Annotated in this window: 53 protein-coding genes and 1 pseudogene; 30 read left to right on the top strand and 24 right to left on the bottom strand. The window is 68.5% G+C overall.

The window, feature by feature from the left end; translation table 11 throughout:
* Window positions 1-98 precede the first annotated feature (98 nt).
* Window positions 99-422: a GYD domain-containing protein gene (locus AC1UKG_RS15585; RefSeq protein ID WP_018745920.1), complete on the top strand. Its 324-nt coding sequence runs from the start codon at window positions 99-101 to the stop codon at window positions 420-422.
* A 92-nt stretch (window positions 423-514) separates the two neighbouring features.
* Here AC1UKG_RS15585 and AC1UKG_RS15580 read toward each other — a convergent pair whose 3' ends face one another.
* Window positions 515-1,600: a bifunctional NAD(P)H-dependent oxidoreductase/GNAT family N-acetyltransferase gene (locus AC1UKG_RS15580; protein WP_033662934.1), complete on the bottom strand. Its 1,086-nt coding sequence runs from the start codon at window positions 1,598-1,600 to the stop codon at window positions 515-517.
* Window positions 1,601-1,631: 31 nt separating this feature from the next.
* Between AC1UKG_RS15580 and AC1UKG_RS15575 the strand changes: the two genes are divergently transcribed.
* The 4 genes from AC1UKG_RS15575 (at window position 1,632) to AC1UKG_RS15560 (ending at window position 5,627) form a co-directional block, all read left to right on the top strand.
* Entirely contained in the window at window positions 1,632-2,120 is a 489-nt protein-coding gene (locus AC1UKG_RS15575; protein ID WP_026271730.1) for a MarR family winged helix-turn-helix transcriptional regulator, read from the top strand.
* Between the two features lie 166 nt (window positions 2,121-2,286).
* Entirely contained in the window at window positions 2,287-3,459 is a 1,173-nt protein-coding gene (locus AC1UKG_RS15570) for an MFS transporter (protein WP_482642660.1), read from the top strand.
* Between the two features lie 184 nt (window positions 3,460-3,643).
* The gene (locus AC1UKG_RS15565; protein ID WP_018815384.1) at window positions 3,644-4,615 is read left to right on the top strand and encodes a hypothetical protein; all 972 of its coding nucleotides are present in this window, start codon (window positions 3,644-3,646) and stop codon (window positions 4,613-4,615) included.
* 13 nt (window positions 4,616-4,628) lie between these two features.
* Window positions 4,629-5,627: a tyrosine-type recombinase/integrase gene (locus AC1UKG_RS15560; protein ID WP_018745925.1), complete on the top strand. Its 999-nt coding sequence runs from the start codon at window positions 4,629-4,631 to the stop codon at window positions 5,625-5,627.
* A gap of 13 nt (window positions 5,628-5,640) precedes the next feature.
* On the opposite strand, the gene AC1UKG_RS15555 is transcribed toward AC1UKG_RS15560, so the two are convergent.
* From AC1UKG_RS15555 to AC1UKG_RS15540, 4 genes are all read right to left on the bottom strand, one after another.
* On the bottom strand, window positions 5,641-6,573 hold the full coding sequence (locus AC1UKG_RS15555; protein ID WP_482642572.1) for an LLM class F420-dependent oxidoreductase: 933 nt from the start codon (window positions 6,571-6,573) through the stop codon (window positions 5,641-5,643).
* A gap of 74 nt (window positions 6,574-6,647) precedes the next feature.
* Window positions 6,648-7,559, bottom strand: a complete 912-nt coding sequence (locus tag AC1UKG_RS15550) for a sugar phosphate isomerase/epimerase family protein (protein WP_018815382.1) — start codon at window positions 7,557-7,559, stop codon at window positions 6,648-6,650.
* The gene (locus tag AC1UKG_RS15545) at window positions 7,556-8,722 is read right to left on the bottom strand and encodes a 3-dehydroquinate synthase family protein (RefSeq protein WP_482642571.1); all 1,167 of its coding nucleotides are present in this window, start codon (window positions 8,720-8,722) and stop codon (window positions 7,556-7,558) included. Before AC1UKG_RS15545 ends, AC1UKG_RS15550 begins: the two co-directional genes overlap by 4 nt.
* A 90-nt stretch (window positions 8,723-8,812) precedes the next feature.
* A complete protein-coding gene (locus AC1UKG_RS15540) occupies window positions 8,813-9,817 on the bottom strand; it encodes a Gfo/Idh/MocA family oxidoreductase (RefSeq protein WP_026271728.1) in 1,005 nt (334 codons plus the stop codon).
* A gap of 81 nt (window positions 9,818-9,898) precedes the next feature.
* Between AC1UKG_RS15540 and AC1UKG_RS15535 the strand changes: the two genes are divergently transcribed.
* A complete protein-coding gene (locus AC1UKG_RS15535) occupies window positions 9,899-10,357 on the top strand; it encodes an Rv0361 family membrane protein (protein WP_018745930.1) in 459 nt (152 codons plus the stop codon).
* A gap of 25 nt (window positions 10,358-10,382) precedes the next feature.
* Here AC1UKG_RS15535 and AC1UKG_RS15530 read toward each other — a convergent pair whose 3' ends face one another.
* From AC1UKG_RS15530 to AC1UKG_RS15515, 4 genes are all read right to left on the bottom strand, one after another.
* On the bottom strand, window positions 10,383-11,102 hold the full coding sequence (locus AC1UKG_RS15530; RefSeq protein ID WP_482642570.1) for a thymidine kinase: 720 nt from the start codon (window positions 11,100-11,102) through the stop codon (window positions 10,383-10,385).
* A 54-nt stretch (window positions 11,103-11,156) separates the two neighbouring features.
* A complete protein-coding gene (locus AC1UKG_RS15525; RefSeq protein ID WP_018745932.1) occupies window positions 11,157-12,551 on the bottom strand; it encodes an MFS transporter in 1,395 nt (464 codons plus the stop codon).
* A 20-nt stretch (window positions 12,552-12,571) separates the two neighbouring features.
* On the bottom strand, window positions 12,572-13,342 hold the full coding sequence (locus AC1UKG_RS15520) for a glycerophosphodiester phosphodiesterase family protein (RefSeq protein ID WP_018745933.1): 771 nt from the start codon (window positions 13,340-13,342) through the stop codon (window positions 12,572-12,574).
* Window positions 13,343-13,404: 62 nt separating this feature from the next.
* A complete protein-coding gene (locus tag AC1UKG_RS15515; RefSeq protein WP_018815380.1) occupies window positions 13,405-14,172 on the bottom strand; it encodes a 1-acyl-sn-glycerol-3-phosphate acyltransferase in 768 nt (255 codons plus the stop codon).
* Between the two features lie 165 nt (window positions 14,173-14,337).
* Here AC1UKG_RS15515 and AC1UKG_RS15510 point away from each other — a divergent pair, with 165 nt between their 5' ends.
* Together AC1UKG_RS15510 and cydB are read left to right on the top strand one after the other, a co-directional pair.
* Window positions 14,338-15,750 (top strand): cytochrome ubiquinol oxidase subunit I, encoded by a 1,413-nt coding sequence (locus tag AC1UKG_RS15510; RefSeq protein WP_029124271.1) that lies wholly within the window; start codon window positions 14,338-14,340, stop codon window positions 15,748-15,750.
* Window positions 15,751-15,766: 16 nt separating this feature from the next.
* Window positions 15,767-16,765, top strand: a complete 999-nt coding sequence (gene cydB / locus AC1UKG_RS15505) for a cytochrome d ubiquinol oxidase subunit II (protein ID WP_482642569.1) — start codon at window positions 15,767-15,769, stop codon at window positions 16,763-16,765.
* Between the two features lie 72 nt (window positions 16,766-16,837).
* Here the strand turns inward: cydB and AC1UKG_RS15500 are convergent, their stop codons facing one another.
* Window positions 16,838-17,548 carry a hypothetical protein gene (locus AC1UKG_RS15500; RefSeq protein ID WP_482642568.1) on the bottom strand — a complete coding sequence of 237 codons (711 nt, stop codon included), beginning with the start codon at window positions 17,546-17,548 and terminating at the stop codon, window positions 16,838-16,840.
* A 130-nt stretch (window positions 17,549-17,678) separates the two neighbouring features.
* Between AC1UKG_RS15500 and AC1UKG_RS15495 the strand changes: the two genes are divergently transcribed.
* The 4 genes from AC1UKG_RS15495 to AC1UKG_RS15480 all read left to right on the top strand — a co-directional run bounded on the left by AC1UKG_RS15495 (window position 17,679) and on the right by AC1UKG_RS15480 (window position 23,397).
* Window positions 17,679-18,407: an SDR family oxidoreductase gene (locus AC1UKG_RS15495; protein ID WP_482642567.1), complete on the top strand. Its 729-nt coding sequence runs from the start codon at window positions 17,679-17,681 to the stop codon at window positions 18,405-18,407.
* 73 nt (window positions 18,408-18,480) lie between these two features.
* On the top strand, window positions 18,481-20,874 hold the full coding sequence (locus tag AC1UKG_RS15490; RefSeq protein WP_482642566.1) for an ATP-binding cassette domain-containing protein: 2,394 nt from the start codon (window positions 18,481-18,483) through the stop codon (window positions 20,872-20,874).
* A 347-nt stretch (window positions 20,875-21,221) separates the two neighbouring features.
* Window positions 21,222-21,716 (top strand): mycothiol transferase, encoded by a 495-nt coding sequence (locus tag AC1UKG_RS15485; protein WP_475888924.1) that lies wholly within the window; start codon window positions 21,222-21,224, stop codon window positions 21,714-21,716.
* Between the two features lie 688 nt (window positions 21,717-22,404).
* Window positions 22,405-23,397: a tyrosine-type recombinase/integrase gene (locus AC1UKG_RS15480; RefSeq protein WP_018745941.1), complete on the top strand. Its 993-nt coding sequence runs from the start codon at window positions 22,405-22,407 to the stop codon at window positions 23,395-23,397.
* A gap of 45 nt (window positions 23,398-23,442) precedes the next feature.
* Here the strand turns inward: AC1UKG_RS15480 and AC1UKG_RS15475 are convergent, their stop codons facing one another.
* Window positions 23,443-24,081, bottom strand: a complete 639-nt coding sequence (locus AC1UKG_RS15475; RefSeq protein WP_482642565.1) for an MIP/aquaporin family protein — start codon at window positions 24,079-24,081, stop codon at window positions 23,443-23,445.
* Between the two features lie 140 nt (window positions 24,082-24,221).
* A complete protein-coding gene (locus tag AC1UKG_RS15470) occupies window positions 24,222-24,767 on the bottom strand; it encodes an XRE family transcriptional regulator (RefSeq protein WP_196234096.1) in 546 nt (181 codons plus the stop codon).
* A gap of 66 nt (window positions 24,768-24,833) precedes the next feature.
* Between AC1UKG_RS15470 and AC1UKG_RS15465 the strand changes: the two genes are divergently transcribed.
* The 3 genes from AC1UKG_RS15465 (at window position 24,834) to AC1UKG_RS15455 (ending at window position 27,412) form a co-directional block, all read left to right on the top strand.
* A complete protein-coding gene (locus AC1UKG_RS15465) occupies window positions 24,834-25,994 on the top strand; it encodes a pyridoxal phosphate-dependent aminotransferase (RefSeq protein WP_018745944.1) in 1,161 nt (386 codons plus the stop codon).
* Window positions 25,995-26,123: 129 nt separating this feature from the next.
* A complete protein-coding gene (locus tag AC1UKG_RS15460; protein ID WP_018745945.1) occupies window positions 26,124-26,696 on the top strand; it encodes a UTRA domain-containing protein in 573 nt (190 codons plus the stop codon).
* Window positions 26,693-27,412, top strand: coding sequence for a protein phosphatase 2C domain-containing protein (locus AC1UKG_RS15455; protein WP_018815372.1), 720 nt, complete (start codon window positions 26,693-26,695; stop codon window positions 27,410-27,412). Before AC1UKG_RS15460 ends, AC1UKG_RS15455 begins: the two co-directional genes overlap by 4 nt.
* Window positions 27,413-27,439: 27 nt before the next feature.
* Here AC1UKG_RS15455 and AC1UKG_RS15450 read toward each other — a convergent pair whose 3' ends face one another.
* Window positions 27,440-28,300 (bottom strand): SDR family NAD(P)-dependent oxidoreductase, encoded by an 861-nt coding sequence (locus AC1UKG_RS15450; protein ID WP_482642564.1) that lies wholly within the window; start codon window positions 28,298-28,300, stop codon window positions 27,440-27,442.
* Between the two features lie 124 nt (window positions 28,301-28,424).
* Here AC1UKG_RS15450 and AC1UKG_RS15445 point away from each other — a divergent pair, with 124 nt between their 5' ends.
* From AC1UKG_RS15445 to AC1UKG_RS15435, 3 genes are all read left to right on the top strand, one after another.
* The gene (locus AC1UKG_RS15445) at window positions 28,425-29,018 is read left to right on the top strand and encodes a TetR/AcrR family transcriptional regulator (protein WP_018815370.1); all 594 of its coding nucleotides are present in this window, start codon (window positions 28,425-28,427) and stop codon (window positions 29,016-29,018) included.
* A 135-nt stretch (window positions 29,019-29,153) separates the two neighbouring features.
* Window positions 29,154-30,062 (top strand): alpha/beta fold hydrolase, encoded by a 909-nt coding sequence (locus AC1UKG_RS15440; protein WP_482642563.1) that lies wholly within the window; start codon window positions 29,154-29,156, stop codon window positions 30,060-30,062.
* 497 nt (window positions 30,063-30,559) lie between these two features.
* The gene (locus AC1UKG_RS15435) at window positions 30,560-30,913 is read left to right on the top strand and encodes a DoxX family protein (RefSeq protein WP_029124279.1); all 354 of its coding nucleotides are present in this window, start codon (window positions 30,560-30,562) and stop codon (window positions 30,911-30,913) included.
* 75 nt (window positions 30,914-30,988) lie between these two features.
* On the opposite strand, the gene AC1UKG_RS15430 is transcribed toward AC1UKG_RS15435, so the two are convergent.
* Window positions 30,989-32,893 carry a S9 family peptidase gene (locus AC1UKG_RS15430; RefSeq protein ID WP_482642562.1) on the bottom strand — a complete coding sequence of 635 codons (1,905 nt, stop codon included), beginning with the start codon at window positions 32,891-32,893 and terminating at the stop codon, window positions 30,989-30,991.
* A gap of 222 nt (window positions 32,894-33,115) precedes the next feature.
* On the opposite strand from AC1UKG_RS15430, the gene AC1UKG_RS15425 reads away from it, so the two are divergent.
* The 3 genes from AC1UKG_RS15425 to AC1UKG_RS15415 all read left to right on the top strand — a co-directional run bounded on the left by AC1UKG_RS15425 (window position 33,116) and on the right by AC1UKG_RS15415 (window position 34,974).
* A complete protein-coding gene (locus AC1UKG_RS15425; protein WP_018745953.1) occupies window positions 33,116-33,796 on the top strand; it encodes an alpha/beta fold hydrolase in 681 nt (226 codons plus the stop codon).
* Window positions 33,797-33,825: 29 nt separating this feature from the next.
* Window positions 33,826-34,371, top strand: a complete 546-nt coding sequence (locus tag AC1UKG_RS15420; protein WP_482642561.1) for a DUF7010 family protein — start codon at window positions 33,826-33,828, stop codon at window positions 34,369-34,371.
* Window positions 34,372-34,716: 345 nt separating this feature from the next.
* Entirely contained in the window at window positions 34,717-34,974 is a 258-nt protein-coding gene (locus tag AC1UKG_RS15415) for a hypothetical protein (RefSeq protein ID WP_018745956.1), read from the top strand.
* A gap of 161 nt (window positions 34,975-35,135) precedes the next feature.
* Here the strand turns inward: AC1UKG_RS15415 and AC1UKG_RS15410 are convergent, their stop codons facing one another.
* Window positions 35,136-35,330 (bottom strand): hypothetical protein, encoded by a 195-nt coding sequence (locus AC1UKG_RS15410; protein WP_482642560.1) that lies wholly within the window; start codon window positions 35,328-35,330, stop codon window positions 35,136-35,138.
* Window positions 35,327-35,452 carry a hypothetical protein gene (locus tag AC1UKG_RS15405; RefSeq protein WP_482642559.1) on the bottom strand — a complete coding sequence of 42 codons (126 nt, stop codon included), beginning with the start codon at window positions 35,450-35,452 and terminating at the stop codon, window positions 35,327-35,329. The genes AC1UKG_RS15410 and AC1UKG_RS15405 overlap by 4 nt, the downstream gene beginning before the upstream one ends.
* A gap of 175 nt (window positions 35,453-35,627) precedes the next feature.
* On the opposite strand from AC1UKG_RS15405, the gene AC1UKG_RS15400 reads away from it, so the two are divergent.
* Window positions 35,628-36,200 (top strand): hypothetical protein, encoded by a 573-nt coding sequence (locus tag AC1UKG_RS15400; protein ID WP_155244919.1) that lies wholly within the window; start codon window positions 35,628-35,630, stop codon window positions 36,198-36,200.
* Between the two features lie 37 nt (window positions 36,201-36,237).
* On the opposite strand, the gene AC1UKG_RS15395 is transcribed toward AC1UKG_RS15400, so the two are convergent.
* Window positions 36,238-36,567: a hypothetical protein gene (locus AC1UKG_RS15395; RefSeq protein ID WP_018745961.1), complete on the bottom strand. Its 330-nt coding sequence runs from the start codon at window positions 36,565-36,567 to the stop codon at window positions 36,238-36,240.
* A complete protein-coding gene (locus AC1UKG_RS15390; RefSeq protein WP_482642558.1) occupies window positions 36,564-38,042 on the bottom strand; it encodes a S1 RNA-binding domain-containing protein in 1,479 nt (492 codons plus the stop codon). The genes AC1UKG_RS15395 and AC1UKG_RS15390 overlap by 4 nt, the downstream gene beginning before the upstream one ends.
* Window positions 38,043-38,411: 369 nt before the next feature.
* On the opposite strand from AC1UKG_RS15390, the gene AC1UKG_RS15385 reads away from it, so the two are divergent.
* Window positions 38,412-39,698 (top strand): IS256 family transposase, encoded by a 1,287-nt coding sequence (locus AC1UKG_RS15385; protein ID WP_482641803.1) that lies wholly within the window; start codon window positions 38,412-38,414, stop codon window positions 39,696-39,698.
* Between the two features lie 63 nt (window positions 39,699-39,761).
* Here AC1UKG_RS15385 and AC1UKG_RS15380 read toward each other — a convergent pair.
* A pseudogene (locus AC1UKG_RS15380) lies at window positions 39,762-41,296 on the bottom strand (ISL3 family transposase).
* Window positions 41,297-41,543: 247 nt separating this feature from the next.
* Here AC1UKG_RS15380 and AC1UKG_RS15375 point away from each other — a divergent pair.
* Window positions 41,544-41,924 (top strand): hypothetical protein, encoded by a 381-nt coding sequence (locus tag AC1UKG_RS15375; RefSeq protein ID WP_482643204.1) that lies wholly within the window; start codon window positions 41,544-41,546, stop codon window positions 41,922-41,924.
* A gap of 540 nt (window positions 41,925-42,464) precedes the next feature.
* On the opposite strand, the gene AC1UKG_RS15370 is transcribed toward AC1UKG_RS15375, so the two are convergent.
* The 3 genes from AC1UKG_RS15370 to AC1UKG_RS15360 all read right to left on the bottom strand — a co-directional run bounded on the left by AC1UKG_RS15370 (window position 42,465) and on the right by AC1UKG_RS15360 (window position 44,595).
* Window positions 42,465-42,728, bottom strand: coding sequence for a hypothetical protein (locus AC1UKG_RS15370; RefSeq protein ID WP_482642556.1), 264 nt, complete (start codon window positions 42,726-42,728; stop codon window positions 42,465-42,467).
* A gap of 584 nt (window positions 42,729-43,312) precedes the next feature.
* Window positions 43,313-43,954: a hypothetical protein gene (locus AC1UKG_RS15365; RefSeq protein ID WP_475888914.1), complete on the bottom strand. Its 642-nt coding sequence runs from the start codon at window positions 43,952-43,954 to the stop codon at window positions 43,313-43,315.
* A 167-nt stretch (window positions 43,955-44,121) separates the two neighbouring features.
* Complete coding sequence (locus tag AC1UKG_RS15360) at window positions 44,122-44,595, bottom strand: hypothetical protein (RefSeq protein ID WP_018742185.1); 474 nt, start codon at window positions 44,593-44,595, stop codon at window positions 44,122-44,124.
* A 418-nt stretch (window positions 44,596-45,013) separates the two neighbouring features.
* Between AC1UKG_RS15360 and AC1UKG_RS15355 the strand changes: the two genes are divergently transcribed.
* Window positions 45,014-48,058, top strand: a complete 3,045-nt coding sequence (locus AC1UKG_RS15355) for a Tn3 family transposase (protein ID WP_482642554.1) — start codon at window positions 45,014-45,016, stop codon at window positions 48,056-48,058.
* On the top strand, window positions 48,058-48,318 hold the full coding sequence (locus tag AC1UKG_RS15350) for a GNAT family N-acetyltransferase (protein ID WP_482642553.1): 261 nt from the start codon (window positions 48,058-48,060) through the stop codon (window positions 48,316-48,318). Before AC1UKG_RS15355 ends, AC1UKG_RS15350 begins: the two co-directional genes overlap by 1 nt.
* 132 nt (window positions 48,319-48,450) lie before the next feature.
* Here AC1UKG_RS15350 and AC1UKG_RS15345 read toward each other — a convergent pair whose 3' ends face one another.
* The gene (locus AC1UKG_RS15345; RefSeq protein ID WP_482642552.1) at window positions 48,451-48,582 is read right to left on the bottom strand and encodes a hypothetical protein; all 132 of its coding nucleotides are present in this window, start codon (window positions 48,580-48,582) and stop codon (window positions 48,451-48,453) included.
* Window positions 48,583-48,698: 116 nt separating this feature from the next.
* On the opposite strand from AC1UKG_RS15345, the gene AC1UKG_RS15340 reads away from it, so the two are divergent.
* The 4 genes from AC1UKG_RS15340 (at window position 48,699) to AC1UKG_RS15325 (ending at window position 52,113) form a co-directional block, all read left to right on the top strand.
* Window positions 48,699-50,222: an MFS transporter gene (locus AC1UKG_RS15340; RefSeq protein WP_482642551.1), complete on the top strand. Its 1,524-nt coding sequence runs from the start codon at window positions 48,699-48,701 to the stop codon at window positions 50,220-50,222.
* Window positions 50,223-50,240: 18 nt separating this feature from the next.
* Window positions 50,241-50,795: a TetR/AcrR family transcriptional regulator gene (locus AC1UKG_RS15335; protein ID WP_482642550.1), complete on the top strand. Its 555-nt coding sequence runs from the start codon at window positions 50,241-50,243 to the stop codon at window positions 50,793-50,795.
* A 361-nt stretch (window positions 50,796-51,156) separates the two neighbouring features.
* Complete coding sequence (locus AC1UKG_RS15330; RefSeq protein ID WP_482642549.1) at window positions 51,157-51,735, top strand: recombinase family protein; 579 nt, start codon at window positions 51,157-51,159, stop codon at window positions 51,733-51,735.
* A 171-nt stretch (window positions 51,736-51,906) separates the two neighbouring features.
* Window positions 51,907-52,113 (top strand): hypothetical protein, encoded by a 207-nt coding sequence (locus tag AC1UKG_RS15325; RefSeq protein ID WP_482642548.1) that lies wholly within the window; start codon window positions 51,907-51,909, stop codon window positions 52,111-52,113.
* Window positions 52,114-53,022: 909 nt separating this feature from the next.
* Here the strand turns inward: AC1UKG_RS15325 and AC1UKG_RS15320 are convergent.
* The coding region (locus AC1UKG_RS15320) for a VOC family protein (RefSeq protein ID WP_482642659.1) at window positions 53,023-53,136 on the bottom strand (114 nt) is incomplete at its 5' end.

Here is a 53,136-nt window from a genome sequence, read left to right as displayed (position 1 = left end):
TACACCGCCGCGAGTCGGTGAGGCGTGGCGGGATGGATTGCGGGTACAGGGCGAAGGCAGCGGGAGCACCAGCGACGGTGAAAGGTGGTGCCAGCGTAGTGAAGTTCCTGGCGATAGCGACCTACACCACCCAGGGTGTCAGCGGACTGGGCAAGGAGGGAGGGACACGGCGGGCTGAGGTGGTCCGGGCGCTCATCGAGAACTCCGGCGGACAGGTGGAGTCGCTGTACTTCTCGTTCGGTGAGCACGACGTGTACGTCTTGTGCGATCTGCGGGACAACGTGGTCGCGGCCGCGCTCAGCATCGCCGTCCGCGCGGCCGGCGGTGGGGAGACAATCATGGTGCCGCTGTTGACTCCGGAGGAGCTGGACGAGGCAGTGAAACTCCCGGTCACCTACCAGGCGCCCGGCCGGGCGGGGTGAGGCCGGGCAGCACACCCTGCCTCGCCCCGGCTCCGCTGGCGAAGGTGGTGTTGGCAGCTACCTGGTTGACCAGCGCGGGAACCGCCCTCACTTCAGGTGCGGCGTGCGCGTGGGTGAGTCACATCCTTGCTGAGGACGGTGGTTCCGTCCGGGCTGGCGAGCGAATCCGGGTGGTACCCCTCGCTGTGATAAAGGTCGAGGTTCCGCAGACTCTTGGCTCCGGTCGCCAGGAGGATGCGATCGCAATCGGAGGTGGCGTCGGCCTCGGCGGTGCGCAGCAGCCACCGGCCCAGCCCTTGGCCGCGTAGGTCGGGCACGACGGCGAGTCGACCTACGTGCCAGTCGGTATCGAGGCGGCGGGCGCGCACCATCCCCAGGAGGCGGCCGTCCCGCCACAGACCCGTGGTGTGCCACGCCGCGAGCCATTCGCGTACCTGTTCCGGCGACTCGTGTAGGGCGGGTATGTCCATGGTCCCGTTGGCGAGGGCCTCGTCCACCCAGCAGCACCGCTGCAGTACCGTCACCTCAGGTTCGTCGTCGCCGCTCAGCCGTCTGACGTAGGACCCTGGCAGCGGTCCGGATCGGCTGTCGACCCGTGCGTGTTCACGCAGGGGCCGCAGGGCGTTTGCGACCCGGACCAGTTCGTCCAGTAGGCCGAGGCCTGCCCGGTCGCGAGCCGCGTCGGGTAGTAGTCGTCCATCCGTCGTTGCGTCGGTGAGACGGATCGCGACGGTGGCACCCAACGGAACCAGACGCAGCGTGGTCACCACCTGCTTGGCGTGCTGAACCGATCGGGTGCCCGCCGACGTGTTGCCGTAGCTGACAAAACCGATCGGCTTCCACGCCCATTCGCGGCGGAGATAGTCCAGCGCGTTTTTCAGGGTCGCCGGCATCCCGTAGTTGTACTCCGGGGTGATCGCGATGAACCCATCCGCCGGGTCAACGATCGAGCTCCAGCGCCGTGTGTGCTCATGCTGGTAGCTGCCCGACGACGGGTGTTCCTCCTCGTCAAGAAACGGCAGGTTCAACTCGCCGAGCGCCACCGGCATCAGCTCGACGCCGAGCTCCGCGGCGCGTGCGGAGATCGCTTCGGCCAGCCACTGGCCTACCTGGGGACCGAGAGCGCCGGGGCGGGTGCTGCAGATCAGCAGAAGAACGCGAACCGGTTTAGTTGACATGGAAACGAAGTGTAGATGTTAGCTTGATTACATGTCAACTAATCTGTCGACCGGAACCCCGCGCTGGTTGAACCCGGATCAGGAACGCGCCTGGCGGGCGTTCCTGCGCATCACGGTCGCCGTCCAAGCCGGCACGGCGCGCGACCTGGCCGCGATCGGGCTCTCCGAACCTGACTACGAAGTACTGAGCACCCTGTCGGAACGCCCCGGCCACACCAGCACCCTGGGGGAGCAGGCCGACAAGATGGGCTGGTCACGCAGCCGACTGTCCCGGCACGCCACCCGGATGGCGGCGCGTGGTCTCCTGAAACGCACACCCGACCCGAACGACGGCCGGGGCTGCTTCCTGGTGCTCACCGCGCAGGGACTGACGGCGCTCGAAGACGCCGCACCGGCCCACGTCGAGTCGGTACGACGCCACTTCATCGACCGGCTCACCCCCGCAGACCTCATCGCCATCGAACAGATCGCCGGCAGGCTGGAGGAGCCCCAAGTAGCGAAGACCGACCCGGCGACGTGACAATCCGCCGGTAGCTCCATCCAGGCGTCCATGGGGTCGCGGTTTGACCGCATAGCCCGAACTCCGATTAGGTTAGGCTGTGCTAACTGCTGACTCCACGCCGACGCCGCGCGCTCCGGCAGAACCCGACGATCGGCGGGCGTTGGGATGGTCGCCGTGGCGGACGGTGATCGGCTTCGGGGTGGTGAGCCTGGCCGCCGACATGGTGTACGAGGGCGCTCGATCGGTGTACGGGCCGCTACTGGCATCGTTGGGTGCGTCCGCACTGATCGTCGGTTTGATCACCGGTGCTGGTGAGGCGGCCGCGCTGGCGCTGCGGCTGGTGTCGGGGCCGCTGGCCGACCGGACCCGCCGCTACTGGACGTTGACGACCGCCGGTTACGCGCTGACGGCGGTGTGCGTGCCGCTGTTGGCGGTGACCCCGCGGTTGGGTGCCGCGGGGCTGGTGACGGCCGCGGTGCTGATCGTGGGTGAACGGCTGGGTAAGGCCGTGCGCTCCCCAGCGAAGTCGGTGCTGCTGGCGGACGCCGCCGGCGCGGTGGGGATGGGCCGTGGAATGGGCGTCCACAAGGCCCTGGACCAGGTCGGGGCATTCGCCGGCCCGCTGCTGTTGGCAGCACTCACCACCGCCGCCGGCGGGCTCCTGTGGCCGGGGCTGGCCGGGCTGGCGGTGCCGGGGGCGCTGGCGATGGTCCTGCTCGTACTCCTGCGCCGCAGAGCCGGCCGCGCGCACCCGCGTGACGGTGCCGTCGGCAACCGGGACGAGCGCGATGACCCGGCCGGGAGTGCCTCGCTGCCGGCGTCCTTCGGCTGGTTCGCGGTGGCCTGCGCCCTGTGCACCGCGGGGCTGATGACCTTCGGGTTGATCGGGTTCCACCTGGCACAGACCGGTCTGGTGCCGGCGGCGGGGGTGCCGCTGCTGTACGCGGCGGCGATGGCGGCGGCAGCCGTGGCCGCGCTCGCCACCGGTGCGGCCTACGACCGCATCGGCGCCCGGGTCCTGCTGGTCCTGCCCGTTCTGGTAGCCGTGGTACCCCCGTTGGCGTTCACCTCCGGCCTGGCGGTGGCCGCCGGCGGGGTCCTGGTGTGGGGCGCCGCGCTGGGGGTGCAGGACTCCACCGTGAAGGCATTCGTGGCCGACCTTGTGCCCCGGGCGCGCCGGGCCACCGCGTACGGCGTCTTCGCCGCCGTCCAGGCCGCCGGTGCGCTCGTCGGCGGTGTCACCGCCGGTGCTCTGTACGACTCTTCTCGGGCCGGGCTCTTCGCCGCGGTCGCCGCCGCGCAGGCCACCGCGATGCTCATCCTGGTCCGCGTGTTGACCCGTACCCGGCGCCGGTGACACCTCACCCGCCGACCCCGATCACACCAGCCGCGATGACCACGCCCGGACCGGGTCCGCGGAAGGGGGGTTAACCCCCGGCCCGGCCGGTGGCCTGCGGGATGGTGCTGCGCTTCGCGTTCGAGGACGCTCAAAGCGCAGCCGGCATCGCCGCCGGGTGCGCGCCGGGCGGACGGAGCAAGGCATGAGTACGATCACCGCACCTCACCGTGTGCAGACCGAGTGGCATCGGCCGCTGCTCGCGAACGCGGTCTTCATGTTCACCGTTGCCCTGGTTTCCGTCGGTGGCCTGCTCTTTGACGACCGGCACCTCGTCGGCGAACCGGTCTGGCTGAAACCGCTGAAGTTCGGGTTTGCCATGGGCGTGCACGCCCTCGTGCTGGCGTGGCTGCTCGGCAAGCTCCGCCGGGGCCGCCGCACCGGCTGGTGGCTCGGCACGGTCTTCGCGTTCGCCGGGGTGCTGGATGTGGGGGCCGTCGCCTACGCCGCCGCCAACGGCACCTTCAGTCACTTCAACGACAACACCGACCCGGTGGCCCGCACCGTACAGGCGTTGTTCTCCGTGGGCATCATGCCGCTGCTGCTGACCACCTTTTTCGTGGCGATCCTGCTGCTGGTCCAGCGCGTCGGCGACCGCGCGCTGACCCGGGCGCTGCGCGTCGGGCTGGGCCTGGCGCTCGCCAGCATGGTGGTGGCCCTGTGGCTGAGTGGCTCGGGGCAGACGTCACGGGTGGTGGCCGACGCCAACGGCCACCAGGTGTCCCTGATCGGCGCGCACGGCATCGGCGACCCCGACGGAAACGGAATGCCGGTCACCCGGTGGAGCACGACCGGTGGGGACCTGCGGGTTCCGCACTTCGTGGGAATGCACGCCATCCAGGGGCTACTGCTGCTCGCCGGGGCCCTGGCCACCGTCTCGGCCCGGCGGCCCCGGCTGCGCGACGAGCGGACCCGCGCCGACCTCGTCGGCGCCGCCGCCGTCGGCACTACCGGGGTGTTCGTGGTGTTCAGCTGGCAGGCCAGCCGGGGCCAGTCGGTCCTGCACCCCGACCTGGCGACTCTGACCGCGCTCGCCGCGGTCGCCGCGGTCACCCTCGCCGCGGTGACCGGGGCGCTCCTGCGGGCGCGCCTCCGACCGTTGCCCACCCCATCCTGAGAACCTTTCGCACATGCTCTCCTCCGAGGTGCCGGCGCGGCGCCGGTCGACACCAACGCCGGTGCTGCCCGTCGGCGCGGCTGACTTCACCGAGGCGTGGCTGGCCAACCGCCGGCTCAGCGAACACACCCGGCACGCCTACCGGCGGGATGTCGCAAGCTGGCTCAGCTGGTGCGCCGACGCCGACGCCGACCCGCTGCGGGCCACATTCCTGCACGTCAACGCCTATGCCCGGTGGTTGGAGTCGACGCCGAACGCCCGCAGCGGCAAGCCGCTGACGCCCGCCACGGTTGCCCGCAGGCTCTCCGCCCTGTCCAGCTGGTACGACTTTCTGGTCAAGCTGCGGGCGGTCGAGACCAATCCGGTGACCGGCGCGGATCGCCCGCACGTTGACCGCGACCACTCGGCGACCATCGGGCTCACCCCGGAGGAGGTCAACGCGCTGCTCACCGTCGCCGACCGCGCCACCGGCCCGACCGCTGCCCGCAACCGGGCTGCCGTGGCGCTGCTGGTCGACCTCGGGCTGCGAGTTGGTGAACTGGTGTCGTTGGACGTCGGCGACCTGGGCACCGAACGCGGCCACCAGAGTGTCCGCTTCACGGGTAAGGGTGGCCGGGCCCGGCGGCGGGCCCTCACCCCGAGCGCCTCGGCGGCGGTGCACGCCTACCTGGCGCTGCGCGCCAGCGCCGCGGGTGTGCCGGTGCACCTCTTGACCGGTGCGCTGCTGGTGACCTCGACCGGAGCCCGGCTGGACCGGCACTCCGTGTTCCGGCTGGTCCGCCGGCTGGCCCGGGAAGCTGGGATCCCGGGATGGGCGCGGCTGTCACCACACTCGCTGCGGCACTCCTTCGCCACCACCGCCCGCGCCGAGGGCGTGCCGTTGGAAGACGTGCAGGACGCGATGGGGCACGCCGACCCGCGTACGACCCGTCGCTATGACCGCGACCGGCACAACCTCGACCGGGACCCGGCGTACGCGATCTGGGCGGCCCGGTCCCGGCGCCGCGGCTGACCCGCCGGCACGGTCAGTCCAGCTGCGGCCGGACGTGGTGGCTGAAGTACGCCAGGTGATCAACATCGAACTGGTGTGGCGTCTGCAGATAGAGCCGGCTGATGCCCGCCTTGGCCAGCTCTCCGATCCGGTTGACCACCTGCGTCGGGGTGCCGACCAGCCCGTGCGCCATCATCTGCGGGGTGAAGAGCCCACCGACGGGTTCCGCCCGCCGGGCCACCTCGGCGGAGTCCCGGCCGCAGACGAGCAGGACCACAGCGGAGCGGCGAAGGCTCGACGGCACCCGACCGGCCTTCTCGCAGGCCGCGTCCACCCGCGCGCCCTGCTCCGCGATCTCCGTCAGGGTCGGGAAGGCATAGTTGAACTCGTCGGCGTGGCGGGCCGCCAAGCGGGGTGTCCGCGTCGGTCCGGTACCGCCGATGATGATCGGAGGACGCTGCTGGGCGGGTTTCGGTAACCCCGGCGCGTCGGCCAACCGGTAGTGCCGCCCATGATGGGTGAACAGCTCGCCTGGCGGGGTGTCCCACAGGCCGGTGACGATGTCCAGTTGTTCCTCGAAGCGGTCGAACCGTTCGCCGAGGGCGGGGTAGGGGACACCGTAGGCGCGGTGTTCCGGCTCGTGCCACCCGGTACCGAACCCGAAGTCGACCCGCCCGTTGCTCATCTGGTCAACCTGGGCGACCGTGACCGCCAACAATCCCGGCTGCCGGAACGTCGCCGAGGTCATCAACGACCCGAGCCGGATCCGTCGGGTTTCCCGGGCCAACGCACCCAGGGTGACCCAGGTGTCAGTGGGGCCGGGCAATCCCGCGGCACCTTCCATCGCCAGGTAGTGGTCCGAGCGGAAGAAGCCGTCAAGCCCGAACTCCTCCACCGCTTTGGCGGTGGCGGCGATCTCGTCGTAGCTCGCCCCCTGCTGCGGGTTGGTGAACACATGGCACTGCATGTGCCCAGTTTTCCTGCGGACCGGTCCGACTTTCGGCCCAACAGCCAACATCAGGTCCGGCCCCGACTGCTGGGTCACATTCCATAGGTGCGCAGGAGCCGGCGGGTCCGTTCCGCGATCGGGAACGGTTTGTCGGCGGGGCAGGGGTAGAGGTCCTGCTCGACGATGGCGAACATGTCGGTGTCGAGTCGTCGTGCGGCGGCCAGCACCGGTTCCAGCGCGGGGAGCCCGTTGGGCGGCTCGCACCACACCCCCCGGGCCACCGCGGTACCGAACGGCTCGTCCTTGGCGATAACGTCGGCGAGCACCGCGGGGTCGACCTGCTTGAGGTGCAGGTGGCCGACGCGCTCGCCACAGGTGTCGAGCAGCTTCACACTGTCTCCGCCGCAGTAGGCGTAGTGACCGATGTCCAGGCAGAGGGAGACCAGTTCCGGGTCCGTCGCGTCGAGGAAGCGGGTGACCGCCGGTTCGTTGTTGATGTGGGTGTAGGCGTGCGGGTGGAGCATGACGCGTAACCCGAAGGAGTCGCGGACCTGCCGGGCGAGCCGGTTGGTCAACACGGTGAGGTCCCGCCACTGCGCCGCCGTGAGGTGCGCTTCCTCGGTCGACTCGCCGGTCCACGGGTCGCGCCAGTAGCCTGGCATGATCACGATGCAGGACCCGCCCACCGCCCGTACGAGCGCCGCGGTCATCGCCACCCGGGGCCAGGTCTCCTGCCAGCCGCTGTGGCCCCGGTGCAGGGACGTCGAGAGGGTCGCCGCGGCGACCCGCAGGCCACGGAGGGCGGTTTCGCCGGCGAGCCGGGTCGGGTCGGTTGGCAGATACCCGTACGGGCCGAGTTCGATCCACTCGAAGCCGGCTCGGGCTACCTCGTCCAGGAAGCGTGGCCAGGGAACCTGCCGTGGATCGTTGGCGTACCACACCCCCCAGGAGTCCGGGGACGAACCGACCTGGATCCGGTGGTCCAGACCGTCCGACGGACTCATCGCCGACCACCACCCTTCTCGGCATCTGACCGCAGGTCGCCGGATTCCCACTGGTGCTGGTCCTCGACGGCGCGCCGCAGTTCGTCGGTCGTGACATCCCCCAGGTATGTCACCCGACCCACGCGGTCCGGTGTCGGGATGAGCTGCTGGCCACCACGGTGTCGGACAGCGTCGGACAGGGCGGCCACCAGCCGGTCCGTGTCGGTCATCGCGGGATGCCACACGTCCAGGCCGATTGAGCGGATCAGGCGCAGGATCCGGTCGCGGGCAAAACGCCCGATCAGCCCCCGCCGCCAGGCGATCATGCTGGTCCAGGCGATGTCCAGCGCCACCGCGTGACCGTGCGTCACGGTGGGCTCAAGCCCGGGCGAGATGTTGTGCCCGAGGTAGCTGGCCCGGGCTGTCTCGCGCTCGAACGGGTTGCGTTTCAGCTCCCGCATCATCCATGAGATCGACCGACTGAGGATCTCCTCGGAAGGGCCGTCGGCGCTTCGGAAGCGCTCTTCGGCGACCCGCGATCCATGCTCCTCGAGTAGCCGAAACAGGGCGCAGTCTCCGGCGACAGCGATCTTGATGATCTCCGCGAAGCCGTCCCTGATCTGGTGCTGCGGCAGCGTCTGGAAGAATCGGGCATCGGTCATCGACGACCGCGCGGGATGGTAGAGACCGGCCCGGTTCTTCCATCCCTCGCTCACGCCGCACTTCAGGGCGAACATCGAATCGATGGCGGACACGAGCGTCGTGCCGATGAAGTCCCACGACACGCCCCGCCGGTATTCGCCGGCCACCAGACCGAACACGTCGTGCAGCACGCCGCCACCGATAGCGATCGGCGGTTCGCCGAACCGGGCGACGCCGAAGGCGTTCATCTCGTCGGAGATCCGGTTCGCGGTGTCGCGGGTTTTGGCGTCCTCACCGCCCGGCAGCAGGCTCGGTGGGTTGTTCCACTCGAGTCGGTAGCGGTCCAGCAGCGAGGTGATCTCCTTCTGGTACAACCCCCACGCACTCTCGTCGACGGCCACGAAGCGTCGCCGGGAGTGGTTCAGATCGCCGAAGAGCTCCGGGTCGCCGCGTGGCGTGAGCTCCAGCAACCCGTCGTACAGTGCGGTCCTCCACTCGACGGGCCGGGAAACCTGCGCCTCCCACGTCCAGGATCGGGGCATGAACCCTGGTTCCCGCCGGGCTCGAAACCATGCCACCGCCGTCCGGACCTCGGCACACCGGGCCAGCAGGTCACGCAGACCACGACCGCCTCAGAAACCGGTGATCTCCGTCATCCGGACCGGTCGCCGCTCTCGCTGCGACCGCCAGCACGCCTCCGCGACCCGAAGTGCCTCCACTGCCTCCCGCCCATCACACGGGTTCTCCAGATCTCCACGGGCGACCTGGAGAAAGGTGTCGATCTCGGCTTCGAAAGCCGGCGCGAAGCGCTCCAGGAAACTTTGTACGGGATCCGCCGACGGGAACGTGGCCTCCGGCTCGACGGAGGTCAACGGCGTGTGCCGGTCGAGCCCGATAGCGATGGTGTCCGCATCCCCGCACACCTCCATGCGCACGTCGTAGCCGGCCCCGTTGCACCGGGCCGCGCTGGTGGCGGCGAGCGTCCCGTCGTCCAGCGTCAGCAGCGCCATCGCGGTGTCGAGTTCCCCCAGTTCGGCGAAGATCTGCGGCCCAGCGTCCGAGCCGCACGCGTATACCTCGGCGACCTCCCGGCCGGTGATCCACCGCAGCAGGTCGAAGTCGTGGATCAGCGCGTCCCAGAAGATGCCGCCGGAGGCCGACAGGTAGGTGGCCGGTGGGGGATCGGGCTCTGCGCCAACAGAACGAATAGTGTGCAACCGACCGAGTCGCCCGGAACGTACCAGCTCCCGGCCGGCCCGAAAGCCCGCGTCGAACCGGCGCATGAGGCCGATCTGTAAAGTCACGCCCTCGGCCTGCACCTCATGCACGGTCTGTATCGACTCGGACAGGTCCGCGGCGACGGGCTTCTCGCAGAACACGGGCAGACCCGCCCGTGCCGCCTGCCGGATCAACTCGGCGTGCGCGGCGGTGTTGGCGGCGATGACGACCGCCTCCGTCGAGGAGGTGAACACCTCATCGACCGAGTCCGCCGCGCTGGCATCGAGGCGCTGCGCCACCTCCTGGGCACGCCGCCGGTCCGAGTCGGCGACCACCAGTGAGGTGACATCGGCGTGGCGGCGAAGGTTGGCGGCGTGGATGGCGCCCATCCGGCCCACCCCGATAACGGCAATACGCATACCGCAATTATGGAAATACTTCCGCTGTGCGTCGCGGTATTCCGCACCTCGCTCGGGGTCAGGTCTCTACCGTCGAAGGGTGTGAACGCCGAGCCACCGTGGATTCGACCGTCGCAGCCGCGACGGCCGCTCCGGTCCGGCCTGGTTGTCGCGGGCGCCCTGGTCCTGTTCTGCTGTGTGGGTGTCGCCGGGCTGGCCGCATGGAACCTGCAGGCGGTGACGCGCGCCGCCGGGCCGGTACGACACACCGCCGACGGCTTCCTGCGGCAGCTCACCACCGGCGACACCGACGGCGCCTACGACCAGCTCTGCGCCGACTCCCGCAGCCGGTGGAGCAGGATCGGCTTCAGCAGCTGGGTGCGAACCCCGCCGACCGTACAGGACTACGAGATCGTTGACGTCGCGGTCACCAGCCGCCGCGGCCGGCCGCAGGGCACCGTCACCGTACGGTTGACCCGCGACAGTGGCATCACCGAACAGCGGGACCTGTCCGTCATCACCGAGGACGGCGGCTGGCGGGTCTGCGGCGACCCGTACTGATCCACCCGACCCGAGGATGAGCCGGTCAGCCGGACGTGGCCGGCCCCAGATCGCCGGCGCGGTGGTGGCGCCGGCAGAGCACCTGGTAACGCACCTGGGCGGTCTCGGCCGTGTCGCCGACAACCACCTGCGCGCCCTCCCGCGCCACCCGTCCGTTGACCACGCGGGCGTTGAGCAGCCCCTCCCGCCCGCACCAGCAGAGCACCTCCACCTGGATCCGGGCCACCGAGTCCGCCAACTCGAACAGCCGCCGCGCGGCCGGGAACATCCGGGATCGGAAGTCGGTCGCCAGACCGAACGCATAGACGTCAACGTCGTCGTCGTCAACCAACTCGGCCAGCTGCTCGACCTGCTCGACCTGGTAGAAGCTGGCCTCGTCGCAGATCAGGTAGTCGACCCGGCCCCCCTCGGCCCGCCGGCTGCGGACCAGCGCGCGCAGGTCCAACTCGGCAGTGACCTCAACCGCCTCGTGCGCCAACCCGACGCGGGTGGTCACCCGCGGGCCCATCGACCGGTCGATGCGGGTGGTGACCAGGCCCCGCCGCCCCTGCCGGGCGTGGTTGTAGTTCATCTGCAACGCCATGGTGGACTTGCCGCAGTCCATCGGACCCCAGTAGAACCGCAGCGCCGCGGCGTGCAGCGGACGCCCGTGTCCGCCGGCGGACACGGGCGGTCCAGACGCGGACACGGGCGGTCCAGACGCGGGGACCGGGCAGGGTGAATCGGCGGGGGTGTGGTCGGTCACGGTCCGGCAGCCTAGCCCATCAACCGGCCGCGGCGGCGGCAGCGATCGGCGGCCTCACAGCACCCGCGGCGGGCGGTTCCCCGCGGCCGTGATCGCCCGACGCATCGGTACCGCCAGCAGCAGCACAAACCCGACCACGAAGAAGATCAGCAGCGAGACCAGGCCCACCCGGTAGGAGTTGGTCAGCTGAAACACCAGCCCGAAGGCGAGCGGTCCAAGCCAGCTGGTACCCCGGTCGCTGATCTCGTAGAAGCCGTAGTACTCACCCTCTTTACCGGCGGGGATGAGCTGGCTGAACAACGACCGGCTCAACGCCTGACTACCACCGAGCACCAGCCCGATGGCCGCGCCGAGCGCCATGAACGGCAGCGGCGCCTCGGCGGGCAGCCGGAACGCGGCGATCACCACCGCGATCCACAGCACCAGGCTCAACAAGACGGTCTTCCACGCGCCGATCCGCCGGGCGAGCGCGCCGAGCAGCAGCGCGCCGCCGAAGGCCAGGAACTGCACCAACAAAATGGTGATGATCAAGGTGCTCTGCGTCAGCCGTAGCTCTTCGGTGCCGTACTGGGAGGACAGGGTGATGACCGTCGCGATGCCGTCGTTGTAGACCAGGAACGCCAGCAGGAAGAACAGCGTCAACGGATACGCCCGCAGCTGCCGCAGGGTGCGCCCGAGCTGCCGGAAACCGTCGGTGAGCACGTTGCCGCCGCCGGTCAGCGCCGCGGCGGTGGGATGCTCGCGTAGCCAGCGCAGCGGCACCAGAGTGAACGCGGCCCACCACACGCCCGCCGACACGATCGACCAGCGGGCCAGGTCCAGAGTGCGCTGCGGGTTGCCCTCCTCGGTGAACGCGGTGACCACGGCCAGGTTGAGCGCCAGCAGCAGCCCCCCGCCGAGGTACCCCAGCGCCCATCCCCGGCTCGAGATACCGTCCCGGTCATCCGGGCCACCCAGCTGCGGCAGGAAGGAGTTGTAGACCACGATCGCGGCACCGAAGGCGATGTTGGCGACCAAGAACAACGCCCCGCCGAGCAGGTACCGCTCCCCGGTGACGAAGGCCATCGCGACAGTCGCACCGGCACCGACGTAGGCCGCGGCGGCGAGGAGCCGTTTCTTGTGCCGCGTCCGGTCGGCGACCGCACCGACAACCGGCAACACGAAGACGGTGAGCAGCACCGACAGCGAGATCAGATACGGGTAGTACGACCCGACGGCGACCTTGATCCCCAGCGGGTACACGTACCCGACGCAGCTGTCCGCACCGAGCTCACAGCCGGCCGCCTGCTCCGCCACGCTGGTGAGGAACGGACCGAGGAACACGGTGATGACGGTGGTCTGGAACGCCGAGTTCGCCCAGTCGTAGAAGTACCAACCGGTGCGTTCCCGGCGGCTGCTGCGCGGGCTGGGGGGAGTGTCGTCAACGATGGGGGCGGCGGTGGCGGACATGTCCGGATCTACCCTTGAACTCAGGCGGCCCAGTGGCCGCGGCTGCGGTAGACGTCGCGCAGCACGCCCACGTGATCGGTCATGATGCCATCCACCCCGAGGTCCAGTAACTCGTGCATCTCGGCGGGTTCGTCAACGGTCCAGACGTGCACCTGCAGGCCGAGGCGGTGGCAGTAGGCCAGAAACCGGCGGTCGGTGACCCGCAGCCGCCCGTACCGGACCGGCACCTGCGCGGCGACCACCGACTCCGGCAGCCGCACCCGCCGGCCGGTCAACGACGCCACCCGCAGTCGCGCCACCCCGCGCATGCCCAGACTGGTGGCGATGCGGCCCTGCGTCAGCGCCCGCATCCGGGCCAGCCGCGCGTCGCTGAAGGAGGCCAACAGCACCCGATCACCGGCGCCGGCGCGCTCGATGGCGGCGACCGCCGGTTCGACGCCGGTGCCGGCCTTGACGTCTACGTTGAACCGCACCTGCGGCCAGGCGTGCAGCACCTCATCCAGGCGGGGCACGACGGACGCCCCGCCGACACGCACCGTCGCCAGGTCGGTCCACCGCAGCTCGGCGATTCGCCCGGGGGAGCCGGTCACCCGGTGCAGCGTGGGGTCGTGGCAGACCACCGCGACGCCGTCGGCGGTGGCGTGCACATCGGTCTCGACGTACCGGTAGCCGAGGCCGACGGCCCGGGCAAACGCCGCAGCGGTGTTCTCGTCGCCCTCGGCAGCGCCACCACGGTGGGCGAATGCCAGTGGCGCTGGCGTGTCGAGGTAGGGGCAGGGGCCGGTCAGCACGCCGAGAAGTATGCCGGCCGAAGCGATCGTCAGGTAGTGGGCCAGCCCGAAAGCGGCGGGTGTCAGCTCCGACGGTGGGAGCGGCTGGTATCGACCGGCCGCCCGGGGTCAACGTGGCGGGGCCGGTCGGGCTCGTCGGGCCGAAGCGGGGCCAACGTGTCGGTGATCGCGTCAATGATCCGGTCGGTGGCCCGACGGGCCACGCCGGGCGCACCGGGCGCCAGGTCGGTGAGGTCGACCGGGGCGCCGAAGCGTACCCGGACCACCCGCCGGTGGGTGACGGTGCGGGCGAGCGCGCCCACCAGCCCTTTCGGGGCCCGGTAGGGGAGCACCTCGTGGGCGCCCCACTGCGCGACCGGAATCACGGGCACCCCGCAGCTCAGGGCGAGCCGGGCGACGCCGGTCTTGCCCCGCTCGGGCCAGAGCCCCGGATCCAGACCGATGCGGCCTTCCGGATAGACCAGGATGGTCGCGCCGCCGGCCAGGGCAGCGGCGGCCACCGTCATCGCCCCGGCCACGGTGCTGGCACCCCGGTCGACCCGGATGTGCCCGGCGTGCCGCATGGCGGCACCCACCAGCGGGGTACGGAACAGTCCGCCGGTGGCCATGATCCGCGGCGCGATCCGCACCGAGTGGCAGGCGGCGGCGAGCACGATCGGGTCGAACGGGCTTATGTGGTTGGCGGCCAGCAGCAGGGGGCCGGGGCGCAGGCGCTCCGGAATCTCGTCGGCCACCTCCAGCCGGGCCAGGGCGCCGACCACGACGCGGGCGAACGGTTGTGCGGTACGCCAGATCAGCGGCGCTCGCCATGCGGGGTGCCCAGTCTCCATCAGCGCTTCATGATCGCACGGGTGCACACCCCGCGGGGACGCAGACCCCCATGATCGAGGCCATCCGTCCCGGGGCCTCGGGCCCCCCGCCCCTGAGAATTCTTCTACGACCGACTGTAGTATCTACTACGCTTCGTAGTAAGTCTGTAGATCTGGGGGTCACAGGTGGACGCGTTAGACGTCGCCCGTTGGCAGTTCGGTGTCACCACCGTCTACCACTTCCTGTTCGTGCCACTAACCATCGGCCTGTCCGTCCTGGTCGCCATCCTGCAAACGCTGTGGCACCGAACCGGCGACGAGAAATACCTCAAACTCACCAAGTTCTACGGCAAGCTCTTCCTGATCAACTTTGCGATGGGTGTGGTCACCGGCATCGTGCAGGAATTCCAGTTCGGCATGAACTGGAGCGACTACTCCCGCTTCGTCGGCGATATCTTCGGCGCCCCCCTGGCCATCGAAGCCCTGGTCGCCTTCTTCCTCGAATCCACCTTCATCGGCCTCTGGATCTTCGGCTGGGACCGGCTCCCCAAACGTTTGCACCTGGCCACCATCTGGGCCGCCGCCATCGGCACCAACCTGTCGGCCTACTTCATCCTCGCCGCGAACTCGTTCATGCAAAACCCCGTCGGCTACCAGATCAACCCCGACACCGGCCGCGCCGAACTGACCGACTTCGTCGCCGTCCTGACCAACAAGGTAGCCCTGATCACCTTCCCGCACACCATCGCCGGCGCCTTCCTCGTAGCCGGCTCCCTCCTCGTCGCCGTCGCCCTGTGGCACCTGATCCGCAGGCCGGACTCCACGGACACCCCGGCCTACCGGTTCGCCGCCAAGTTCGGATCCTGGGTCACCCTGATCTCCGCCACCGCCGTCATGATCACCGGCGACATCCAAGGCAAGATCATGACCCAGGTGCAGCCCATGAAGATGGCCGCCGCCGAAGGCCTCTACGACACCGAGAGCCCCGCCTCCTTCTCCGTACTCACCGTCGGCAGCCTCGACGGCAGCCGCGAACTCTTCGCCCTGAAGATCCCCTACCTGCTGTCCTACCTGGGCACCGGTGACCCCAACGGCACCGTCAGCGGTATCAACGACCTCCAAGCCCAATACGCCGCCCAGTACGGCGCCGGCAGCTACACCCCGATCATCCCGATCACCTACTGGAGCTTCCGCCTCATGATCGGCTTCGGGCTGGCCGCCGCCGCGATCGCCCTGCTGGTGCTCTGGAGCCAACGCAAGGGCCGCACCCCCACCAGCCGCTGGCTACTCCGCGCCGGCCTGGTCATGCCCCTGCTACCACTCGCCGCGAACTCCTTCGGCTGGATCTTCACCGAGATGGGCCGCCAGCCCTGGATCGTCTTCGGCGAGATGCTCACCCGCGACGGCGTCTCCCGCAGCGTGTCGCTGGCCGAAGTCCTCACCTCGTTCACCGCCTTCACCCTCATCTACGCCGCCCTCGCCGTCATCGAATGCAAACTCCTCATCCGCTACGCCAAGGCCGGCGTACCCGACCTGACCCCCGACCCCGACCCTGACGACACCGACGACGCCGAGCGCCCGCTCGCCTTCGCCTACTGATCTGCGGAGCCCCCACATGGAACTCACCACCATCTGGTTTCTCCTCGTCGCCGTGCTGTTCACCGGCTACTTCATCCTCGAGGGCTTCGACTTCGGCGTCGGCATGCTCCTACCGGTCCTTGGCCGCGACGACCGCGAGCGCCGCGTCCTGATCAACACCATCGGCCCGGTCTGGGACGGCAACGAGGTCTGGCTAATCACCGCCGGCGGCGCCATGTTCGCTGCCTTCCCCGAGTGGTACGCCACCCTCTTCTCCGGCTTCTACCTACCACTACTGCTCATCCTGCTCGCCCTGATCGCCCGCGGCGTCGCCTTCGAATACCGCCACAAGCGCCCCGAAGCGTCCTGGAAACGCCGCTGGGACCACGCCATCTTCTTCGGATCCCTACTCCCCGCAATCCTCTGGGGAGTCGCGTTCGCCAACATCCTGCGCGGCGTACCCCTCACCGCCGACCACGAATACGCCGGCGGGTTCTTCAACCTCCTCAACCCCTACGCGCTCCTCGGCGGCCTCACCACCGCCGCCCTGTTCCTTACCCACGGCGCCGTGTTCATCGCCCTCAAAACCGTCGGCGACATCCGGGACCGGGCCGCCGCCCTCGCCGTCCGCGTCGGCGTCGGCACTGCCCTACTCGCCGTTGCGTTCCTCACCTGGAGCCTGACCATCCGCGCCAACACGGCCGCCATCGCCCTCGCCGTCGCCGCCGCCGTGGCCCTGCTCGGTGGCCTCGCCGCCGCCTACGCCCGGCGGGAAGGATGGGCCTTCATCGGCACCGCCGCCGCGATCGGCCTGGCCGTGGCGACCCTGTTCACCGCCCTGTTCCCGAACGTGCTGCCATCCACCCTGGACGCCGCCGGCACCCTCACCGCCACCAACGCCGCCTCCACCCCCTACACCCTGAAAATCATGACCTGGGTGGCGGTGATCTTCACCCCGATCGTGCTGGCCTACCAGGGCTGGACCTACTGGGTCTTCCGCAAGCGCATCGGCGTGGCCCACATCCCGCAACACTGACCCCACGCCCTTCCACAACGACGGTCGCCCGCCTCCCGGGTTTTGGGAGGTGGGCGACCGTCGTTGTGGCGCTCAGCCCGCCTCCCGAAGCTCCGCCAGCCGCGCCTCCACCTCCGCCAACTCCGAACGCAGCTTCTCCGCCTGCTGCTCCGCCTCGGCCCGTTCGGCGGCGAGGATCTGCTCCACCGCCTCCTGCACCCCCGACACATCCACTAGCCCGACCATCCGCAGCGCCTCCGCCGGCTTCACCACATACGGCCTGGCGAGCACCTTCGCCCCCTGCTGCGCCGCCACCGTCCACTCACCCTCGGCATACGCCAACGTCACCGTCAGCCCCGCCGGCCCCTTCGCCTTCGCCGCCTTCGCCGGCTTCACCGCCCGCCGCGCCGGCTTCACCGACTCCGCCGGCCGCGCCGAGGCGTCCTCCCCGACCGTCCGTGTCACCGCCGGCGGCGGCGTGTCCAACACAAACTCCGGCTCCGGCGCCACCGCAGGCTCCGCCGCCACCGGCTCCCCAGCCGGCCGCTCCGCCGACGGCGCCTTCCGCCCCGCCCCCCGCGGCGCCACCGCCACATCAACGGGGGAGAAGGGCAACTCGTCCCGCCCGAACCGCACCACCACGAACTCGTCAGAAACCGCCGGGTCGGTCACCGCCACGACCTGACCGACCTGCCCCGCCATCTGCCCGGCCGACGCGGTGAACACCACCTTCGGCTTCCGGCCCACGGCAACCGCCTCCCGGATACCCGCCACCTCCTCGGTGGACAAACCCTGCCCCGACATCACACCCCTCTTCCGTACACCTGTCCGACAGCAGTACTTGATACCAGCCGCCGCCCCACCAAGGTGCGCCACCCCATCACACCCCCGGGGTAGCCTCGCCCCACGCCCGCCCACACCAGGAGAGGCCCCCGTGAAACCCGTCACCGTCATCACCGGTGGTAGCCGCGGAATCGGCGCCGCCACCGCCCGCCGCCTCGCCCGCGCCGGCCACCACATCGCCTTCTCCTACCGACGCGACCACACCGCCGCCAACGCCGTCCTCGCCGAGCTACGCGCCACCGGAACCACCGCCATCGCCGTCCCCGCCGACACCCGCGACCCCGACCAACTCGCCACCCTGTTCACCGCCGCCGCCGACCTCGGCGACCTCACCGGCCTGGTCAACAACGCCGGCGTCACCAGCCCCATCGGCCCCTTCGTCGACCTCGACCCCACCGACCTACGCCACGTCGTCGACGTCAACCTCATCGGCTACATCCTCGCTGCCCAGCAGGCCGCCCGCCGGATGCCCGCCGGTGGCGCCATCGTCAACATCTCCTCCGCCGCCGCCACCCTCGGCTCACCCGGCGAATACGTCCACTACGCCGCCGTCAAAGCCGGCACCGACACCCTCACCCTTGGCCTGGCCAAAGAACTCGCCCCCCGCGGCATCCGCGTCAACGCCGTCGCCCCCGGTATCATCCGCACCGACATCCACATCCAATCCGGCCAGCCCGACCGAGCCGACCAGGCCGCCGCCCGCATCCCACTCGGACGCGCCGGTGAACCCGACGAGGTCGCCGCCGCCATCGCCTGGCTCCTCGGACCCGACGCCAGCTACACCACCGGCACCATCCTCCGCGTCGCCGGCGGCCTCTGACCCGCCACCAACCGGACCGTCAGCAACCAGCACCCAGACCCAGCCAGCACACACACCCGACCCAGGAGACCCGATGAGCACGGCCACCAGCCCGGTACACCAGCCAGCCGGGCCACACGTCGCCGACAGCCACGACCTGATCCGCGTACACGGCGCCCGCGAGAACAACCTCAAAGACATCAGCGTCGACATCCCCAAACGCCGGCTCACGGTCTTCACCGGCGTCTCCGGCTCCGGCAAGAGCTCCCTGGTCTTCGCCACCATCGCCGCCGAGTCCCAGCGGATGATCAACGAAACCTACAGCGCCTTCGTGCAGGGATTCATGCCATCGCTGTCCCGACCCGAGGTCGACCTCCTCGAAGGCCTGACCACCACCATCATCGTCGACCAGGAACGCATGGGCGCCAACCCACGCTCCACCGTCGGCACCGCCACCGACGCCAACGCCATGCTGCGCATCCTGTTCAGCCGGCTCGGCCAACCGCACCTCGGCCCGCCCAACGCGTACTCCTTCAACGTGCCCTCGGTGACCGCCAGCGGCGCGGTCACCCTCGAGCGCGGCGCGGCCCGCACAAAGACCGAAAAGGTCGCCTTCACCCGCGTCGGCGGCATGTGCCCCCGCTGCGAAGGCAGGGGTGCGGTCACCGACTTCAACCTGGCCGCCCTCTACGACGACACCCGCACCCTCAACGAAGGCGCGCTGACCATCCCCGGCTACAGCATGGAAGGCTGGTACGGCCGCATCCTGCGCGCCTGCGGCTTCTTCGACCCCGACAAGCCCATCGGCAAGTACACCCAGCAGGAGCTACACGACCTCCTCCACCGGGAACCCACCAAAATCAAGATCGACGGCATCAACCTGACCTACACCGGCCTGATCCCGAGCATCCAGAAATCCATGCTCGCCAAGGACGTGGACTCGCTCCAACCACACCTACGCGCCTTCGTACAACGCGCCGTCACCTTCACCACCTGCCCCGAGTGCGATGGCACCCGACTGGGCATCGAAGCCCGCTCCTCCAAGATCAACGGCAGGAGCATCGCCGACCTGTGCCACATGCAGATCAGCGACCTGGCCAGCTGGGTACGAGAGCTCGACGAACCGACCGTGGCCCCACTCCTGACCGGAATACGCCACCTCCTCGACTCCTTCACCGAGATCGGCCTCGGCTACCTCTCCCTCGACCGACCCACCGGAACCCTGTCCGGGGGAGAGACCCAACGCACCAAGATGATCCGCCACCTCGGCTCCGCACTCACCGACGTCACCTACGTCTTCGACGAACCCACCATCGGCCTGCACCCGCACGACATCCGCCGCATGAACGACCTGCTCCTACGCCTACGAGACAAGGGCAACACCGTCCTCGTCGTCGAACACAAACCAGAAACCATCGCCATCGCCGACCACATCGTCGATCTCGGACCCGGCGCCGGCGCCACCGGCGGCACCGTCTGCTTTGAAGGCACCCTGGACGGCCTACGCCACAGCGCCACCATCACCGGCCGACACCTGGACGACCGTGCCGCCCTCAAACCATCGGTACGCACACCCACCGACACCCTGCCAATCCGGGGCGCGATCACGCACAACCTCCGCAACCTCGACGTTGACCTCCCACTCGGCGTGCTCTGCGTCCTCACCGGAGTCGCCGGCTCCGGCAAGAGCTCCCTGATCCACGGATCCGTCGCCGGCCGTGACGGCGTCATCATGATCGATCAGAGCGCCATCCGCGGCTCCCGACGCAGCAACCCCGCCACCTACACCGGCCTACTCGACCCGATCCGGAAGGCCTTCGCCAAGGCCAACGGCGTCAAACCGGCCCTGTTCAGCGCCAACTCCGAGGGCGCCTGCCCCAGCTGCAACGGTGCCGGCAGCATCTACACCGAACTGGGCGTCATGGCCTCCGTCGAGTCCACCTGCGAGGAGTGCCAGGGCAAACGCTTCCAGACCTCCGTACTGGCGTACTCACTCGGCGGCCGAAACATCGCCGAAGTGCTCGCGATGCCGGTCACCGAGGCCCGAGAGTTCTTCGGCGCGGGCGAGGCGCGCACTCCGGCCGCCCACCGAATACTCGATCGACTCGCCGATGTCGGGCTGGGCTATCTCAGCCTCGGCCAACCACTCACCACCCTCTCCGGTGGCGAACGACAGCGACTGAAGCTCGCCACCCAGATGGGCGACAAGGGCGATATCTACATCCTGGACGAGCCGACCTCCGGTCTGCACCTCGCCGACGTCGAACAACTCCTCGGCCTACTCGACCGGCTGGTTGACGCCGGCCGGTCGGTCATCGTCATCGAGCACCACCAGGCGGTGATGGCCCACGCCGACTGGATCATCGACCTCGGACCCGGAGCCGGCCACGACGGCGGCCAGATCGTCTTCAACGGTACGCCGGCCGACCTGGTCACCAGCCGGAGCACCCGCACCGGCGAGCATCTCGCCGCCTACGTCAGCCCCTGAGCACCCGCCGGCGCTCGGGCGTCAGTTCGTCAGGTGCTGATGGGGACGCCGCACCGGCCAACTGGTAGCCGTCGTGTGGCGGCACGAGGAATTCGAGTTGGTCATTTTGGGGGAGTAGGCGATCATGGCGCGGTGAGTAAGTACGTTGTCGACCTGGCGGTGGGGGGGTCTACCGCGACTGCCCCTGGTTCTTGTCGATCGGGGTGGCGTCGTCGTGCCCGCACTGGAGACATCCCTGAACTCGATCCCAGGGATGTCTCCGTTGGCCCTGGTGACCTCAGTGTTTGAGACGCTCAGCGGCTGGTGTGGGAGTGCTTGCCGGCGCGGGTGACCGTAGGGTCGTGCCCATGCTCGAGTCACAGCGCGAACCCGTGCCGTTCAACGACGACAACGAGACGGATACGGCACTGGCGTTTCTGTCCTTCAGCCGGTCCTGCGTCCTGAAAAAGCTGGAAGGGCTGGACGAGGAGAAGTTGCGACGCCGCCTGGTGGCGTCCGATACGACAATGCTCGGGCTGGTCCAGCACCTGACCGGCGCCGAGCGGTACTGGTTCGGATACACAGTGGCCGGTGACCCCCAGTACGCCGACGCCAACATGGACATGGTGGTCGCTGAGGATCAGCCTGCCGAACAGGTCATTGCCGACTACCGCGCCGCGATGGCCGACAGCGACGTGCACATCCGCGCGGCTGGTGACCTCGACGTCCGTACGGCCCAGTCCGTGAACGAGGAGCCCCGTACGCTTCGCTGGGTACTGGCTCACATGACCAGCGAAACCACCCGGCACGCCGGACACGCCGACATCCTTCGCGAACTCATTGACGGCGTCACCGGCCGTTGATCGTGTGACGGTTACCAGCTGCCACAACCACTGGTCAGCCGGAACAACTAGCCCCGAGGCGCACCCCGCCTTCGGCAGGATCGCGAAGGCCTTAGCGCCGGGACTGATGATGGCTGCGGCCGACCATCAGTGGAGCGTCTTGGTCCCACGGCCGGAATGTCGTACCGTCCGGATCTGCCGCTGACGGCCGGGCCAACGTGCTGACACCGCAGTATCACGGCTGATCGCTCGTGGGCTCGTGATGAGGCTTCTCGGCTACTTCGTTCGACCCATCCGCCAAGATTCGATAATGTACATTATGTCAAGTGAGTGGGTTTGACAGCTTCCCCCTCCGACGAGCGTGGGGCCCCTTCGCCAGGTACACCCCCTGGTCAGGCTCACCCCTCGGCGGGGGCCGCAGGCGGTTGCTCGGCCCCCGCCGGGGGCGTTACACCCCGCCGGACAGTATCGCGATGGTGAGGGTGGGGCGGTGCCGCCATCATCCGGGCAGCCGCCGAGGGCTACTCTCGCGCAACACCGCCGCAGTTGGTGCGGCCCGTCGCCCTTCCATCACTCGTTCGGCCCCATCGCCTTGCTGGCGAGTCAGCACCGGGGCGGGCTGTCGCACTCCCCAGCTCCCCCTCCGTCGGGGTACATGTCCTCGGTGTACCTCCTGTCCAAAACATGAGTTTCATGCATAATGTTCCTTATGCAGGATAGATCGGGTGAACCGGTAGTACGGCTGATCGAGGAGTTCCTGACTGATCGCGCCACCCGCAAACCTTCCCCGCACACGGTGGCGGCGTACCGGCGGGACCTGCGCACCGTGGCGAGCATCGCCGCCGAGGCGCTCGCTCCTCCCCTCCCCCTGGATGCCCTGCCGTTGGCGGCGCTCCACTCCCGCACGCTGCGGTCGGCGTTTGCCCACTTTGCCGCTGCCCGCTCCGCCGCGTCGGTGCATCGCGCCTGGTCCACCTGGAACAGCTTCTTCGTGTTCCTGGTGGCGGACGGGATCGTGGCCGGTAACCCGATGCCGGCGGTCGGGCGTCCGAAGGCGCCCCTACCCCGGCCCAAGCCACTGCGTGGAGCGGACACCCCGGAGCAGCTGTTGACCGCCGTGGCCCGGGTTGACGGCCGGCAGCGGGACCCCTGGCCGCAGCGGGACCTGGCGGTGCTGGCGCTGGCGTTGTGCGGCGGGTTGCGGCTGGCCGAGATGTTGGCGCTTCGGGTGGCGTCCCTTGCCGGGCGGGTCGGTGAGCGCCGGCTTGATGTGGCCGGTAAGGGTGGGCGACCGCGGGTGGTGCCGGTGGAGCCGGAGTTGGACCAGGTGTTGACGGATTACCTGGACAGTTGTCGCCTTCGATTTGGCACCCGCAGTGTGGGTCCCGATGCGCCGTTGCTGATGGATCGGCGGGGTGGGCCGCTGCGCCGGGGTGGGTTGCAGTATCTGGTGGACTCCTGCTTTCGGCGGGCCGGGATTGGTGACCGGGTGCCGCCGGGGGCGCGGCTGCACGCGTTGCGGCACACGTTCGCCACGCGGCTGGCGGAGGATGGTGCGAGCGCGGCGGAGATCATGCGGCTGCTGGGGCATGTGTCGCTGGCGTCTTCGCAGGCATACATTGAGGTGACGGCGGGTCAACAGCGGGCGGCGGTGCGCGCGAATCGCACCCATCGGGTGCTGGCGGAGTTGTTGTCGACGTGAGGCAGCGGCTGGCCCGGGTGCTGCTGGGCCAGCCGCTGCCTCAGGTCAGGCGGGTTCGCGGTCTTGCTCGCTGAGGGCGAGGAAAGCCATCGCCGCGAGTGTCGCTCCGACGGCTTGGGCGAGGAGGTGGATCCAGATTGCCGACCAGGCGAAGAGGCCGATGGCGGCGCCGCCGAAGGCGACTGCCGGGTTGAATGCCGCACCGGAGATTCCACCGACCGTGACCACTCCGACCAGGACGGTGCTCCCGATTGCCAGGCCGTAGAAGGAATTGTCCGGGTGGCTGCGGCTGGTGGCGACGTTGAGCACCACGTAGGCGAGGGCGAAGGTGAAGAGGGCTTCTACCGCCAGCGCCATCCAGATCTCGCGCCCTGTCGGTGACAGCGCTGTCGGCTTTGCGTTGTCGAGGATGAGTTGGCTGGTCACCGCGCCGGCCAGGCCGCCGAGGAGTTGGGCCAGGATGTATCCTCCGGCGTCGGCTCCGTTGATGCGGCCGCGGATGAGAACGGCCAGTGTGACGGCGGGGTTGAAGTGGGCCCCGGATATGTGTCCTCCGGCGTAGACCATGACCATGAGGATTCCGCCTATTGCCACTGGCGCCAGGGCGTTCATCGTGGTGACGGCCAGGCCGATTGTCAGGAGCAGGAAGTATGTTCCGATGAGTTCGGTCGCGTACCGACGCATTGCCGCCTCCCTTGTTGATCCCTCTCGCTGACACTACGCGCATTGATTAATGCAAATCTTACGAAGTAGTGACATAATGGAGAGCTATCGGTGGGCGTCGTGCCGGAGCGTTGGCGGACGGTTGCGCGACCCCGATGGGTTCAGGTTTCGGGGTGCAGCATGAGCAGGACCGCCCGGTTGTGCCGCTCGTGGCCCTGGTACTGGTGCGGGTGGTTGGCGTCGAAGCGGATGGAGTCGTGTTCGGCCAGGGTGGCGGGGGCGTCGGTGGGGCCGGTGGTGACGCTTCCGTGGGTGAGGATGATGCACTCCTGCACGCCGGGCAGGTGGGCGGGCGAGTGCTGAACACTCTGGGCCACGTCGATGTCGTAGACCTCCACGGTGCCGCGCAGGTGGATGCGGTGGAGTAGGCGGGCGGTGACCGCGTCCCCGCTGACGCGTGGTTGTGGATCGTCGACGCGCACGACGTCGGTCTTGGGGGTGGGCGTCTCGAGTAGTTCGCCGAGCGACACCCTCAGCGCCGCGGCCAGGGCCCACAGGGTGCTCAGGGTTGGGTTGCCGTGCCCCTGCTCGATGCTGTGCAGGGTGGTCTTGCTGAGGTCGCCGGCCGTGGCCAGGTCGGCCAGGGACATGCCTGCGGTGTTTCGCAGTCGGTGCACATTCGCGCCGACCGTACGCGCCAAATCCATGCGTACCAGTTTAGTGTTACGTTCGTTCCAGGGAAGCGAACAGAGCGGGACGTTGAGGAGGGTCACATGACCGTCAGCCGCCTACGCGACATTCCGGGCATCGGCGTTGATCTGGTCGGCGACGCCGCGGACGCGGTAGCCGACCCGGACTTTCTGCGCCTGGAGAATCTGGACACCGATCTGAGACCACCGGCCGTGGCGGTGGCCGCGACCCGGACCGCGATCGACGACGACGCGGCCAACAGCTATCTCCCCTTCCAGGGGCAGCGTTCCCTTCGCGCGGCCGCCGCGGCTCACGTGTCGCGCATCGCTGGCCGGCGATACGACCCCGACACCGAGTGCGTCAGCGTCGCTGGTGGACTGAACGGCATCCTGAACACGCTGCTGGCGACCGTGGAGCCGGGTCAGGAGGTGGTGTTGGTTGACCCCATCTACGCCGGCCTGGTCAATCGGGTCCGGCTTGCCGGTGGGGTGCCGCGCTTCGTGCCCGCCAAGCCCACGCCGGCCGGCTGGGTGGTGGATCCGGAACGCCTCGCCGGCGCGGTGGGAGCCAACACCGCCGCCGTGCTGATGATGGGCCCGGCCATGCCCTCCGGGCTGGTCCTGGACGCGGAACACTGGTCCGCGTTGTCTGCTGCCTGTGCGCGGCACGATGCCTGGCTGATCTATGACGCGGCGATGGAGCGGATCCGCTTCGACGGCCTTCGCCCCAGCCATCCAGCTGCTCATGACGGCCTCGCTGGGCGCACCATCACCGTCGGTTCGGCGTCGAAGGAACTGCGGCTGATCGGCTGGCGGGTCGGGTGGGTCGTGGCCCCGGCCCCGATTCTCGCCGACATCAAGCTCGTCGGCATGGCCAATGTGGTCTGCCAGGTGGGGCTGGCGCAGGGGGCGGTGGCGGCCGCGCTCGACGCACCCGACGCCGAGGCCGACGTCACCGCCGCTACCCAACAGTGGCAGCGGCGCTGCGACACGGTCCTGCTGCAGCTTTCGGACTATCCGGTCGTTCGGCCACATGGTGGTTGGTCGTTGCTCGTGGATACCCGGCCCCTGGGGCTGACACCTGCCGCACTGGCGGGGCTTTTGTTCGACCGGGCGAAGGTGGCGGCCACGGCGATGGATGGCTGGGGCCCCAGCGGGGCGCACTATCTGCGGATCGTGTTCGCCAACGAACCGGTCGACCGGCTTTCCAGCCTGGCTGACCGCTTCCGTCAGGCCATCGGATAGTCCGCGTTCGGTCACCTCGGCCAGCTGCTGGGTGTAGAAGGAGTAGGGGACGGCTAGGTTGGGGGTCGCGGAGCGGGGGTCATCGTGCGGTACGGAACGGCCCGCCCACGCCGACCCCGAGGGGATCTGGTGCAGCGGAACCTCGCGGCCACCGGCTACTGCTTCCCGCCGGCTACCCGTCCGGAGGTGTGGCGGGACCACATTGCGCCGGTGGCGGCGGTTGAGCCCCTCAACGAACGGCGCATCGCCGAGCTGCTCAAGGTTGAGCCCGGTACCCGGGTGATGCGCCGGTTCGGGGTCACCGGCCCCGAGACGGAGCCGCCCTTCCAGGTCACGACCTCCTGGATCCACCCGCGGGCAGCGCACGGGCCTGGGTGGGACTCCCCTGCCGCCGGGCCGGATGGTTGGCAACACCGGCTGGAGGCCGGCGGTCACTGGCCGATCACCTGGATGGAGATCCACCGCGCGCGGATGCCCAGTACGCGGGAGGCTGCCCTGTTGGAGATCGGGGTGGGCCTCCCGGTGCTGGAGATCATTCGGGTGGGTGTTTCTGGCGACGACGGTGAGCCGGTCGAGGTGACCGAGTGCGTGGTCGCCAGTGACCGGGTGGAGACCATCCACCTCCTGCATCGTGGTGATTCGGCGCGGGAGCCGTGGCCTGAATTGATCAATACGCGCCCGGAGGATGGCCCGCAACGGTGAGCCTGCGCATCGACGTTGCCGGGAGCTGTCACGTGGGGCTCGGTCGCCGGCGCAACGAGGACGCCATTCACGTGGGGCGGTGTCTGTTCGCGGTCGCCGATGGTCTCGGCAACCATGGTGCCGGCGATGTCGCCAGCACCACCGTGATCGAGGCAGTGCGGCGATATGACCGGGACATCGACCCGGTGGCGCTGCCGGTGGCGCTGGGAGAGGCGGTGCACGCGGCGAACAGTGCGTTGCGGCACCGGGTTGCCGCCGCACCGAGCCTTGCGGGCATGGGGACCACCCTGGTCGCCCTGCTCAGTGCCGGTCCGGTGGCCGCCCTGGCCAATGTCGGTGACTCTCGGGCCTATCTCCTGCCGGCGACGGGCCCGCAGCGGGATCGGACCATCCAGGTCACCGAGGATCACCTGTACCGGAACCTGGTCGCTGGCGCCGCCGGCGTGCCCCACCTGTCCGACAAGCTGACGCGCTTCCTGGATGGCCATCCTGACGGCCGGTCCCCCGACATCACCGTGTTGGCGCTGGCTTCCGGGGATCGGATCCTGCTCTGTTCGGACGGGCTCAGCTCCTACGTGTCACCTGAGCACCTGCACACGACCCTGGCGGCCGCAACAACTCCGGAGCAGGCGGTGGAGCGGTTGACTGCTTCCGCGCTCACGCACGGTGGCCCCGACGTGTCGGCGGTCGTCCTGCACGTCCGGGACGACCGCTAGCCGCGCCGGGGCAGGTGCGGAAGGTCGCTATCGAACGCTTCCGGGTTCTGGCACGGCGTGCTCGGCGGCCCGGCTGACCTGTTCCCAACTGGCCCAGGTGTCCATCCGGCGACGGGAGAGGTCAAAGGCCAGATCGTAGACCGCGCTGCCGAGCAGCAGCCGCAGCGGTGGTTCGTCGCTGTCGACGAGCGTGAGCAGGGCTTCGGCGGCCAGGCGGGGGTCGCTGTCGACCGACCCGTGCGCCCACTGCGCCTGCACCTGGGCGCGGAGCGGATCGTAGGCATCCACCTCCGTGGTGGTGGTCATGTCCTGGTAGAGGTTGGTCCAGTAGCCGCCGGGCTGCACGATGCTGACCTTGATATTGAAGGCGGCCGCCTCCAGTGCAAGGGCTTCACTCATGCCTTCGAGCGCGAATTTGCTCGCGCTGTACAGACCGGTGCTGGGGAAGCCGCCAAGGGCGGCGATGCTGGAGATCTGCACGATGTGGCCGGCCCGTTGGGTGCGTAGCTGTGGCAGGACGGCCTGGGAGACCCAGAGCGCGCCGAAGAGGTTCACGTCGAACTGGGCCCGGGCCTGTTCCTCGGTGAATTCCTCGATCATGCCCAGGGACAGGGTGCCGGCGTTGTTGACGACGATGTCGAGGCGCCCGAAGTGTTCGATCGCGGTGGCTACGGCGGCGAAGACCGCCGTCCGGTCGGTCAGGTCAAGCGGCAGCGCAAGCAGCCGTTCACTGTGCCGCTCATCGAAGTCTTCGGCGGCGATGGTCCGGGCGGCGGCGACCACCCGGTCCCCTCGTTCGAGCGCGGCCGTGGTGAAGGCACGGCCCAGGCCGCGGCTGGCGCCGGTGATGAACCAGGTGCGGGCCGCGGTGTCGGATGGGTCGTGCATGGGCTTCTCCTGCCTCCAACGGGTGACGTACAAGACGAGACGCACCGTCTCGAATGGCAAGCTTACGTGCGGTGACCCCCTTCCACAAGACGATACGATCCGTCTCGCTAGCTATGATGGCGGGATGGCACCCAACCCCAGCCGTCGGCGGGAGAGCTCCCGGCGGGCCATTCTCACGGCCGCGTTCGACCTGCTGCAGGAGGTCGGTTACGCCAAACTCACCATCGAGGGCATCGCCGAGCGCGCCGGAGTAGGAAAGCAGACCATCTATCGCTGGTGGCCCTCCAAGGGCGTCGTCATCTTCGACGCATTCCTCCTGCGCAACGAGGGTAGTGCGGGTGAGCCGGTGCTCCTTCCTGACACCGGCGACCTGTACGCAGATCTGACCGCGGTCCTGCGCGCCACTGTCACGGAGCTCAACGATCCGCGCTACGACCAGCCACTGCGCGCGCTGGCCACCGAGATCACGCACGATCCCCAACTGGCCGCCGCCTACGCCGAACGCCTGGACAAGCCGATGCGGCACGCCAAACGAACTCGGCTGCGCAGCGCCCAGCAGGCCGGCCAGCTCGCCGCGGATCTCGATCTCGACGTGGCGGTGGATCTCATCTGGGGGCCGGTGCTCAACCGCTGGCTACAACGAAGCGGCCCCCTCACCATCGAGTACGCCGACAGTGTCGTCACCACCGCCCTCAACGGCCTTCACCCCCGCCCCTGAAACGACCGGGATTGGGTGGACGGTCGGCGGTTGGGCAGTCTGGGGCTGCCACCAGTCCATTATCTCATGGACATCAATTTCAACTACAGTGGGTAGTGGCTTTTGGCTGTCCTGGTAACCGCTACGGTGCCCGGCATGCTAACCGCTGAGGAGAAGTTCGTTCATTCTGGGCAGATCCGGCTGTGGACCGAGCGTTTCGGCCACCCTGTTGACCCCACTGTTCTGCTGGTCATGGGTACCGCCACCCCGGCCATCGGCTGGCCCGACGAATTCGTGGAAGCCCTCGTGTACAGCGGCCGACAGGTGATCCGGTTCGATCACCGTGACACCGGTCGTTCCGACTGCGTCGACTTCACCCGGCATCCGTACGCGTTGGCCGACCTGGCCGGCGACACGGTGGCCGTTCTGGACGGCCACGGCGTCGCGGCCGCACATGTCGTCGGAACATCGCTGGGCGCGGCGATCGGGCAGTGGCTCGCCGTACATCAGCCAGCCCGGGTCCGTACGTTGACGGCGATGGCCGCCTCACCCATGGGGAACAATCCCGGCCCGGCGTGGGCGCGGGCACTGGCCGGTCAGCCGGCAGCGGCGGACGAGCTCCCGCCCCCGACCGCAGCGTTCCTCAGCCACCTGCCGGTAGCGGCGAAGGCTCCTCGCGGCACTGCCCAGCAGCGCATGGAGGCGGACCTGCACATGTGGCGGGTGCTCAACGGCGGTGTCCTGCCCTTCGATGAGCTGGCCGCGCGGCGGTTCGTCGAAGAGTGCTATGCCCGTGCCACCAACGTCGCTGCCGCCTCGAACCACGATCTGGCCGGACAGCGCTGGGCCGATGACCGGCGGGCCGCGCTGTCCCGCGTCACCGCGGCGACTCTGGTCCTGCACGGCAGCGATGATCCGCTGTTCCCCCGGGCCCACGGGGTGGCCCTCGCGGCGCAGATTCCGGGGGCGCAGCTGGAGATCGTGCCGGGGATGGGCCACCACCCGTTCTTCGCACCAGGACTCACCGAGCGCATCGCGGACCTGGTCATCCGTCACACGAGCTGACGGCCACGCCGAACTCGCGCTGCGGGCCGCCGCCGACACTCGACACCGCCAATGAGTGCCGGCAGACCATCCGGAGGCCGCTTCAGTCCACGTCGAACGCGGCCCGCAGGGTGCCACGGTAGGCGCGTACGTAGCTGATGTCCGCCGCGTAGCGGTCGGTGTGCCCGTCCGCGATGTGCTGCTGGAACGCCTCGCACTAAGCCCACGGCAGCGCCGTCCCGGACCACACAGTTGTACGGGGCGGCGTCGCCGTGGCACATGGCCTCGGCCGGCTGCCGGGCGGGGAGCAGCCAGAGGCCGTCGGGGCGCGGACGGAAGGTCGAATAGTCATGCGGCTCACAATCAGCGGGGTCAGGCCGGGTTTTGAGTGGCTGCACATCATCGACGTGGGCGATGCCGATGTGGACGCCTGTCGTCGCACTCTCGCCGGCACGATAACCCCTAGGCCGGCCCTGTTACGGTCGGCAAATCGTCCGCCACTACCCGAAGGACAGGTTGTGGGTATCCCCGTCGTCGTTCTAACCCTGCTTCTCGCCGCGGTGATCCTGGCCGTGGCCGTACCGAAGGTCGCCGGCCAGGCCCAGATGCGGGAGCGGATGGCCCACGTGGGGGTCTCCCCCGCCCGCACCCAGATGATCGGCGGCCTTGAGGTCCTCGCGGTCGCCGGCCTGCTGCTGGGCCTACTCTGGTGGCCGATCGCTGTCGCTGCCGCCGTCGGGTTGACCCTGCTGCTGATCGGGGCAACGGGCTACCATGCCCGCGCGAAGGACCCGATCCCGGTCGTCCTGGTCCCCGTCGTGTTCGCGCTCGCCACCGCCGCGCTGGCCGTCCTGCACGTGTTGAACGCCTGATCTCCGAAGCTCCGCCAGTGCCAGCCGGATCCGAACAGCTCACCCTGCCCCGACGGCTGGTACTGGCGGCGCACATCATCGTTCTGGGCAGAGCCAGCGGTCGAACCAGGCGCGCGTGCGGTGTAGGACGTCGAGTTGGTGGGCGCGCTCGCCGATGGAGTGGCCCTCCCTCGGATAGATCACGAACTCGTGCTCAACGTCGAAGTGGCGGAGCGCCCGGTGCAGATACACGGCCTGGCCGAGCGGGACGTTGGTGTCCTCGGCGCCGTGCATTATCAGCACCGGGGTGCGGATGCGGCTGGCGAAGGAGATCGGGCTGACCGCGTCATGTGGGTGTGGTCCGGTGCCGGACCAGCCGGTGCTGCCGCCGAGCGCGGCTTCGAACTGGCCGTTCTCCCCGGTCGCGGCGAGCATGCCCCAGTCGGTGACGCCGGCGCCGACCAGTGCGGCGCGGAACCGGTCGGTCTGGCCTACGGCCCAGGCGGACATGAAGCCGCCGTGGCTCCAGCCGGCGATGCCCAGCCGATCGGGGTCGGCGATGCCCTGGTCGACGAGCAGGTCGATGCCGGTGAGAATGTCGGTCCACTCCTCCCGGCCGACCCGGCCCGCCACGCGGGCGGCGAACTGGTGGCCGTGGCCCTGCCCACCACGCGGGTTGGGCAAAAACACCGCGTAGCCGGCGGTGGCCAACCATTGGCCACTGGGGAACCAAAACAACTGGCAGCGGTCGGCGTGCCGGTCGTACGGCCCCCCGTGCACGATCGTGACCAGCGGGAACGGCCCGTCGGCCGTGCTCTTTCCCACCGGGAGTACGAGCAGACCGTCCAGGGCGAGCCCGTCGGCGGCGTGGTAGGTCAGTGGTTGCTGCGTGCCGAGCGGGATCCCGGCCAACTCCGGACGGGTGTCGGTGATGTTCCGCAGCGGTCCGGCCGGTGACCCGAAGTAGACGTTGGTGAGTTGATACCGGCTGCCGGTCAGCGCGGCGACCTCAGCGCCGGTGCGGCTGGCGGTGAGGCCGTCGAGACGACCCCGGTGCTGGGACAGGGGTGTGATTTCGTTGGGGTCGAGCCGGGCCAGGGTGGTGTGCAGTCCGTCGGCGAACACCACCAGTGCGGCGGCGTCGGTGTGGCACAGTTCGGTGGGGCACATCGACAGCCCGGCGGTGCGGTTCCGCACGACACGAGTGCCCAGGGCAAGGTCGAACACGGCGTTACCGGCCTGTAGACCCGGTGGGGTGAGGGCGAGGTAACCGAGGTGCCAACCGTCCTCCGCCGGCCACCAGGCCAGCGAGCGCGCGTCGGCGGCGACCGGCCCAAGGTCCTCCGCGACCTCGGTGCGGTAGTCGAACAGGTGCAGCTGGGCGGTGCGGGGACCGTAGTCGTTGTCGGCGCTGGCCTGGGTGAGCACGGCGAGCGGGCCGCCGTCCGGTCGTTGGCGCAGTTCGACGACGTGCCGATCGCCGAACACGTTCGGCGTGGTGACCCGGCCGGTGTCGAGGTCGAGCAGTCGCAGCCTGGCCTGTGGCTCCCGCGCCCCGACGACGACAGCGTCGTCGCGGTCCCGGGCGCGGCGCTCGTCCTCCTCGGTGGGTTCATCCTGCGCGAGCAGGGCGACCTGGTTGCGGTCGGCGAGGGGCAGGTGGTCGGTGATACCGGCCCGCCAACCGGTCAACCCGGTCCCGGTGGTGCCGTCAGCGAGGGTGAACCGGTACAACTGCGGGACGCCGCGCTCGACGCGGTCGGACAGGAAGAACAGCGTGCCCGAGTCCGTGGACCAGCGCGGCTGGGACTCCGTCGCGGTGTCCGCGGTCACCCGTCGTGCCGCACCGCTACCGTCGACCAGCCACAGCTGGGTGTCGAGGTGGTCGCCGACTCGGCTGGTGGGAGCCAGCACGTAGCACAGGGTACGGCCGTCCGGGGCGAGCGCCGGGGTCTGTGGGGCACGACCATCCACCACGAGTTCGGCGGTCAGAGCTGTCATGGGAGCATCTTGCCGTCTGGGTCGTAGCGGGCCAGGACGCGGCGTAGACGGGCAAGGGTTGAACACCGCCTCGGCGAGGCCCTTGGTCGACTCCAGCTCAGATAGGGACCCCAGCTGATACCGGTGGTCCCGTGCGATGATGCGACGGTTGTCCCCCGACCAATAGTCCCCACCAACGCGCGCTGCTCTCACTACAGTGGGCGGATGATCGATTCGATAGATGTGGGTGAGGTCAGCGTCAGCTACCAGCTGGCCGGGAGTCCGGCCGGCCGGCCCTTGGTGCTCCTGCACGGCCTTGGTGACAGTGGGCCGGATTGGATGCCCGTGCTGGCGGAGTTGGCTACCCACTTTCAGGTGTTCGTGCTGGACTTGCGGGGGCACGGAAACAGTAGCCGGCCTGGTACGTACTCGTTCGAGTTGATGCGCGACGACGTACTCGGCTTCCTGGATGCGGTGGGGTTGACGCGCGTCGCGTTGGTCGGGCATTCCATGGGGGCGGTGGTGGCGGTGCTGGTCGCGCAGGCAGCCCCGGACCGGGTTACGCAGCTGGTGTTGGAGGACGCGACCGTGCCCCGGCCCGGAGATCTGTACCGGCCGCCGCTGGTCGCACCGGACGAGCCGATACCGTGTGACTTTGCGGTGATCAACGCGATCCGGGCGCAATTGACCGATCCGGATCCGGCCTGGTGGGAGGCGACGGAGACGGTCAGGCAACCGACGCTGATTGTGGATGGGGCCAGCAGCGACGACCGGCAGGCGTTGCTGGCGGCAGCAGCGGCACGGATGCCGAACGCCAGGGTGGTCACGATCACCGCCGGCCATTATGTGCACCGAGACCAGCCGGCCAGGTTCCTGGAGGCGGTCGTGCCGTTCCTGCGGCACCACAGCACCACCTCACTCTGACGACCGACAGGTCCGGAGGCATTGGATCCGTGGATGTCGAGGAGTACACGCGAGCGCTGGCCGTGGCGAACCGATACGGGTGGGCGTTCCTGACCGCGTATGGAACCACCTGGCTTGTCTCCGCCGTGGCGTGGGCGAAGGCCAGTCCGCGGACCGCCGCCATCGTCACGCTGTTCCAGGGGATGGTCGCGTTACCAGCGGCGTGGGCCCTGACGTTCCTGGTCCCCGGCCCGCCCCGGCCAAGCCATGCCGCCCTCGACTCGCTATCGGTGGTATTGGCCACCGGTCAGCTGCTTGGCCTTCCGGTCGTCATCTTCTTGGTCCTGAGTAGGCGGTACACCGTGGTGCCGCTGGGCGCGGTTGTCCTGCTGGTCGTGCACTTCGCGCCCTATTCGTGGCTTTACGGAACCCCGCTCTACGTGGTGCTGGGCGGCGTCATTTCGCTCGCCGCCGCGCTCGTCAGCCGCCACGGCGAACGCGAAGGCGGCCCCGGCCCGACCGTCGGCGCGCACCGAACCTGCCTGTCGACCGGGCTTGTCCTGCTGAGCGGGGCAGCGGTCGCACTGGCCCTCTGACTCGGACGGCGGCACCGGGCGCCAGGCGGACGACATCGCCAGACCTTGGCGTTCTGGTTGCCCGTCGCATGGGTCTCGACCCGGCCCGGATCACCGTGGCCACGATCGCGGAGTCGGGTCTGCGCGTAGCGGCAGATGTGCGGTTGAATACCCAGAAGGCTGTTTCGATCTTGGCTACCCGTCTCCGTGGCGTCCAGGAGTCAGTCTTCAGCGACTGATCACGAAGGCTGGACAACCAGGGTCGGAATGGGCCGTCCCAACCGACAACGGTGGTGCCCGACAGGTACCAGTGCACGTGCCGACAACCTCCCTGCCGGCGAGCCCGCATTCGGTTAGCGTGGTCCTATGGATCCGGTGCCTGAGCGGCAGGACAACTGGGTGCCAGACCTGCGTACCCTGCGGTGGGCTGCCGCGCAGGTCGACGCCGAAATACTCGCTGCGGCAATCGCGCACGACGTCCCGCTACGGACCGACGCCCCAGCCGGCCTGACGCAAGAACTCTGGCGCGTGACCGCCGATGCGGCGTACGAGGCCACCTGGTGGCCGGTCCTGCGAGCCGCGCAACGCCTTCGGAGCATACCCGGCCAAACGGCCGAGAGTTGAGCGCGTAGTCACTGACCGTCCCTATGATTCGTGGCTTTGATGCGAGTCGCAGGGACCATCTCGCCGCTTTCCTGCGATCCCGGTAGGTGAGATGCGAGATCAGTGGCAGGTGAGGGGCCGGGGTTGGGCGGCGAGATCAACGTCTACGGGCGTGCCCGTTTTTAGGCCGCCTGGGCATACGTGGCGCTGATGCGGAACGGGTGGGTGTACTCAGCACCGCAGCCGGCGCACCAGGCTCGGAACAGCAGGCTGGTGGCGGTGTCTGCGAGACTTGGGTCCACCTTGTAGCGGGTGCCTTCGATCATGGCGTAGAGGTGCCGCCAGCGCATCGGGCAGAGGCAGGCCGTCGTGTTCATGCCGCCGTCTGCCCGTCGTCGGGGTCGGGGGCTCGCCACTCTCGGGGCTTGGCACCGGTGGCGTCGGCTACCTGGGCGACGTCGCGGTGGCTGTAGGCGGTACGCACGCCGGAGATGGACATGCCAACGGCGGCGGCAACGTCGCCCAGTGTGTAGGGACGGGGCTGGACGAACTCGCGGCTGTATGCAAACAGTGCCCCCTGAGCTGGCGGTACGAGCCTGCGTGCGTGCGGGGCCATACTGGTGGTCTCGCGAAATCGACTCGCCCAGGTCGAAGTGCACCGTCAGGATGTCCCGGTGAATACCGCGCCACTCCTGACCTCCGACAGCTACGACCGACTCGTCGCCAGCCTGCGAGGACGAACCATCGAAGCGGTCGACTACTTCGTGCTGATGGTCGGAGACGAAGGGACCGCTCCTGATGATTGGGACTACGGCGCGTGGCACGAACCTACGATGGGCGTCGAGATGATCATGGACGACGGCGGCACCTACTCGGCTGTGTGGGGCAGCACGTTCGACTACTACGGGGTCGAACTCCACTCGGCGTCTATGCGCGACTTCCTCTCCCACATCGGCGAGCCAGGCGGGTCGGCACGCGTCGCGGTCGCAAATCACCCCCTCTGGGCTGGGGTCGCGTCCGCGCCGATCGAGTCGTGCCGTGTCCAGTGGTGCAGCGAGGATCACGGCGCTCCGACTCCAGTGCCGGAGGCCATCCACCTGCGGACCGCCGCCGGTCAGGTGTGGATCGCCGCTGGCCGCTCGGCCACTTACGAGCCTGACGGGCCAGCGCCGTTCTACTTGTGCACCGACGATGTGCTCGTCATCTTCGACACGGCTGTCGCTGAGCGTGCCGGACTCGGAATCTGATCAACAGCCTCGAACGGGCTCACAGGCCAACAGCTGGCTAACTCCCCAAGCTCGGGGTCAGCGGGCTTTTGATCTCCCGTCGGGCGGCGTCCCAGACTTCCTCGAATTCTTGTGAGGTCAACTGATCAGGCTCGTGACCCTCCCACTGCGGCACCGGGAGCTCTGCAGTAACCCCGAACTCCCTCTCGTACTCGGCCAGAGCACCTGCCTGCTGCGCGTGCTGCCATTCGTCCAGGGAGGCAGCCGCGACAGGGGTCAGCTCGGAACCTTGGAGTTCGACCTGCCGGGTAACCCAGCCTTCGGCATCGACCTCGAAGTAAAACCAGGCATCTTCCTCGTCCCAGTAGCAGCGCATCCACGTCGTCACTGGTCGGCCTGCCTCTGCGACAAGGCGATGCGGCGCCGTGCCAGATCGACTTCGATGATCTTCACCGTGAGGACGTCGTTGACCTCGACGATGTCTCCGGGCGATTCGTCCAGCTCACTGGTGTGCACGAACCCTTGGAAGCCGTCCTCTCGGTCTTCGATGCGGACGAAGACGCCGAACGGCACGATCTTGGTGACCGGCCCGATGACCACTTGGCCAATCCGCTGCGCTACCTGCGGCCACGGGTCTTCCTGCACTGCTCGGAGCGACAGCGGCACCCGTTCCCGGACCATGTCTACGTCGAGGACCTCGGCCGTGATCTCCTGGCCGACGCTGACGACGTCCGACGGATGGTCGAAGGGACGCCAGGACAGCTCCGGAAGGTTGATCATCGCGGTGAAGCCGCCGATGTCCACGAAGGTGACGCCGAAGCTGGCGATGGACGTCACCGTGCCGGTGACGACCTGGCCTCGCTGCAGAGTCTTCAGGAACGCCCAGTCCCGGTCGCTGGGCGTCGGCTCGGTCTGCCAGCGAGCGCGTAGAACGCCGTTGCTGTCGGGCAGCACAGCGGTGAACAGCGGAAGATCTTCACCGGCATATATGGATACGACGCCAGCAGCACGCGCGTCGGCGAGGTGGGAGGTCGCTCCCTCAAACTGGGTCTCGTCCACGACCGTGCTCGTGATCTGCCCGTCCTCGTCCTCCCAGACGATCTCCACGAGGCCTTCGTCGGGCAGAGCGGCCACGGCCTTGTCGACGTCGATGAGAAGGTCCGGCCAGATTGCCAGTTGCGCGCGTGGTGCCAGCCGGGAGCGCACAGTCTCGATGTTGTCGCGGTTCAGGCGGTGCCACCGAGAGGCGTTGACGGCGAAGACCTCCTCCAGGAACACCGCGCGATGGGCACTGACGGTCCAGCGCAGGCGGGCCCAGAAGTCGGCGTCGGCCGGCCGCTGCACGTACAAGGGGTCGTCGGGAGCGAAGTCGTACGGCGAGGCGTCCAGGCGTTCCGGGAACAGGCCGAGCGCGCGGGTGCGGGCCAGTGCGGTTTCGCAGGGCAGGCTGCTGCCGATGTAGAGGTACTGGTCCCAGCCGACGTGCACGGCGAATGCTCCCTCCGCTTCCAATCGACACCAGGCGCCATGGTCGCGAAGCATTGACTGGATGAGCTCCAGGCCGACTGCGATCGACACCAGCGCACCGTCGTAGAACCCGGCGGGGCCAGCCTCGAACAGGTCAGGCAGGCCGAAGTCGTTGATCGGTCGTTCCTGGCCGAAGTGGGCGAAGCCACCGAGTTGCGGCTCGCGGACGGCCAGCTGTTCAACGCCGGTCTCCTCGGCGAAGGCGGCGACGGCCCGCAGGTAGGCGGCTTCGACTGGTCCGTGGTCGCTGGCCGCGGGCTCGGCGCCGGCGTAGTGGCCGTGCTGGTCGCGGTCGGCGGGGTCGTACTTGGTGACCTGGTAGACGTAGGGCAGCACGTCACTGCCCGCCGGAGGTCGACGGCGCGGATGTGTTCTGGTGGCGTTTGAGGACGCGGTAGACGGTGGCACGGCTGATGGACCAGGTGGCTCTGCTGGCGGGCGGTGAGCTTGGGCTGCTTTCACCGGACAGCTCAGCGTGGAGATCGAACGCGCTCACACGAGTTCCGCCGAGGCTGGGTCCGCGAGGTAGCGGTGCAGGGAGGTCTTGGGGATGCCGGTCTTGGCGGCGATCTTTCCCAGGCTGGTGCCCTGGGCCTTCAGTAGCCGGGCGTATTCGATCTTGTCGGCGGAGTGCGGGGAGTGTGGATCTAACGGTGTTTCCGGCCTGACCTGCCAGGCGTTGTGCCTGGTGAGGAGGGTGCCGTGATGACCGCGACACTGAACGATCAGACCGGACGTAAGAAGCGGCCCGAGTCGACCGCGGAGGCGAAAGCCGCCGTCGAGTTGGTCCGAGCCGCCAAGGAACAAGGGCTGTCGTTGACGGGCCCGGACGGGCTGCTCAAGCAGCTGACCAAGACGGTCCTGGAGACCGCACTGAACGAGGAGATGACCGAGCACCTCGGCTACGAAAAGCACGACCAGGCCGGTGTCGGGTCGGGCAACATCCGTAACGGCACTCGGTCGAAGACGGTGTTGACCGACGGCAACGGCCCGGTGCAGATCGATGTGCCGCGGGACCGGGCGGGCACGTTCGAGCCGCAGATCGTCCGTAAGCGGCAGCGGCGCTTGTCGGGGGTCGACGAGGTCGTGTTGTCGCTGTATGCCAAAGGCCTCACGACCGGGGAGATCAGCGCGCACTTCGCCGAGATTTACGGGGCTTCGGTGTCGAAGGAGACGATCTCCCGGATCACCGACAAGGTGCTCGAGGAGATGGCGGATTGGTCGCACCGGCCCCTGGACGAGATGTACGCCGCGGTGTTCATCGACGCCATCGTGGTCAAGGTCCGTGACGGGCAGGTCGCCAACCGGCCGTTCTATGCCGCGATCGGCGTCACCCTCGACGGCGACAAGGACATCCTCGGTCTGTGGGCCGGCGCAGGTGGTGAGGGCGCGAAGTTCTGGATGAGCGTGCTCACCGACCTACGCAACCGCGGCGTCAAGGACGTGTTCTTCCTCGTCTGCGACGGGTTGAAGGGCCTGCCCGAGGTCGTGACGAACGTGTGGCCCCGCACGGTGGTGCAGACCTGCGTGATCCATCTGATCCGCAACACCTTCCGGCTCACCTCCCGCAAGTACTGGGACGAGATCAAACGCGACATCAAGCCGATCTACACCGCCGTCAACGCCGACGCCGCCCGAGCGGCGTTCGACGACCTGGCCGACAAGTGGCGCGGCCGGTATCCGGCGGTGATCCGCTTGTGGGACAACGCCTGGGCGGAGTTCATCCCGTTCCTCGACTACGACCTGGAGATCCGCAAGGTCATCTGCTCGACCAACGCGATCGAGTCGCTCAACGCCCGCTACCGGCGGGCGGTCAAGGCCCGCGGCCACTTCCCCAACGAGCAGGCCGCGTTGAAGTGTCTGTACCTGGTGACTCGCTCCCTGGACCCCACCGGAGCAGGCAGAACCCGATGGACGATGCGCTGGAAACCCGCGTTGAACGCCTTCGCCATCACCTTCAGCGACCGCTTCCCAGCCGCTGAAACCTACTAACCAAGATCGCCGGAAACACCGCTAGCGAGACAGCCCCACATTCGTGGTGACCGAGGGTGGTGGTCAGCCGAGCAGGGTTCGATGGCGCAGGAGAGCGAAGCCCGCTCGTCCGTGCATTTGTCGTTTGGTCGGTTTGGTTTTGGTGTTGACGCCTTCGGTGCCGCCGTTGTGGAAGGGGTGGGTCCGGGCGGTGTTGACGGCGTCGCGGTCCAGGCCGAGGCCGCGGGTGAACGTGTGTAGGTGGGGTAGGTCCGTGGCCTTGACCTCGGTGATCCACGCGGCGAGGCGGTCGTCGTTGCCGGCTGCGGGTGTGAGGAGCGCGGCGAACGAGTCGATGAAGCCGGCCAGCGCGGTCATCTGCGGGCAGGCGCTGGTGAGGGCGTGGACGAGCGTGCGCTGATGGTCTGTGAGCTGGTCGGGTGGGGTTAGGAGGTAGCGGGTGAGGCGTCGGGGGGACAGGGCTGGGCGGTCGGCTTCGACGCGGCCTTGGGTGATGTAGCGGTAGAGCAGGTTGAGGCTGCCGGTGTAGCCCAGTTCTCTGATCTCGGCGTGGAGTTGCGTAGCGCCGAGGGCGGGGTCTTGTTGGCGGCGTCGGCGTAGGTGGTCACGGTAGGGGTCGACGAGGGTGGGCCGGTACTGTGGTGTGCGGATCAGGCGTTTGGGTTGGCTGATGCGGGCGTAGCGTGTGATGGTGTTTAGTCCGAGGTTGAGTCGGCGGGCGCATTCGAGTAGGCCCGATGCCCTTGTCGGGCAGGTCGTGGACTTGCTGCCGCCGCTGCCGGGTGGTCACGGCCCGGATGCCTTGCTGTGGCGGTAGGCCGGCGGTGGCCCAGCATGTGCTGTGGGCGGTGACCTCTTTGCCGACGGCCTCGCCCGAGGTTGTGCCACAGGTGCCAGCGGTCGGCGACCTGCAACGCCTCGGGTAGGGCGCGGCGGACCGCTTCGGCGTAGGCGCCGCAGGAGTCCCGGCACACCACCTCGACGCCGGGATGCTCACGCAGCCACGTCTCTCACGTGTGGGCCTTGCGGTCGGGCAGCACATCGACGCGCTCACGGGGGAGCGCGTCGATCAGGACGGTGGCATAACGTCGGCGTCGACACAACGCGAAGTCGTCCACCCCGAGCACGCGGGGCACCGGGCGCTGCGGCAGCGGCAGGCGCAGCAGGGCCCGCAGGGCGGTATGCCGGGACACGATCACCGCCAGCGCCGACAACATCCGCGCCCCGCCACGGCCAGCCAGATGACGCACCACCGCACCGACCTGGGAGATCAGCCGGGATGCGCGGCGCTGGTAGCGATGTAGAACCCCGGGAAGCTGCTCCCGCAACGTTCGACGACAGCCCTGAGTCGGACACACCAGACGACGTACCCGCACCCGCACCACCACCGGCCGGGCATCGACCGGCACGTCCGCGAGGGTCCGCTGGTGATAGCTGTGCACCCGACCCGCCACGGCCGCGCAGCCCGGACAGGCCACCGGCCCTGCGGGAGTCCGAGCCCGCACCAGGATCCGTTCGCCCTCGTCCGTCACATCGTCGATCACCAGCGGCAGCAGCCCCGAGAACACCATCTTCGTAAGATCATCAATCTTGCACACAATGATCTCAACGACATCGACCACCCTCGGTCACCACCGAATGTGAGACAGAGCCGTTAGATCCACACTCCCCCGAGGCCACCCGCGCCGAACAGGCCGAGGCGACCAGTGGTCGCCCACCGAGGTCTATTACGGACGGGGGCCTACTCGACGTCGTAGTCGCCCACTGCCGGCCAGCGGCGTACTCCGGTCGCCCATTGGAGAAGGGTGCATGTGCGTGAGGGGCGCGGCTGTGTAGGTTGCCCGCGTGGCGAAGACAGTGCGTTGGGTTCAGTACGAGGCCGCGGTGTTCGTGCCGGTCGAGTCGGACGACGGTTGGGATGCCGAGGTCACCAAGGTGGTCACCGCTAACGACGTCGACGAGCTGCAACTGGCTCGTGATCATCGCGGCCGTTTCAGGGTCTATGACGAGAACTTTGAGCCGGTCAACGACGATCTGCGGCTTGACGGTATCCGGGGTGCGGTGTCGTTCGCCGAGGATCGGCACCGTTGGCCTGGTAAGCGGTATCCCGCCTGGGACGACGGTCCGGATCCCCGGCGGTATCCCGATCTGTACGCCGATGACGAGGACCTGTTGGACGATGAGGGCGACGAAGACGACGATTTGGAGCCGCTGAAGCTAGGGTGATCGTCGGCCTCTGCGGGCTACGACGTCACACGGGCGTCCTGGCGCGTTTGAGCGCTGCCCTCCACAGTCGCTCTTGTGCGGCGGCGTCGGGGGCATCAGCAGCACCGTCGGCGGCGGCCAAGGCGTCGTGGACCTCGGCTGTGCGCCATCCGTTGGCCAGCAACGCGGCGATCTGATGAGCAAGCGCGGAGGCTCGTCCCCGGCCCCGTTTGGCTTGAGCCTCCGTGTGGCCAACACGCCACGGCAACGCGTCGACCACATGATCAGCATCGCTGAGGTGTGCCTTTACATCGACGGGAAACTGCTCACGCTGATACCCCTTTCTTCTCCACGTCGCGACCCCCGGTCACGTGGCCCGGCCGGCGCAGTCTCGCACATGCGGCCCGACCGCCAGATCAGCGGCGGAGCGTGGCCCCGGCCCTTGGCGGGTCGGATGTCGCCGGCAGGTCGTCGCCGGCGATACCGGAACCTCTGAACGGGATCGTCGGACAGAGGTGTGGGTGACCGGCCGCCTGGTCGTCGTGTCCGGCGCGGTTGCAGTCAAGGGCGTTGCGGGTGGGTCTGTAGCGGCTTCGGGTGCCGTCGGCGGCGGCGTGGTGCCGTTGGATGGTGGAAGCCGAGGGCTTGGGCGACGACTTGTGCCGGTGCTTGGAGTACGAGCTGGCGAAGTGCGGCGAGGCGGCCGGCGACGGTGGGGACGCCAAGGTCCCGGATGAGCGGGGCGATCGTATCGACGGTGAGGGGCTGGCCGGCTCGGCGGCCGGGGAACAGCCAGCGGGCGTCGCGGTTGGTGGCGGTGCGCATATCGGTGCGCTGGTCGGCCAGGGGCAGCAGCAGCTCGGCGACCGGTTCAGGGACCGGCGTCGGCGGGTCGCCCCAGGCGTAGAAGGATGTCGGGGCCGGTGGTATCGATGTTGTCGAATGGTCACGCGCGGGATCCGGCCGTAGAGCAGAAGGAAGATCGCGGCGACACGGGTGCGCAGGGCGCCGGTGTCGTCAGTGACCAGCTTGCACAGTTGCGCGAGACGGCGGTGCTGGATGATCGCCGTCTGCTGGCCAGGACGGTGCGAGGCATACGCAGCGCCATGGACGACAGCGATGATCGTTTCACCGAGACCGGTCGCGGGTGCTGGCGGCGGATGCCGCTGTGTACGAGGTCAAGGCCCGGGGCGGGGACGGGATGGTGGAGCACTGCCCGCTGACGGGTCGCATAGCGGACGTCAGGCTTGCCGAGGCGACCCACCACCGAGAGTTGTCGCTTCACCTCAGCCCTGGCGTGACTTCCTGAACGTTGGTCCTCAAGCTCCTCTCCGTTGGGGGATCTTCAACGGACGCCCACCGGTCGGCACCGAGCAGGCCCAGTAGCCGCTGGGCCTGCTCGGCAGCAATCAGTAGACCTCGATGCCGACCGCGAAACCGTCAGGGTCCCAGGCGTTGGAGTCGTACGCCCATGGGCTGGCGCCCCCGCCGTCGGCCGCCCACGGCGTGAACTGACGGGTGCCGCCCTGGTCGGCGCTGCCCTGGTCGACCGCTTTGACACTCAACCGGAAGTCGTAGAACACAACGCCGGCCGGCATGTCGCGGGTTTCCAGGCAGACCTTGACCTGGTCGGGGTCGAACCCGTTGGTGTCGAAGGCGAAGTCGCTCACGCCGCCGCCATCACTGGCCCACGGCGACCACTGGAGGACACCGGTCTGGCTGCCGTTATGGTCGGTGGCCTGAACGCCGATCCGGAAGTCGCGTGTCAGAGGTGTGAAGCGCGGCGGCGGCTCCAGGAAAAGCCGGGCGCCGTCCGGGTCGTACGTGTTGGTGTCTCCGGCGAATGGTGAGCATCCGCCGCCGAAGTTGGAGTACGGGGTGTACTCGGCATCCCCGATCTGGCTGCCGTTGTCGATCATCTGGATGCCGACACGGAAGTTGGACAGTTCGGCGGTGACACTCGGCCGGGCGGCCGCAGGCGCGGCCGTGCCGGCGATCGCGAGGACGCCAGCCGTGACGGCTGCGGCGAGCCCTGCAGTGATCCTGGGCATGTGCTGTTCCTCCTTGGTGGCGTCGGCGACGCCGGGTTCGTGATGCCGGGAGCGGCACCGGATCGCGAGAAGCCCTAGAAATGAGCGCTGGTCCGGCCCTGGTCATCCCTCACATCGAAAAAAATGAATGACAGGAATACCCACTATGTGAGTGGTCCGGCGGTTGTTCAGCCGACCAGCAGGTAGGAGTTGGCGAAGCCGCTGGGGTTGCAGACGTTGAGCTGTCGCCGTACGGAGGAGTACGAGAAGCCGGGTGGGACGGTGCAGGCCCAGATCCCGGCCTGGGGCACCCGCAGGTAGTAGGAGTTGGCGAAGCCGCTGGAACTGCAGACGTTGAGCTGTCGCCGCACGGAGGAGTACGTGTATCCAGACGGTACGGTGCAGGCCCAGAGCCGGTCGCTGGGGGCAACGACATAGTAGGAGTTGGCGAAGCCGCCGGGGTTACAGACGTTGAGCTCTCGCCGTACCGCCGTGTAGGTGTATCCAGACGGCACCGAGCAGGACCAGAAAGCACTCGCCTGCGTGACAGGCTCGGTCGATTGAGCAGCGCCGTAGGCGGCCGCAGGTGCGACGGCCAGGCCGGCGACCAGGAGGATCGCAGCGGCGATGAGTCGGGACATCACCTGACGGATGCGGGGCATGGAACCTCCAGATGCTACAGGGATTGGATTCATCCCCCGAAGCCTAGAAATGCTTTGTTAGCACCCGATGAATAAGTGAACCTCGATCAAATGATCGACGCGACCCCTGCCGGTCCAGGGCGGTGGCACGTTCCGGGGTCCGCCCCTATAGGGGTGCCCGTAGTCCTGGCGGAAAAATCAACGGATATCGCCGACCAGGGCAAACGTGTTGGTGCGTGGCGGGGCGCGGGCGGATCCCTGAAGGGTCCGGACCACGGGGGGCCCGGTGTCTGTCGCCCTGTGACCTGCGGTTCTAGTAATCGCGGGAAAGTCAACGGATCCGGCTGACCTGCGGAGACGTAGGGGTCGATGGTCGTCGCAGTGATGACCTCCACTAGGTTCACGGCGGATTTTGTCCGGTGAGCGTAGGGAGTGTGTGATGGCGACGCGGTTGTTCCCCGATGATCAGATGGAGCGGTTGAAGTCGTTCCCGGACATCGGGGCGGACGAGTTGATCCGGTTCTTCACGCTGACTGCGGCGGACGCGGCGTTCGTTGATCCGGGCCGGGGGCGTGGTCCGACCGATCGGCTCGGTTTGGCGGTGCAGCTGTGTACGTTGCCGTGGCTGGGGTTCGTGCCGGATGAGGTGCGGTCGGCGCCGCCGGCGGCGGTGGCCCGGCTCGCGGGTCGGCTCGGTGTCGACCCGGTGGTGCTGGACCGTTACGGGGAGCGTTCGCAGACCCGTACGGATCATCTGCGCCTGGTCTGTGACTACCTGCGGTGGAGAACCGCGCCGGCCGGCGGCGTCGAGCTGAAGGAGTTGGAGGAGTTCCTGCTCGGGCGGGCGATGGAGCACGATTCGCCGTCGGCCTTGTTCAACCTGGCCTGTGAGTATCTGATCGCGAACCGGACGGTGCGGCCCGGGGTGGTCAGCCTGCTGGAGATGGTGGCCACCGCGCGGACGGCGGCCACCACGGTGACTCACGACCTGCTGGCGCCCTTGCTGACTGGGCAGATGACCGCCGATCTGGACCTGCTGCCGAGGGTGGACGCCGGGTTGGGGATGACTCGCCTGACGTGGCTGACCAAACCGGCGGTGGACGCCACGGCTACGTCGATCAAGACGTCGATCGAGAAGCTGACCTGGGTGCGGGCGATGGACGGGCACCTGATCGACCTGTCGATGCTGGCCGCCGAGCGACGCCGGTTCTTGGCCACGATCGGGCGTCGGTCGACCGGGCAGGGCCTGGAACGGCGTGAGGACGAGCGCCGGTATCCGATCCTGCTGACCTTGGTGGCGCAGTCCGCGGTGGATCTGCTGGATGAGGTGGTGGGGTTGTTCGACCAGGCGGTCTCGGCGCGGGAGGCCCGGGCGAAGGGCCGCACCGAGAAGGCCCTGGCGGAGCGGGGTAAGAGCGGCGAGTCGCGGCAGGCGCTGCTGGATCTGATCCTGCCGGTGCTGGCCGATCCGGGGATTCCGGATGAGCAGGTCGGCGGGCTGCTGCGGGGTCAGATCGGGATGAGCCGGATCCGGGAGGCCGCGGCGGTGGGCTGGCCGTCGCTGCCGCGGGACAACGGCCGGCTGGCGGAGATGAACGCCTCCTACAACTACCTGCGTCAGTTCGTGCCGCACGTGCTGGCCGCGATCGACTTCCGGGGCGGCCCCGGCGCCGACGAGCTGATGCAGGCCCTCGCCGTGCTGGGCGAGCTGTCACGCACTGGCACCCGCAAGGTCCCGGCGTCGGCGCCCGATGGGTTCGTCCCGGCCCGCTTCCGTGACTACCTGACTCGGGCGCAGCGGCAGAACGATGACGTGTCCTATCGGCACTACTGGGAGCTGTGTGTGCTGCTCGGGGTGCGTGACGGGCTGCGCTCCGGGGACGTGTTCGTGCCCGGCAGCCGCCGGTACGCCGATCCCAGTTCGTACCTGTTCACCCCGGACGTGTGGGCGACGCGGCGCGACGAGTTCTGCGCGCTGGTCGGTAAGCCAGCCGACGGGCAGGTGGGGCTGGAGCAGGGCTTGGACGAGCTGCACACCACGCTGGGTGAGCTGGAACGGGTGCTGGCCGGCACCGGCCCGGACGAGGTGGGGTCGGTGCGCCTGGACGAGCAGGGCAACCTGGTCATCCCGCCGCTGTCGGCCGAAGACGTGCCGGCCGAGGCCACCGCGCTGAAAGAGGAACTGGTCGGGATGCTGCCGTTCGCGCCGATCGCGTCGCTGCTGATCGAGCTGGACTACCGGACCGGGTTCCTGTCCTGTTTCACCCACGCCGGCGGCCGTAAGCAGGCCATGTCGGGTGAGCTCAAGCGCAACATCCTGGCGGTGCTGATCGCGAACGCCACCAACCTCGGTCTGGTGAAGATGGCCGAGGCGTGCGGTGTCCCGTACGACGTGCTCGCGTGGACGCAGGAGTGGTACGTGCGGGAGGAGACGCTGCGGGAGGCCAACACGGTGGTCGTGAACCATCATCACGGATTGGCGTTCGCGAAGGTGTTCGGCGGCGGCACGATGTCGTCGTCGGACGGGCAGCGGTTCCCGACCCGGGGCAAGTCGCTGACCGCCCGGGCGATGAACACGTTCTTCGCCGACGAGGGCCTGTCGACCTACACCCACGTGTCGGATCAGCACTCCACCTACGGCACGAAGGTGATCGTGCCGACTACCCGCGAGGCCCACTACGTCCTGGACGACTTCCTGGGTAACGCCACCGACCTGCCGATCGCCGAGCACGCGACCGACACGCACGGCGTCACTTTGATCAACTTTGCGTTGTTCGACCTGGTGGGTAAGGCGTTGACCCCGCGGATCCGGGATCTGGGGAAGGTCACGTTGTGCCGCGACGACACCCCGAGCGTGGTCAACGCCCGGTATCCGCACGCCGGGCCGCTGCTGACCGACCGCCTCGATCAGGACTTGATCGTGGACATGTGGCCGGATCTGCTGCGGATGGCGGGGTCGTTGAAGTTCGGGCAGGCCACCGCGTCGCTGATCGTGGGCAAGTGGTCGGCGGCATCGCGGCAGAACACCCTGGCCACCGCGTTGAAGGAGTGGGGCACTCTGCGGCGCACCATCCATTCGGCGAAGTACCTGTCGGATCCGGTGTACCGGCGCAAGATCGGCCGACAGCTCAACAAGGGCGAGTCGCTGCACGCGCTGCGCCGCGACCTGCACTACGCCAACCACGGCACGGTACGCCGCCGGCACCTGGAGCAGCAGACCGAACAGGCGTGGTGCCTGACCGTGCTGACCAACGCCGTGATCACCTGGACCACCGAGTACTACGCGATGGCCGTCGACCGGCTGCGCGCCGCCGGCCGCGACATCCCGGACGAGTTGCTGGCGCACATCTCGCCGGCCCACAGCGAGAACGTCAACTTTTTCGGCACCATCACCGTCGATGTCGAGGCTGAGTTGGCCAAACTCGACGAGAACGGCCTGCGCGGCCTGCGCGGGCTGCGCGGCCCGTATCCCACACTTCTATAGTGATCACGCCGGATGCCATCCCCCTGGCTAGATCCGCCTGGGGTCAGGGCTACGCCACCGAGGCAGCCGCAGCTGCGCTCACCTACGCCTTCGAACAGGCAGGACTGCACCGGGTCGCTGCCACGTGCGACCCGGCTAACGTCGTCTCCCGCCGCGTCCTGGAGAAGATCGGTATGAAGTACGAGGGCCACCTCCATGACTACCTACACATCCGAGGTGAGATGCACGACCGCCTTCTCTTCGCTGCCCTCCACCCATGACCACCTCACTTAGACGGTGCAGCGCCCCTTTCCAGCGAGGCGTCAGACGACTCAACCAGCATCACGGATGGTGATGACTGGCCTGGAATCGGCGACAGTTGAATAGGCGCTCTCACCAATAGGCTAGGCCGTCTACCAGTCCCGGCCGCCGGCGGCCGCGAAGCGGTGCATCATCTTGACCACCTCACCGAGCTGCTGATGAATCCCCGCCAGCCGCTCCACGACCAGGCGCACCTGCTCGACAGTCAGATCGCCAGCCGGCACGTCCCGCCCAACCCGTCTCGCTCCTCGCCTGGAGCCGCGTCAACGGTCCTGCACGGCTGGGAAGTGTGACCTGGCTAACCCGGGTCTCATAACTATACGTCGAGTACAGTTACTGTATGCGGATTGCGGAAATGGCACGGACGGCGCCGACGAGGGCGCAGCGGTGGGGGTTGCTGGTCACGGTGGGCGCGGGACTGTTGTTGATCACGTTGGACAACTCGATCCTGTACACCGCCCTGCCGACCCTGACCGCCGATCTCGGGACGACCGGCACGCAGAGCTTGTGGATCATCAATGCCTATCCGGTGGTGATGGCGGGGCTGCTGCTGGGCAGCGGCACGCTGGGTGACCGGGTCGGGCACCGCCGGATGTTCCTGGTTGGGCTAGTGGTGTTCGCCGCCGCGTCCCTGCTGGCGGCGTTTGCGCCCAGTACGGGGGTGTTGATCGCCGCCCGGGCGTTGCTCGCGGTGGGCGCGGCGACGATGATGCCCGCTACCCTGGCCCTGATCCGGGTGACGTTCCAGGTGGAGCGGGAACGTAACATCGCGATCGCGGTGTGGGGTTCCCTGGCCATCGTGGGTGCCGCGCTTGGGCCGATCGTCGGCGGGGCGCTGCTGGAGGCGTTCTGGTGGGGATCGGTGTTCCTGGTCAATGTTCCGGTCGTCGTCGTCGCCGTGGCGGCGACGCTGCTGGTCGCGCCGCCGAACGACCCGGACCCAAGCAAGCGGTGGGACCTGGTGTCCTCGTTGCAGGCGATGGTCGGCCTGGTCGGCGCGGTGTTCGCGATCAAGGAACTCGCGCACCAGCCGCCGTCGCCGACCGTGCTGGCGGCCGCGGTACTCGCCTCGGCCGTCGGAGGCACCCTCTTCGTCCGCCGGCAGCGCCGCCTGGCCGATCCGCTGCTGGACTTCGCGATCTTCCGGAACCCGGCTTTCACCTCCGGAGTCCTGGCCGCCGCGTTCGCTCTGTTCGCCATCGCCGGGCTCCAACTGGTCACCACCCAGCGGTTCCAACTCGTCGCGGGCTACACCCCCCTGCAAGCGGGCCTGCTGGTCGCGGCGGTCGCTGCCGGTTCGATCCCGACGACCATGTTGGGCGGCGCGGTCCTACACCGCACCGGACTGCTGCCGCTGATCACCGGCGGTCTCGCCCTCGCCGTGCCCGGTGTCGTCCTCGTCGCCGTCGGCCTGCACGCCGGCCTTCCCGTCCTGGTCACCGGAATGGTCGTTACCGGCGCCGGGCTCGGCATGGCCATGTCCGTCGCCTCTACCGCCATCGTCGGCAACGCCCCTGCCCGCCGTGCCGGCATGGCAGCCTCCGTCGAGGAGGTCTCCTACGAGTTCGGGGCGCTGACCGCCGTCGCGCTGCTGGGCAGCCTGGGCACCTTCGTCTACGCCACTGCGGTTCGCCTCCCGCCGGGCGCACCGACAGCGGCCGGCGACAGCCTGGTTGACGCCCTCGGCACAGCCGACGGTAACCAGATCATCATCGACGCCGCGCACACCGCCTACGACACCGGCTACCTGATTACCGTCGCCGTCGTGGCCGTCGTCCTCACCGTCGGCGCGGCCCTCACCGGACGGCTCCTGCGCCACCATGGCCCCGGCACCCCAGCCGGCGTCTACCCAACCGACCACTAACGACAGAACGGGCCCACCATGCGACCGAGCAAGCGGACCCACATCCTCGACGCCGCCCTACGCGTCTTCGAACGCGACGGCGTCACCGCCGTTACCTACGACACCGTCGCCGAGGAAGCCGGCATCACCAAAGCGGGACTCGTCTACCACTTCCCGACCCGCGAAGTGCTCCTACACGCCGTACAGGCACACCTCGCCGCCCAATGGGAAACCGCAATGACCAGCGTCGCCGGCGGACCCGCCGAGACGATCACCCCAGCCGAACGGCTCGCCGCCTACGCCACCGTCACCGCTCAAGCCGCCACCCGCGCCGACCTCGAACTCATCCTCCACATCAGCGCCGAACCGGCGACCGGCGCGCCATTCATCGACGTGATGAACCGCTGGACACCACCACCCCCACCACCCACCCCACCCCTGACCACCGACCAACTCCGCGCGCTGATCGCACGCCTCGCCGCCGACGGCCTCTGGCTCCACGAAACACTCACCGGCACACCCATGCCCGACCAGATGCGCCGGTACATCGCCCAGCACATCGCCGACCTCGTCAGAGAATCTCCATGTCGATGACGGTAGAAGTCGATCAACCTCTTGCGCGGGCCGCCGGGCCGTACGTCCCACAACCCGGCTCGGGTCTGCCCGCCGGCAGCCTCGGCCGCTAAGTCGATTCCGGCCAGGCCTAGTCGTAGCTTCCAGCCCGGATCCAACGGCAACGCTGGTCAAGCAGCGGCACGAGCGACACCCGTTGCCCTTCGGTAGCGGGCTCTGACCAGCGTTGCCGTTGGTTATCGGCCGATTACTGCGGCTAGGCCGGTAACGTTCGTTCGCGACACACCCAGGCAACGGCGACGCTTCCCCAGCTCGAATCTGTAACAGAACCCGTGTCCGCGCCTTCGTAACGCGCTCGGGTGTTCGCGATACGTTCTTGGGTATGCGGATCGGCTACGGACGGGTCTCCACCCGCGATCAGAACCCCGACGCCCAACACGACGCCCTTACCGCCGCCGACTGCGAGCAGCTCTTCGTCGACAAGGCATCCGGCAAACTCGCCCGCCGCCCCGAACTCGACAAGGCACTACTGGTCGCCCGCCCCGGCGACCAACTCGTGGTCACCAAACTCGACCGGCTCGGCCGCTCGCTGGAAAACCTCATCGACCTGTCCGCCCGGCTCCAGGAACGCGGCGTCGACCTGGTCGTGCTCGACCAGAACATCGACACCTCCACCGCGATGGGCCGCATGTTCTTCCAGATCCTCGGCTCCATCGCCGAGTTCGAACACGCCCTCATGTCCGAACGCACCCTCGACGGCCTCGCCGCCGCCCGCGCCCGCGGCCGCACCGGCGGGCAGAAACCCAAGCTCACCGCGCGGCAGGTGAAGATCGCGCAGCAGATGTACGAGGAGACCGGACCCGACGGCCGCCGGGTCTACACCGTGGAGCAGATCGCCGCAGAGTTCGGCGTCACCCGCCCCACCATCTACCGCCACCTCGCCAAGCTGCCAGCCCAGTAAACCGGAAGCGCCCCCGGCACCTCACACCACAACGCGTTCGCCCTGGTCAGCGATATCCGTTGATTTTTCCGCCAGGACTACGGGCACCCCCTATAGCAACACCCACTACATCTCTGACCGCCTGGTCGTCGTGATAACGCCTTCCTGATCGCCAGTACATCGACACCCTGGGTGGCCCTCCCACGGAAGACCCCGGTCTCCAGCTACGACGAAACCATGGAACGCGTCTCCGTCGACGAACGCGCCACCACCCACGCCATCACCATCGCCGAGCTGCGCGAATGGCCCGACCGGCTCGACTGGGACGAAGGCCCCGGCGCCCTGCGCTACCCCGACCTCGAACCCCTCGACCTTCACGAGCGAGACACCATCAGCTGACAAACACCGGAACGGCCCGAGAGCAGTACCTCGCTCTCGGGCCGTTCCGCGTTCCCGCCCCAACATCAAGATCAAAGATTTGGTGGGCTGGGACAGCTACCCAGCGCCGGGCCTTCAGGCACCACCAGTGGGCTAATTATCGAATTTTCGTTATTGGCAATCCGATAATCTCGCGGGAGTGACAAATCGGACGAAACCTCGATGCATCATAATGACTGTTATGGTGTATCGGTGTCCGCAGTCGCTACCGCCGGGTTCGAAGTCGCGTATGTCGGCCCGGACGGCGATGAGGTCCGTCGGACGATGGGTGAGGCTGCGAAGGGTGCCATTCGAGCGGCTGGCGCCGGTGCGATCGATTCCGTCGTACTGGGGTCAGCGCGACTACCCGGGCTTCTCCTGGTCGGCCAGTTCAGGGAGGCATGTCGGGTAGCGAGTCCTGGCTGGAGCGGGACGAGGCGATGGCAATGGACTTCGCCCCGACGGTGGTCGCATTCGCGGCACAGCCGTTCTGGCTGTTGTAGCCGGAGGGCGGTCGGGTCCGGTCGCACGCGCCGAACTTCTTCGCGCCCAAGGCGTCAGTGAGAAGCGAGAGTCGTTGACATGCCTCCGGAGCATTCGGGCTGACGGCGCTGGCGCGGTGCGCCGGTCACGTCGGGGCACGCCAGTGCAGCTTCTCCGGGGTCGTTGCTCTTCGCTATGCCCCGGCTTCTTCGCTCAGTGGCGTGATGGCTCGGCGGTGGTGATCGACGTCCGCACCCGATGACAGCCGATCAACTCGCCACGCTTACCTGATATGCCCGCACGTCGCACCACGGCATGCTCGAGCTGACGGTGTTGGCGGCACCGACGTGGGTGTTCTCCCCAGCCACCAGCCGGACAAGTCGACCCGCTGGTCGTCGTTCGGCAGCATCAGGTGGATCGGTTTGGCAGGGGGCAGAACGGGTGTCCGGCAGGGTCGGCATAGACCCGCCAGCCCCGGTCGCGGTCCAGCACGGTCCCGCCGAGCGTCAGCACCTGCTGCTC

It is taken from the genome of Salinispora sp. CH2A1_6 (assembly GCF_056820975.1).
The sequence above is the reverse complement of the archived record's forward strand: the minus strand, read 5'-3'. Positions and strand labels throughout refer to the sequence as shown.

Excerpts from the sequence above, each read along its gene's own strand:
- AC1UKG_RS15580 (WP_033662934.1), bottom strand. The coding sequence starts at position 1,600 with ATGTCAACTAAACCGGTTCGCGTTCTTCTGCTGATCTGCAGCACCCGC.
- AC1UKG_RS15575 (WP_026271730.1), top strand. The coding sequence starts at position 1,632 with ATGTCAACTAATCTGTCGACCGGAACCCCGCGCTGGTTGAACCCGGAT.
- AC1UKG_RS15565 (WP_018815384.1), top strand. The coding sequence starts at position 3,644 with ATGAGTACGATCACCGCACCTCACCGTGTGCAGACCGAGTGGCATCGG.
- AC1UKG_RS15560 (WP_018745925.1), top strand. The coding sequence starts at position 4,629 with ATGCTCTCCTCCGAGGTGCCGGCGCGGCGCCGGTCGACACCAACGCCG.
- AC1UKG_RS15555 (WP_482642572.1), bottom strand. The coding sequence starts at position 6,573 with ATGCAGTGCCATGTGTTCACCAACCCGCAGCAGGGGGCGAGCTACGAC.
- AC1UKG_RS15550 (WP_018815382.1), bottom strand. The coding sequence starts at position 7,559 with ATGAGTCCGTCGGACGGTCTGGACCACCGGATCCAGGTCGGTTCGTCC.
- AC1UKG_RS15545 (WP_482642571.1), bottom strand. The coding sequence starts at position 8,722 with ATGCCCCGATCCTGGACGTGGGAGGCGCAGGTTTCCCGGCCCGTCGAG.
- AC1UKG_RS15540 (WP_026271728.1), bottom strand. The coding sequence starts at position 9,817 with ATGCGTATTGCCGTTATCGGGGTGGGCCGGATGGGCGCCATCCACGCC.
- AC1UKG_RS15525 (WP_018745932.1), bottom strand. The coding sequence starts at position 12,551 with ATGTCCGCCACCGCCGCCCCCATCGTTGACGACACTCCCCCCAGCCCG.
- AC1UKG_RS15515 (WP_018815380.1), bottom strand. The coding sequence starts at position 14,172 with ATGGAGACTGGGCACCCCGCATGGCGAGCGCCGCTGATCTGGCGTACC.
- cydB (WP_482642569.1), top strand. The coding sequence starts at position 15,767 with ATGGAACTCACCACCATCTGGTTTCTCCTCGTCGCCGTGCTGTTCACC.
- AC1UKG_RS15500 (WP_482642568.1), bottom strand. The coding sequence starts at position 17,548 with ATGTCGGGGCAGGGTTTGTCCACCGAGGAGGTGGCGGGTATCCGGGAG.
- AC1UKG_RS15490 (WP_482642566.1), top strand. The coding sequence starts at position 18,481 with ATGAGCACGGCCACCAGCCCGGTACACCAGCCAGCCGGGCCACACGTC.
- AC1UKG_RS15485 (WP_475888924.1), top strand. The coding sequence starts at position 21,222 with ATGCTCGAGTCACAGCGCGAACCCGTGCCGTTCAACGACGACAACGAG.
- AC1UKG_RS15480 (WP_018745941.1), top strand. The coding sequence starts at position 22,405 with ATGCAGGATAGATCGGGTGAACCGGTAGTACGGCTGATCGAGGAGTTC.
- AC1UKG_RS15475 (WP_482642565.1), bottom strand. The coding sequence starts at position 24,081 with ATGCGTCGGTACGCGACCGAACTCATCGGAACATACTTCCTGCTCCTG.
- AC1UKG_RS15470 (WP_196234096.1), bottom strand. The coding sequence starts at position 24,767 with ATGGATTTGGCGCGTACGGTCGGCGCGAATGTGCACCGACTGCGAAAC.
- AC1UKG_RS15465 (WP_018745944.1), top strand. The coding sequence starts at position 24,834 with ATGACCGTCAGCCGCCTACGCGACATTCCGGGCATCGGCGTTGATCTG.
- AC1UKG_RS15450 (WP_482642564.1), bottom strand. The coding sequence starts at position 28,300 with ATGCACGACCCATCCGACACCGCGGCCCGCACCTGGTTCATCACCGGC.
- AC1UKG_RS15445 (WP_018815370.1), top strand. The coding sequence starts at position 28,425 with ATGGCACCCAACCCCAGCCGTCGGCGGGAGAGCTCCCGGCGGGCCATT.
- AC1UKG_RS15440 (WP_482642563.1), top strand. The coding sequence starts at position 29,154 with ATGCTAACCGCTGAGGAGAAGTTCGTTCATTCTGGGCAGATCCGGCTG.
- AC1UKG_RS15430 (WP_482642562.1), bottom strand. The coding sequence starts at position 32,893 with ATGACAGCTCTGACCGCCGAACTCGTGGTGGATGGTCGTGCCCCACAG.
- AC1UKG_RS15415 (WP_018745956.1), top strand. The coding sequence starts at position 34,717 with ATGGATCCGGTGCCTGAGCGGCAGGACAACTGGGTGCCAGACCTGCGT.
- AC1UKG_RS15410 (WP_482642560.1), bottom strand. The coding sequence starts at position 35,330 with ATGAACACGACGGCCTGCCTCTGCCCGATGCGCTGGCGGCACCTCTAC.
- AC1UKG_RS15405 (WP_482642559.1), bottom strand. The coding sequence starts at position 35,452 with ATGTCCATCTCCGGCGTGCGTACCGCCTACAGCCACCGCGACGTCGCC.
- AC1UKG_RS15385 (WP_482641803.1), top strand. The coding sequence starts at position 38,412 with ATGACCGCGACACTGAACGATCAGACCGGACGTAAGAAGCGGCCCGAG.
- AC1UKG_RS15370 (WP_482642556.1), bottom strand. The coding sequence starts at position 42,728 with ATGCGCACCGCCACCAACCGCGACGCCCGCTGGCTGTTCCCCGGCCGC.
- AC1UKG_RS15365 (WP_475888914.1), bottom strand. The coding sequence starts at position 43,954 with ATGCCCAGGATCACTGCAGGGCTCGCCGCAGCCGTCACGGCTGGCGTC.
- AC1UKG_RS15360 (WP_018742185.1), bottom strand. The coding sequence starts at position 44,595 with ATGCCCCGCATCCGTCAGGTGATGTCCCGACTCATCGCCGCTGCGATC.
- AC1UKG_RS15355 (WP_482642554.1), top strand. The coding sequence starts at position 45,014 with ATGGCGACGCGGTTGTTCCCCGATGATCAGATGGAGCGGTTGAAGTCG.
- AC1UKG_RS15340 (WP_482642551.1), top strand. The coding sequence starts at position 48,699 with ATGCGGATTGCGGAAATGGCACGGACGGCGCCGACGAGGGCGCAGCGG.
- AC1UKG_RS15335 (WP_482642550.1), top strand. The coding sequence starts at position 50,241 with ATGCGACCGAGCAAGCGGACCCACATCCTCGACGCCGCCCTACGCGTC.
- AC1UKG_RS15330 (WP_482642549.1), top strand. The coding sequence starts at position 51,157 with ATGCGGATCGGCTACGGACGGGTCTCCACCCGCGATCAGAACCCCGAC.